Source organism: Embleya sp. L77 (assembly GCF_055557415.1).
The window spans coordinates 3,034,421-3,092,091 of the sequence record NZ_CM145709.1 but is presented as its reverse complement, the minus strand read 5'-3'; the positions used below and the strand labels follow the sequence as shown (position 1 = coordinate 3,092,091).

The 57,671-nt window shown below is 69.6% G+C and carries 44 protein-coding genes and 2 tRNA genes (2 of these 46 running past the window's edge); 20 read left to right on the top strand and 26 right to left on the bottom strand.

The genetic code is table 11. The features are described from left to right. Positions 1 to 501, bottom strand: the 5' portion of a protein-coding gene (locus tag ACZOOI_RS12990; protein ID WP_465280801.1) for a DUF6597 domain-containing transcriptional factor. The gene continues 312 nt to the left of window position 1, outside the view; the window shows 501 of its 813 coding nt (coding positions 1-501); it begins with the start codon at positions 499 to 501; its stop codon lies beyond the left edge, outside the window. Between the two features lie 116 nt (positions 502 to 617). On the opposite strand from ACZOOI_RS12990, the gene ACZOOI_RS12985 reads away from it, so the two are divergent. Further along, positions 618 to 1,196, top strand: a complete 579-nt coding sequence (locus tag ACZOOI_RS12985; protein WP_465280800.1) for a TIGR03086 family metal-binding protein — start codon at positions 618 to 620, stop codon at positions 1,194 to 1,196. A gap of 322 nt (positions 1,197 to 1,518) precedes the next feature. Continuing rightward, positions 1,519 to 2,304 carry a hypothetical protein gene (locus ACZOOI_RS12980; protein WP_465280799.1) on the top strand — a complete coding sequence of 262 codons (786 nt, stop codon included), beginning with the start codon at positions 1,519 to 1,521 and terminating at the stop codon, positions 2,302 to 2,304. A 197-nt stretch (positions 2,305 to 2,501) separates the two neighbouring features. Here ACZOOI_RS12980 and ACZOOI_RS12975 read toward each other — a convergent pair whose 3' ends face one another. Next, complete coding sequence (locus tag ACZOOI_RS12975) at positions 2,502 to 5,309, bottom strand: ATP-binding protein (protein ID WP_465280798.1); 2,808 nt, start codon at positions 5,307 to 5,309, stop codon at positions 2,502 to 2,504. Positions 5,310 to 5,702: 393 nt separating this feature from the next. Here ACZOOI_RS12975 and ACZOOI_RS12970 point away from each other — a divergent pair, with 393 nt between their 5' ends. Then, positions 5,703 to 6,080 (top strand): nuclear transport factor 2 family protein, encoded by a 378-nt coding sequence (locus ACZOOI_RS12970; RefSeq protein ID WP_465280797.1) that lies wholly within the window; start codon positions 5,703 to 5,705, stop codon positions 6,078 to 6,080. A 310-nt stretch (positions 6,081 to 6,390) separates the two neighbouring features. Continuing rightward, positions 6,391 to 7,926: an MFS transporter gene (locus ACZOOI_RS12965; RefSeq protein WP_465280796.1), complete on the top strand. Its 1,536-nt coding sequence runs from the start codon at positions 6,391 to 6,393 to the stop codon at positions 7,924 to 7,926. 156 nt (positions 7,927 to 8,082) lie between these two features. On the opposite strand, the gene ACZOOI_RS12960 is transcribed toward ACZOOI_RS12965, so the two are convergent. Then, positions 8,083 to 9,756: an MFS transporter gene (locus ACZOOI_RS12960; protein WP_465280795.1), complete on the bottom strand. Its 1,674-nt coding sequence runs from the start codon at positions 9,754 to 9,756 to the stop codon at positions 8,083 to 8,085. Between the two features lie 136 nt (positions 9,757 to 9,892). Between ACZOOI_RS12960 and ACZOOI_RS12955 the strand changes: the two genes are divergently transcribed. Both ACZOOI_RS12955 and ACZOOI_RS12950 read left to right on the top strand, forming a co-directional pair. After that, a complete protein-coding gene (locus ACZOOI_RS12955) occupies positions 9,893 to 10,642 on the top strand; it encodes a TetR/AcrR family transcriptional regulator (RefSeq protein ID WP_465280794.1) in 750 nt (249 codons plus the stop codon). Between the two features lie 364 nt (positions 10,643 to 11,006). Next, the gene (locus ACZOOI_RS12950; RefSeq protein ID WP_465280793.1) at positions 11,007 to 12,695 is read left to right on the top strand and encodes a pentapeptide repeat-containing protein; all 1,689 of its coding nucleotides are present in this window, start codon (positions 11,007 to 11,009) and stop codon (positions 12,693 to 12,695) included. Between the two features lie 325 nt (positions 12,696 to 13,020). Here ACZOOI_RS12950 and ACZOOI_RS12945 read toward each other — a convergent pair. Then, a tRNA-Lys gene (locus tag ACZOOI_RS12945) sits at positions 13,021 to 13,093 on the bottom strand. Between the two features lie 681 nt (positions 13,094 to 13,774). On the opposite strand from ACZOOI_RS12945, the gene ACZOOI_RS12940 reads away from it, so the two are divergent. Together ACZOOI_RS12940 and ACZOOI_RS12935 are read left to right on the top strand one after the other, a co-directional pair. Then, positions 13,775 to 14,706 (top strand): IS5 family transposase gene (locus ACZOOI_RS12940; protein WP_465281178.1). Its coding sequence is split into 2 segments (ribosomal slippage): positions 13,775 to 14,110 and positions 14,113 to 14,706, totalling 930 coding nucleotides; the frame shifts between segments, so codons are not numbered across the junction. A gap of 1,030 nt (positions 14,707 to 15,736) precedes the next feature. After that, positions 15,737 to 16,105 (top strand): hypothetical protein, encoded by a 369-nt coding sequence (locus ACZOOI_RS12935; protein WP_465280792.1) that lies wholly within the window; start codon positions 15,737 to 15,739, stop codon positions 16,103 to 16,105. 519 nt (positions 16,106 to 16,624) lie between these two features. Here ACZOOI_RS12935 and ACZOOI_RS12930 read toward each other — a convergent pair. From ACZOOI_RS12930 to ACZOOI_RS12910, 5 genes are all read right to left on the bottom strand, one after another. Continuing rightward, positions 16,625 to 16,873, bottom strand: coding sequence for a hypothetical protein (locus ACZOOI_RS12930; protein ID WP_465280791.1), 249 nt, complete (start codon positions 16,871 to 16,873; stop codon positions 16,625 to 16,627). 208 nt (positions 16,874 to 17,081) lie between these two features. Then, complete coding sequence (locus ACZOOI_RS12925; RefSeq protein WP_465280790.1) at positions 17,082 to 18,161, bottom strand: transglycosylase family protein; 1,080 nt, start codon at positions 18,159 to 18,161, stop codon at positions 17,082 to 17,084. A 55-nt stretch (positions 18,162 to 18,216) separates the two neighbouring features. Then, positions 18,217 to 19,500: a hypothetical protein gene (locus ACZOOI_RS12920; protein WP_465280789.1), complete on the bottom strand. Its 1,284-nt coding sequence runs from the start codon at positions 19,498 to 19,500 to the stop codon at positions 18,217 to 18,219. Positions 19,501 to 19,631: 131 nt separating this feature from the next. Beyond that, positions 19,632 to 20,879: a M23 family metallopeptidase gene (locus ACZOOI_RS12915; RefSeq protein WP_465280788.1), complete on the bottom strand. Its 1,248-nt coding sequence runs from the start codon at positions 20,877 to 20,879 to the stop codon at positions 19,632 to 19,634. Positions 20,880 to 20,958: 79 nt separating this feature from the next. Continuing rightward, positions 20,959 to 23,796, bottom strand: a complete 2,838-nt coding sequence (locus ACZOOI_RS12910) for a DUF1906 domain-containing protein (RefSeq protein WP_465280787.1) — start codon at positions 23,794 to 23,796, stop codon at positions 20,959 to 20,961. Positions 23,797 to 25,116: 1,320 nt separating this feature from the next. On the opposite strand from ACZOOI_RS12910, the gene ACZOOI_RS12905 reads away from it, so the two are divergent. After that, positions 25,117 to 26,157 carry an endonuclease NucS domain-containing protein gene (locus ACZOOI_RS12905; protein WP_465280786.1) on the top strand — a complete coding sequence of 347 codons (1,041 nt, stop codon included), beginning with the start codon at positions 25,117 to 25,119 and terminating at the stop codon, positions 26,155 to 26,157. A gap of 256 nt (positions 26,158 to 26,413) precedes the next feature. Next, positions 26,414 to 26,761, top strand: coding sequence for a hypothetical protein (locus tag ACZOOI_RS12900; RefSeq protein WP_465280785.1), 348 nt, complete (start codon positions 26,414 to 26,416; stop codon positions 26,759 to 26,761). A gap of 291 nt (positions 26,762 to 27,052) precedes the next feature. Here ACZOOI_RS12900 and ACZOOI_RS12895 read toward each other — a convergent pair whose 3' ends face one another. The 5 genes from ACZOOI_RS12895 to ACZOOI_RS12875 form a co-directional block, all read right to left on the bottom strand. Beyond that, positions 27,053 to 27,277 carry a hypothetical protein gene (locus ACZOOI_RS12895; RefSeq protein ID WP_465280784.1) on the bottom strand — a complete coding sequence of 75 codons (225 nt, stop codon included), beginning with the start codon at positions 27,275 to 27,277 and terminating at the stop codon, positions 27,053 to 27,055. Positions 27,278 to 27,566: 289 nt separating this feature from the next. Then, positions 27,567 to 28,010: a hypothetical protein gene (locus tag ACZOOI_RS12890; protein WP_465280783.1), complete on the bottom strand. Its 444-nt coding sequence runs from the start codon at positions 28,008 to 28,010 to the stop codon at positions 27,567 to 27,569. A gap of 100 nt (positions 28,011 to 28,110) precedes the next feature. Continuing rightward, entirely contained in the window at positions 28,111 to 28,431 is a 321-nt protein-coding gene (locus ACZOOI_RS12885) for a hypothetical protein (RefSeq protein ID WP_465280782.1), read from the bottom strand. A gap of 280 nt (positions 28,432 to 28,711) precedes the next feature. Continuing rightward, on the bottom strand, positions 28,712 to 30,802 hold the full coding sequence (locus tag ACZOOI_RS12880) for a DUF8189 domain-containing protein (protein ID WP_465280781.1): 2,091 nt from the start codon (positions 30,800 to 30,802) through the stop codon (positions 28,712 to 28,714). A 560-nt stretch (positions 30,803 to 31,362) separates the two neighbouring features. Beyond that, entirely contained in the window at positions 31,363 to 31,680 is a 318-nt protein-coding gene (locus ACZOOI_RS12875) for a hypothetical protein (protein WP_465280780.1), read from the bottom strand. Positions 31,681 to 32,387: 707 nt separating this feature from the next. Between ACZOOI_RS12875 and ACZOOI_RS12870 the strand changes: the two genes are divergently transcribed. Continuing rightward, positions 32,388 to 32,975, top strand: a complete 588-nt coding sequence (locus ACZOOI_RS12870; protein ID WP_465280779.1) for a hypothetical protein — start codon at positions 32,388 to 32,390, stop codon at positions 32,973 to 32,975. A 260-nt stretch (positions 32,976 to 33,235) separates the two neighbouring features. Here the strand turns inward: ACZOOI_RS12870 and ACZOOI_RS12865 are convergent. Further along, positions 33,236 to 33,308, bottom strand: a tRNA-Lys gene (locus ACZOOI_RS12865). 474 nt (positions 33,309 to 33,782) lie between these two features. On the opposite strand from ACZOOI_RS12865, the gene ACZOOI_RS12860 reads away from it, so the two are divergent. Continuing rightward, positions 33,783 to 33,944 (top strand): hypothetical protein, encoded by a 162-nt coding sequence (locus ACZOOI_RS12860; protein ID WP_465280778.1) that lies wholly within the window; start codon positions 33,783 to 33,785, stop codon positions 33,942 to 33,944. 163 nt (positions 33,945 to 34,107) lie between these two features. On the opposite strand, the gene ACZOOI_RS12855 is transcribed toward ACZOOI_RS12860, so the two are convergent. Both ACZOOI_RS12855 and ACZOOI_RS12850 read right to left on the bottom strand, forming a co-directional pair. Further along, entirely contained in the window at positions 34,108 to 34,350 is a 243-nt protein-coding gene (locus ACZOOI_RS12855) for a hypothetical protein (protein ID WP_465280777.1), read from the bottom strand. Between the two features lie 172 nt (positions 34,351 to 34,522). Next, the gene (locus ACZOOI_RS12850) at positions 34,523 to 35,281 is read right to left on the bottom strand and encodes a hypothetical protein (RefSeq protein WP_465280776.1); all 759 of its coding nucleotides are present in this window, start codon (positions 35,279 to 35,281) and stop codon (positions 34,523 to 34,525) included. A 347-nt stretch (positions 35,282 to 35,628) separates the two neighbouring features. Here ACZOOI_RS12850 and ACZOOI_RS12845 point away from each other — a divergent pair, with 347 nt between their 5' ends. Then, a complete protein-coding gene (locus tag ACZOOI_RS12845) occupies positions 35,629 to 36,528 on the top strand; it encodes a DUF72 domain-containing protein (protein ID WP_465281177.1) in 900 nt (299 codons plus the stop codon). Between the two features lie 696 nt (positions 36,529 to 37,224). Here ACZOOI_RS12845 and ACZOOI_RS12840 read toward each other — a convergent pair. After that, the gene (locus ACZOOI_RS12840) at positions 37,225 to 37,686 is read right to left on the bottom strand and encodes a winged helix-turn-helix transcriptional regulator (RefSeq protein ID WP_465280775.1); all 462 of its coding nucleotides are present in this window, start codon (positions 37,684 to 37,686) and stop codon (positions 37,225 to 37,227) included. A gap of 256 nt (positions 37,687 to 37,942) precedes the next feature. Between ACZOOI_RS12840 and ACZOOI_RS12835 the strand changes: the two genes are divergently transcribed. Further along, a complete protein-coding gene (locus ACZOOI_RS12835) occupies positions 37,943 to 39,310 on the top strand; it encodes an MFS transporter (protein WP_465281176.1) in 1,368 nt (455 codons plus the stop codon). Positions 39,311 to 39,578: 268 nt separating this feature from the next. Here ACZOOI_RS12835 and ACZOOI_RS12830 read toward each other — a convergent pair whose 3' ends face one another. Further along, complete coding sequence (locus ACZOOI_RS12830; RefSeq protein ID WP_465280774.1) at positions 39,579 to 41,222, bottom strand: MFS transporter; 1,644 nt, start codon at positions 41,220 to 41,222, stop codon at positions 39,579 to 39,581. 192 nt (positions 41,223 to 41,414) lie between these two features. Between ACZOOI_RS12830 and ACZOOI_RS12825 the strand changes: the two genes are divergently transcribed. Further along, positions 41,415 to 41,906: a MarR family winged helix-turn-helix transcriptional regulator gene (locus ACZOOI_RS12825; RefSeq protein WP_465280773.1), complete on the top strand. Its 492-nt coding sequence runs from the start codon at positions 41,415 to 41,417 to the stop codon at positions 41,904 to 41,906. A 199-nt stretch (positions 41,907 to 42,105) separates the two neighbouring features. Here the strand turns inward: ACZOOI_RS12825 and ACZOOI_RS12820 are convergent, their stop codons facing one another. Continuing rightward, complete coding sequence (locus ACZOOI_RS12820) at positions 42,106 to 43,488, bottom strand: MFS transporter (protein WP_465280772.1); 1,383 nt, start codon at positions 43,486 to 43,488, stop codon at positions 42,106 to 42,108. A gap of 254 nt (positions 43,489 to 43,742) precedes the next feature. Here ACZOOI_RS12820 and ACZOOI_RS12815 point away from each other — a divergent pair, with 254 nt between their 5' ends. Next, a complete protein-coding gene (locus tag ACZOOI_RS12815) occupies positions 43,743 to 44,321 on the top strand; it encodes a CGNR zinc finger domain-containing protein (protein ID WP_465280771.1) in 579 nt (192 codons plus the stop codon). A gap of 419 nt (positions 44,322 to 44,740) precedes the next feature. On the opposite strand, the gene ACZOOI_RS12810 is transcribed toward ACZOOI_RS12815, so the two are convergent. After that, positions 44,741 to 46,174 carry an ice-binding family protein gene (locus ACZOOI_RS12810; RefSeq protein ID WP_465280770.1) on the bottom strand — a complete coding sequence of 478 codons (1,434 nt, stop codon included), beginning with the start codon at positions 46,172 to 46,174 and terminating at the stop codon, positions 44,741 to 44,743. An 830-nt stretch (positions 46,175 to 47,004) separates the two neighbouring features. Here ACZOOI_RS12810 and ACZOOI_RS12805 point away from each other — a divergent pair. After that, positions 47,005 to 48,183: a macrolide family glycosyltransferase gene (locus ACZOOI_RS12805; protein WP_465280769.1), complete on the top strand. Its 1,179-nt coding sequence runs from the start codon at positions 47,005 to 47,007 to the stop codon at positions 48,181 to 48,183. A 21-nt stretch (positions 48,184 to 48,204) separates the two neighbouring features. Here ACZOOI_RS12805 and ACZOOI_RS12800 read toward each other — a convergent pair whose 3' ends face one another. Both ACZOOI_RS12800 and ACZOOI_RS12795 read right to left on the bottom strand, forming a co-directional pair. Continuing rightward, complete coding sequence (locus ACZOOI_RS12800) at positions 48,205 to 48,588, bottom strand: SRPBCC family protein (RefSeq protein WP_465281175.1); 384 nt, start codon at positions 48,586 to 48,588, stop codon at positions 48,205 to 48,207. Positions 48,589 to 48,686: 98 nt separating this feature from the next. Then, on the bottom strand, positions 48,687 to 49,547 hold the full coding sequence (locus ACZOOI_RS12795) for an NAD(P)H-binding protein (RefSeq protein WP_465280768.1): 861 nt from the start codon (positions 49,545 to 49,547) through the stop codon (positions 48,687 to 48,689). A 175-nt stretch (positions 49,548 to 49,722) separates the two neighbouring features. Between ACZOOI_RS12795 and ACZOOI_RS12790 the strand changes: the two genes are divergently transcribed. Then, a complete protein-coding gene (locus ACZOOI_RS12790; protein WP_465280767.1) occupies positions 49,723 to 50,124 on the top strand; it encodes a winged helix-turn-helix transcriptional regulator in 402 nt (133 codons plus the stop codon). Positions 50,125 to 50,352: 228 nt separating this feature from the next. Here the strand turns inward: ACZOOI_RS12790 and dnaE are convergent, their stop codons facing one another. Both dnaE and ACZOOI_RS12780 read right to left on the bottom strand, forming a co-directional pair. Then, positions 50,353 to 53,901, bottom strand: coding sequence for a DNA polymerase III subunit alpha (gene dnaE / locus ACZOOI_RS12785; protein WP_465280766.1), 3,549 nt, complete (start codon positions 53,899 to 53,901; stop codon positions 50,353 to 50,355). Between the two features lie 290 nt (positions 53,902 to 54,191). Continuing rightward, positions 54,192 to 54,512 carry a DUF2277 domain-containing protein gene (locus tag ACZOOI_RS12780; RefSeq protein ID WP_465280765.1) on the bottom strand — a complete coding sequence of 107 codons (321 nt, stop codon included), beginning with the start codon at positions 54,510 to 54,512 and terminating at the stop codon, positions 54,192 to 54,194. A gap of 440 nt (positions 54,513 to 54,952) precedes the next feature. Here ACZOOI_RS12780 and ACZOOI_RS12775 point away from each other — a divergent pair, with 440 nt between their 5' ends. Together ACZOOI_RS12775 and ACZOOI_RS12770 are read left to right on the top strand one after the other, a co-directional pair. Next, on the top strand, positions 54,953 to 55,945 hold the full coding sequence (locus ACZOOI_RS12775; RefSeq protein WP_465280764.1) for a PP2C family protein-serine/threonine phosphatase: 993 nt from the start codon (positions 54,953 to 54,955) through the stop codon (positions 55,943 to 55,945). A 353-nt stretch (positions 55,946 to 56,298) separates the two neighbouring features. Beyond that, entirely contained in the window at positions 56,299 to 57,525 is a 1,227-nt protein-coding gene (locus tag ACZOOI_RS12770) for an LLM class flavin-dependent oxidoreductase (RefSeq protein ID WP_391588065.1), read from the top strand. A gap of 138 nt (positions 57,526 to 57,663) precedes the next feature. Here ACZOOI_RS12770 and ACZOOI_RS12765 read toward each other — a convergent pair whose 3' ends face one another. Beyond that, a protein-coding gene (locus ACZOOI_RS12765) for a DedA family protein (protein WP_465280763.1) crosses the window boundary here: on the bottom strand, positions 57,664 to 57,671 show its 3' end. 667 nt of this gene lie beyond the right edge of the window; 8 of the gene's 675 nt are visible here — the last part of the coding sequence; its start codon lies off the right edge, out of view; the stop codon is at positions 57,664 to 57,666.

Here is a 57,671-nt window from a genome sequence, read left to right as displayed (position 1 = left end):
CGTCGGGTCGACGCCGGTCGGGGTGTCGGCCGGTGCGGGCAGCGCGCCCCGCAGCCAGGACTCCACGACGGCGACCCGGTCGGACTCGTCGACGGTGCCGAGCACCCGTTCGCCCACGGCCACCACGCCCGGGCCGAACAGGTCGGCCGCGGGCGGCACCCGGTCGGTGAGCGCGGCCACGGGGCCGGTCAGGAACGGCCGGAAGCCGCCGGCGCGGAATCGGATCCCGAACACATGGCCCGCGCCGCTCAGCTCGCGCTCGAACACGTCCCGCACCACGCCGTACACCGCCGGGTGCGGCTGCTCGAAGACCAGGTGCACGTTGGGGTGGGAGAGCACCTTCTGCCGGTAGGGCGATCGCCCGCGCAGGTCCCAGCGCACGATCCAGTGGTAGTCGACGAAGGGCGCCAGATCGGCGGCCGGCTCGTACAGGCTCACGTCCCAGGCGCCGGGCGCGACGGCCGCGCGCAGCACCCCGCGATTGCGGTAGGGAAGCCTCATACAACCACCGTAAACGGTGCCTGTGACATGGCCCGATGCGTCCTGTGGCGTCGCCCGGCCGGCGCTTGTCGCGTTTGTTCAAGACCGGTCTCGGTGGGCCGCATAGCGTCGTGTCCATGAACATTCACCATCTCTTCGTCGAAGCCTCCGCCGAGGCCGATCGGCTCGCCCACGGCGTTGCGCCCGAGCAGATCGCCGGACCGACCCCCTGCCCCGAATACGACACCCGGGCGCTGCTCAACCACTGGATCGTCTACACCTCGCACGGCCTGGAGCACCGGGCGCGGCGCACGGCACTGCCCGAGAAGCTGACCACACGCGACTTCGTGGCCGAGCCGGACTGGGCCGACGCCTACGGCGCGCAGCTGCGGCGCGGGGTGGCGGCATGGGCGGAGCCGGCCGTGTGGGAGGGCGAGATCGACTTCGGCGGCGGCGGGACGATGCCCGCGACGGAGATCGCCGCAATGTTGCTCCTGGAGCTGACCCTGCACGGCTGGGACGTGGCCCGGGCGACCGGGCAGGACTACCGGGCGTCGGTGGAGCTGGGCGAGGCGGTCGAGGGCATCGTGGCGAGGTATGCGGAGATGTACCGCGAGTACGAGGGCTTCGCTGTGCCGGTGGCGGTGCCGGAGGGGGCGTCCGCGTTCGAGCGGGCGCTCGGGGCTTCGGGCCGCGATCTGCTCTGGAAGCCCTGAGGGGGTTGCCGGTCTCGGGGTTGCTTGTCTCGGGGTGGTCGGTCGGCGGGTTCGGTCGGTCGAGGGGTTCGGTTGGTCGGCGGGCCCGGGCCGATGCGTTCGGTCGCCTGACGGGTTCGGTGGGTCGACGGGCTCGGTTGCCTGACGGGTTCGTGCGCGGATCGTGCTGGGTGGCCGGGTGGCCGGGTGGCCGGGTGGCCGGGTGGTTCGGTGGCCGGGGGTTCGGTCAACGGGTTGGCAAGGGCGTTTCGGGGTGTGGAAATCCGGGCGGAGGTGGGATCGCTGTGCCTATGGTGGCGGCCGAACTCACCCGGAGGTATGCGTGACGGCGTTGGCGACACTCGACGGTTTCGGTTGTACGGTCCGATACAGCCAGGGCGCGCGGGAGCGGGCCGCGTTCGTTGCGGAGCGCGTCGACCGTGCCGCCGCGTGGTTGACCGAACGGCTGGGATTCGCGGCGCGCATCCGGTTGTCCGTGGCGGATGCCGCGGACTGGGACGGCGTGGCGACGGTACCGCTCTACGGCACGCCTCAGGGTGCGGAGGACCATCTGCGGGTGGCCGCCGACGACGGGTGGTTCGGCACCGAGCTGTTCGCGGCGATCCGGCCGCACCTGGGTGCGCGCGCCGCTGCCGTGCTGCGCGCCGAGTACGGGGAGCCGCCCGCGTTGCGGCCGTACTTCGACCTGGTGGCCGTGCACGAACTCACCCACCTGTTCCAGGATCAGGCGTGGCCCGCCTACCCGGGCATGTGGATCGCCGAGCTGCACGCGAATCTCGCGATGGTCGGCTACACGCAGGAAGTGGAACCGGAACTGCTGCCCGCCCTAAGGGCCTTTACCGCGACCGTGGACGAGTTGCCGGTCGAGGTCACTCCGATTCGCGAACTCGAGGACATGGAGCGCTCGTTCGAGCGGGGAGCGATCAACTTCGGGTGGTTCCACTTCTCCCTGACGCGCGTCGCCGAACAGTTGTGGGCGGCCGACGGCGCGGATGTGCTGCGCACGCTGTACGAGCACATCCGTGCCGGCGGCGGAGCCGAGCACCCGGTGCTGCGCGGGGTCGCGGCGGAGTGGAATCGGCCCGCGCGGATCGGCGTCGGCGGCTGATCGCCGGCCGCCGGGCGGGGCGGCGATCGGTGGTTCACGGATTGGGGGCGGGGGGTCGGTGGCGGGTTGTGGTCCCGGGGTCGGTGGCGGTTCGGGGCGGTGATCGTTCGTGGTCGGGGGATCGCTGGCGGTCCGGGGATCGGTGGTGGGTCGTGGGCGGCGGCGGTTCGTGGTTCGGGGACAGGGGTGGTTTCGGGTCAACCGGTGAGCGCGGCCAGTTCCGGGATCGCGGTCAGTTCGGTGCGCGAGACGATGCCGAGTTTGGGATAGGCCTTGTAGAGGTGGTGGCCGACCGTGCGCGGGCTGAGGAACAGCTGGGCCGCGATGTCCCGGTTGGACAGCCCTTGCGCCGCGAGCCGGGTGATCTGTAGCTCCTGCGGGGTGAGCAGCGCGAGCACACCGGCGGGCTGCGGGCCCTGGGGCGTCGCGCTGCCGCCGATCGCGCCCAACTCGGTACGGGCACGATCCGCCCAGGACCGGGCGTCGAGGCGGTCGAACTCCTCAAGCGCGGTGCGCAGCCGGTCGCGCGCGTCGGTCTTGCGGCGCAGTCGACGCAGCCACTCCCCGTACAGCAGCCCGGTTCGGGCCCGCTCCAGCGGCCGGCGCTCGCTCTCGTGTCGGGCCAGCGCGGCGAGCCACAACTCCTCGGCCGCGTCGTCGTTCGCCAACAGCGCGTGGCAGCGCAACACCAGCGCGTCGGCCCAGCGTTGCTCGGCCCGCCCGGCCCACTGCTCGAAGCGGGCCAGCGGCTCGCGGGCCCGTTCGGGGGCGCCGAAGCGGACCGCGGCCTCGACCAGGTCGGGGATCGAGCGGGTCGCGCTGATGTGGTGCCGTAGCGGCTCCCGGGCCAGCCGCTCCAGCCGGTTCAGCGCGGACTCGGGGCGGCCTAGGCCCAGATCCAGCAGCCCAAGTGCCCACGCGGACCACGGCGCGCCGGCCGGCATCGCGCTGCCCACGCCGCCGGCCAGTGCCGCGTCGGCGTGCCGATGGGCGGCCTCCTCGTCGCCCGTGATGCCCGCCAGGTAGGCCAGTACGCTCTCGAATTGGCTGATCCACTGCTGCTGCCCACTGTCCTGCGCGATCCGCAGGCCCTCGGACGCGGTGGCCAACGCGTCGGTGTGGCGGCTCTCGAAGATCTCCGCCTCGGCCACGAAGAACAGGATCGTCGGCAACCGGCCGATCCCGCCGTGCATTCGGCTGTCGCGGGCGAACAGCGACGCGATGTGGTGCGCGTCCACGTCCTGGCCCAGGGCCAGTCCGACGCCGCAGGCCAGCAGCAGGTCGCGTTGTTCTTCGTTGCCGGTTCGGGGCGCGACGCGGATCAGGTCGCCCAGGTTCGGGCGCTCGGCGGCCGGGTGTTCGTACGCTGCGTGCTCGGAGGCGGGGTTTTCGGGGCCCGGGTGCTCGGAGTGGGGGTTCTCGGTGTCCGGCTTCGGCGGAAATGCGGCGATCATGAACTCGACGACCGGGGTCACCGATGCCGTCGGCGGCAGATCCAGTGCGGCCAACTCCCGGATGGTGGAATCGAGTTCGGCCTCACCCAGGTACCACGCGGTGTGCATGGACTGGAGCAGCATGCGCGCCGCGCGTTCGGGCCTGCCGGCGGCGGTGAGCGCGGCACCCCGGAGCAACAACTCGTGCGCGTTGACGAACCCGCCCTGCCAGAAGTCGGACAGCGCACGCACGTGCAGCAGCCGGGCCCGGATCGCGTCGTCGGTCGCGGTCGACTGGGCCCGCTCGGCGAAGGTGCGGGCCCGGTCCAGCTCGCCCGCCTCGGAGGCGGCTTCGGCGGCGAGTACGAGGCGGCGGGTGCGCGCCCCGACGTCCTCGCTCAGCCGCGCGGCCTTCTCGTAGGCCAGCGCGGCGGCGAGGTGGCCGCTGCGCTCGCGGGCCCGTTCGCCGGTGCTCTCCAGGGCGGTCGCGGCCGGCTCGTCGACGCCGGTCGCGGCGGCGGCCAGATGCCAGGCGCGCCGATCCGCGTGGTCGGGCCCGTCGAACGCGTCGGCCAGCGCGCGGTGTGCGGCGAGTCGGCGGTCGATCGGCGCGCCCTGCTGGACCGCGGCCCGGATCAGCGGGTGCCGAAAGCGCAGCCGGTCGTCCTCGACCACGATCAGCGACGCCTCCTCCGCGGCGGCCAGATCCGCGGGGCCTGCGCCGAACCCGGCACCGGCCCGGAGCAGGATGCCCAACTCGCCGGAGTCGTCGTTCGCGGCCAGCAGCAACAACATCCCGGTCCGCTCGTCGAGCCGGGTGATCTGGCCGTGAAAGGCGATCTGTAGCCGACTGGTGAGCGGCAGGGCGCCCGGACGCAGGGTGTCGCCGGACCGTTCGCCCGCGAGCGAGACCGGCAGTTCGATCAGCGCGAGCGGGTTGCCTCGGGACTCGACGAGCACGCGGTAGCGGGTGGTCGCGGACATGTCCCGGGCGTGCTCGTCGAGGAGCGCGCTCGCGTGCTCGGGCCGGAGCGCCGCCAACGACAGTTCGGGCAGGCCCTGGACCGGGAAGGCGTGCCGGTCCTCGCGGGCGGCGAAGATCAGCGCGATGCCCTCGGCGTACAACCTGCGGGCGGCGAACACGAGTGCGTCGCGGGAGGCCCGGTCCAACCACTGCGCGTCGTCCACCACGCACAGGAGCGGCCCGTCGCCGGCGTACTCGGACAACAACGACAACACCGCAAGGCCGACGAACATCGGCTCGGAGCGCTCGCCCGCGGCGAGCCCGAAGGCAGCCGCCAGGGCCTGCCGCTGCGGGTCGGGCAGTCGGTCCAGGTGTCCCAGTGCCGGGCGGAGCAGCAGGCTCAGCCCGGCGTAGGGGAGTTCGGCCTCGTACTCGACCCCGGTGCCCCGGATCGTGCGCATGTCCGTGCCGGCGAGCACGTGATCCAGGAGTGCGGTCTTGCCGATGCCGGGTTCGCCGCGCACGACGAGCACGCCGCTGCGGCCGTCCCGGGCGTCGGCGAGCAGGCGCTCGATGGTTCCGAGTTCGGTGTCTCGTCCGTACAACATGCCTTGCCGTCCCCCATGTCCACCGATCTTTCGGTGTCGATCTCTGGTGCTGGTCCTTCGTGCCGGTCCTTCGTGCCGGTCGTTGGTGCTGGTCCGTCGTGCCGGTCCTTGGGGTCGAACCTCCGGGTCGGTCTCTGGGCCGGTCTTTGGGGTCGGTTCTTGGGGTTGATCCCTGGTGCCGATCCCCGGTGCCGATCCTCGGTGCCGATCCCTGGTGTCGATCCTCGGTGCTGACGCCGGTCTCGACCCCGTACTGACCGTCGGTACTGATCTCTCCTGCGCCAAAGTACCTATGCGGGACTGATTCCCGTCGGTACGGGGCTCCGTAGGTTCATGGGCAACGGAGCTCGCCGGAACAGCCGGAAGCCCGGAGGAAACACAAGGACGGTCACCATGACCACGAACATCGACTTCACCGCCTTGGCCGAGCGCTACATCGCCACCTGGAACGAGACCGACCCGGCCGCGCGCCGCAAGCTGGTCGAAGAGGTCTACACCGAGGACGCCCGTTACGTCGACCCGCTGGTGGCGGCCGAGGGCCACGACGCGATCGACGCCACGCTGGGCGCGGTGCAGGGGCAGTTCGCGGGGCTCGTGTTCACGCTCGGCGGCGCGGTCGACGGCCACCACGACACGGCACGTTTCACGTGGAACCTCGGCCCGGCGGGTGAAGAGGCCATCGCGGTCGGCTTCGACGTGATCCAGGTCGCCCAGGACGGCCGGATCGCCCTGGTCTGCGGCTTCCTGGACAAGGTTCCGGCCGGTCTGTGACCCGGTGAGGTAGCGCTCGACGGATTCGGGGCCGGGCCACGGTAGCGCCCGGCCCCCGGTGTCCTCGCGGTGACGCGTTTCGCGCCCTCCTTCTTCCTCCTTTTCTTCTCTCTCCTCCTGCTCCTCCTGCTCCTCCTGGACTTCGCGTCGTGGCGCGCGCCTCTTCCTGTGCCGCTCGACCCCGTCGCGCGACTCGACCGCTCTTGCGCCTCGACTTCTCGCACCTCGACGGCTCTCGCGCCTCGGCTTCTCGTATATCGACCCCCTCGCGCGCCGTTCGGCGCGTTCGCCCGGAACGGAAGGAACACCCATGTCCGCCGCCACGACGGCCACGGCTCCCGCAGCAGAGGCATCGACGCCCCGGCAGTCGTGGGGTGCGCTGCTGGTCCTGCTCGCCGGAATCTTCATCACCACGCTGGACTTCTTCATCGTCAACGTCGCCATCCCGGCCACCCAGGAGGATCTGCACGCGACTCCGGCCGCGATCCAATGGGTGGTCGCGGGCTTCGGGCTCGCGGTCGCCGCCGGACTGATCACGGCCGGTCGGCTCGGGGACATCTACGGCAGGCGGCGGATGTTCGCGATCGGCCTGGGACTGTTCACCCTCGCCTCGGCGGGTTGCGGTCTGGCCGGGAACGCGGAGATGCTGATCACCGCCCGGGTCCTGCAGGGCGCGGCGGCGGCGCTGTTGATGCCGCAGGTGCTCGGGATCATCAACGTGCTGTACGTCGGCGAGCAGCGGGTCAAGGCGTTCACCGCGTACGGACTCGCGATGGGCTTCGCGGGAGTCTTCGGTCAGCTCATCGGCGGCGCGCTGATCCAGGCCGACCTGTTCGGGCTCGACTGGCGCAGCATCTACTGGATCAACGTCCCGGTCGGCCTGGTTGCTCTGGCGCTGACCCCGCGGCTGGTGCCGGAAAGCCGGGGCGAGGGCAGCACCCGGCTCGACCTGGTGGGTACCGCGCTGATCACGCTCGGCCTGGTCGCCGTGGTGTTGCCGCTGGTCCAGGGCCGCGAGCAAGGCTGGCCGCTGTGGACGTGGTTGTCCCTCGGGGTCGCTCCGCTGCTGCTCGGCGCGTTCACGCTGTACCAGCGCCGGCTGGGCCAGGGCGGCGGTGCGCCGCTGGTGGACCCGGTGCTCTTCCGCGAGCGACCGTTCTCGGTCGGCATCACGATGGCGCTGGTGTACGGCCTGGTGAACGCGGCCTTCTTCCTGATCCTGGCGCTCTACCTGCAGATGGGACACGGGATGTCGGCGCTCGACTCGGGGCTGCTGTTCATCGCGCTGGGAGTCGGATACTTCCTGTCCTCGGCGATCTCGGGGCAGATCGCGGCGAAGCTGGGTCGACAGGTGCTGGCGGTGGGCGCGCTGGTGCAGGGCCTGGGGCACGTGGTGCTGGTGGAGACGCTGTCCGCCACCCACGCGACGTTGGCACTGATCCCGGGGCTTGCGCTGACCGGGTTCGGCATGGGCCTGGTGATGGGTCCGATGGCGGCGACGGTACTGGCCGGGATCAAGGCCAGGCACGCCGGCTCGGCCGCGGGCCTGCTCTCCACGGCCCAGCAGGTGGGCGGCGCACTCGGGGTGGCCCTGGTCGGCATCGTCTTCTACGACACGCTGGGCGACGCGCCGACGGCCGACACCTTCGGCGACGCGTTCGTGAACGGCCTGTGGTTGCTCACCGCCTTCTGCGCGGCGGTCGCAGCCCTGGTGCAACTGCTGCCGAGGCGGCAGGCAGAGGGCGCGGCGGGCTCGACGGAGTCGGCGGAGTCGAACGGGTCGGATGCGTTGGGCGGGTCGAACGGGTCGAACGGGTCGGCGGTGAAGGTGGACGCTCTGGTGTGAGCCGAGCATGACGAGGCGTGTGCAGCGATGGGCCCCGACCGGGTGGTCGGGGCCCATCGTTCGTTTGCGTCGGGCGGCGGGCGCGGCGGGTGCATTGAGCACTTTCGGCTCGCCGCCCGGCGTCTGCGGATCAGTCGGGGCGGGTCGTGGTCGCGGTCATCGGGTGTGCTCCGTGCGGTTGGTCGTGGGGTGGGTGGTGGGCGCGGTGATGGTGTCGGCGTTGGAGGCCGTGGTCGTGGGGTGCGCGGGTGCGGCGGCCCGGGGCGGCGTCGGCGTCGGCGTGGTGGTCGGCGGGCGCTTGAGGGCGAAGGCCAGGAACGCGCCGAGTACGGCTGCCGCGCCCGCGACGAGGCCGGCGGTGCGCAGGCCGTCCACGAGGTCGGCGGGGGAGGCCGGCCCGGCGTCCAGGTCCAGGTGGGCATTGGCCACGGCGATCAGCACGGCGAGCCCGGCCGCGCCGCCGAGTTGCTGGGCGGTGGTGGCCAAGGCGGAGGCGATGCCCTGCTCGTGGGCGGCCACCCCGGAGGCGGCCGTGACGAACAGCGCGGTGAAGGTGACACCTCCGCCGATGCCCCAGATCAGGATGCCCGGCAGCAGCGCCGCGAACGGGCTGTCGGCCGACATGCCGAGCGCGAGTGCACCGATGCCCAGTCCGTTGCCGAGCATCCCGGCGAACAGCGTGACCCGCAGGCCCCGGCTGCCGATCAGCGCGGGACCGAGCCGCATGCCGGCGAATACCGACAACACGGTCACCGGCACGAAGGCCAGGCCGGTACGCAGCGCGCTGTAGCCCAGGCCGTTCTGGAGATACGTGGTGAAGACGTAGTAGGCGCCGCCGAGACCGCTCTGGAAGACCAGGATCGCGGCCGTCGCGACGGCCAGGCTGCGGTTGCCGAGCAGGCGAAGCGGTACGAGCGGGTCGCGGGTGCGTCGCTCGACGAGCAGGAAGGCACCGAGCAACACGACACCAAGGCCGATCGCGCCTGCCCCGCGGATCGATGCCCAGCCCACTTCCGGGCCGCTGACCAGGCCGAAGACGAGGAGGGTGGAGCCGGCGGTGGCGAGCAGCACGCCGGGGACATCCAGGCCGGCGCGTTCGTCGGCGTTCGGGGGAGCCGGTTGCCGCGACGCCGTCGGTGGAATCGATGGGGTCGCCGGCTTCGGGAGTCCTGGCAGCCTCGGTCCGAGGGCGCGTGGGGCGGCGCACAGGATCGCCGCTGCGGCGGGGACCATCACGAACATCACCCAGCGCCAGCCGCCGAGTTCGGTCAGGACGCCGCCGAGGAGAGCGCCGGCCGCGAGGCCCGCGCTGCCGGCGGCTGACCAGATGGACAGTGCGCGGGTGCGCTCGGTGCCTTCCGCGAAGCCGGTGTTGATCAGCGACAACGTCGCAGGGGCGAGCATCGCGGCGCCGACGCCTTGCACGGCGCGGGCGGCCAACAGCGACCCTGGGTTGCCGGCGAGGCCGCCTGCGAGGCAGGCCAGGCCGAACAGGGTCAGGCCGAACAGGAACATCCGACGGGCGCCCAGCCGGTCGACGAGCCGACCGCCGAGCAGCAGCAGGCCGCCGAAGGTCACCGCGTACGAGCTGACCACCCACTGCAACGACTGGGCGCCGAAGCCCAGTCCGGCGCCGATCTCGGGGAGGGCGACGTAGACGATGTTGTAGTCGAGGGCGACCACGAACTGCGCACCCGCGAGCACGGCCAGGGTCGCCCGGGCGGGAGCGCCCCGGACCGGGGCATCGCGACCGGACGTCCTCCGCGCGGATGTGGGGCGGGCGGGAGTGTTGCGCCGGGCGGAGTTGTTCCGAGCGGGGGAAACGGGCAAGACGAGAGCCGATCTGTGCGATCCGGACCATGGGCTGTGTATGCGGTGCGCATGCGGCAGGTATGCGGCGTGCATTTACTACACGCCGTATAGTTACAGCACGGCGAGCAGTATCGCAACGCTGTAGAGTTCGGTCATGGCCATGGACGAACGCACGCCGACCCGCCGGGCCCGGCTACGGGTGGAGACCGCCCGCGAGATCAAGACGATCGCGCTCCGGCTGCTGGCCGAGGGCGGCCCGGGCGCGATCACGCTGCGCGCGATCGCCCGAGAGATGGGCATGACCGCGAACGCCATCTATGGCTACTACGCGACCCGGGACGACCTGGTGAGCGTGCTGATCAGTGAGGTCTACCTGTCGCTGGTGCAGGCCGCGGAGGCCGCTCGGGACGAGTTGCCGGTCGAGGACGCGGCGGGCCGACTTCTGGCCTGGGCAAGCGCGTTCCGGCAATGGTCGCTGACCAATCCGGAGGGCTTCCGGCTGATCTACGGCGATCCGGTACCGGGCTATCAGGCGCCGGTCGGCGGGGCTGCGGTCGAGGCTGGGCACCGGGCCTGCGCGGGGCTCACCGGTCTGGTCGCCGCCGCGTGGCCGTCCGCCCAGGCGTTGCAGTCGGCCGATGTGTACGACTGGACCGACTTCGACCCGACCCTGGTCGGCCTGGTCCGCGCGCAGTTCCCCGACCTGCCCCCGACGGCGGTCGCGCTCGCCCTCCGGGTATGGGGCCGCCTGCACGGCCTGGTGTCCCTGGAGATCTACGGCCACCTGCGCGCCCAGACCGCCGACCCGGGCCGGATCTACCGCACCGAAATCCACGACCTGATCCGCTCCCTGGGCCTGACACCCCCGGCCTGGGCACACGGGACAGGCGCCGATGGGGCCTGACGCCACCGGCTCCAGACCCGATCCCGCCCCACCGGCCACCGTCGGATCGAACTCGCATGCCGAGCAGGGAAGTTCGACTGTGCCGCGAACTCGAAAGCCCCCTGCGCAGGGTCGCCCCACTGCCCCGGCGACATGCCGCCACCAGCCGAAACGCCCTTCGGGATCTCAGCGTCGCACAGGTGTTTCCGGCGGCATGTGTTCGTAATGTGTTCGTGGAACGCAGCGTCGGCCGGCGCGAAGCAGGGAGCAGGTTGTCCTCGCCGCCTGCGCAACCACCCGCTCGCCGAGGGTCGTCCCCGATGGCATGACGTTGCCTCCTGCGCCTTTGCCCGCACCCCTGCCGTGGCCGCACTGCGCGGAAGGCGTGAGTACGGCAGACCCCGTCGGATGCCGGGGCATACACGTCACTGGACACACCCGATGCCTGGCCCACCTCTACCCCACCGACCGGGCCGCGTACCTGGCCATCCTGGCCCCCGGCTCCGCCATCGACCACCGCGGCACCACCTTCGACCACCCTCTCCTGACCGAACTCCTCGACGTACTCCGCGACCCCGCCACAACCGATCCTCATCTCGGCAACGCCCGCTTCCAGGATGCGATTTTCACCGCCATCGCCGACTTCCGGGGCGCGACGTTCACCGCAGATGCCGACTTCCGGGGCGCGACGTTCACCGCCATCGCCGACTTCCGGGGCGCGACGTTCACCGCAGACGCCCGCTTTCGGGACGCGACGTTCAACGCCTACGCCAACTTCCAGGACGCGACGTTCACCGCAGACGCCGACTTCCCGAACGCGACGTTCACCGCCAACGCCAACTTCCAGGACACGACGTTCGCCACCAAGGCCGGCTTCCGGAACACGACGTTCACCGCCGACGCCAGCTTTCTGAACGCGACGCTCACCGGCAACGCCTACTTCAACGGTGCCGTGGTCGGCGGCGACGCCAGGTTCGCCGGTGTGAGGTTCGAGTCCATGGCGGTGTTTGGACCGTTGTGGTGCTGGGGGGTGTTGGACCTGTGGGGGGCGGTGTTCGGCGTGCCAGTGGTGATCGAGGCCGCAGCCAGGGAATTGCGGTGCGCACGGACCCGCTGGGAGGCGACCGCGACGCTGCGCTTGTGGCACGCCGATCTCGACATGAGCGGCGCAGTCCTCAACTTCCCCCTGGCCGTGGTCTCGGCCGCTGCGGACACCGACCCGGTACGGGTGCGGAGCGTGAACGGGGTCGACGCCGCGAACCTGGTTCTCACCGACACCGACCTCACCCAGTGCCGGTTCCTCGGCGCCTTCCACCTCGACCAACTGCGCCTGGAAGGCGATACACGCTTCGCCCGGACACCACCAGGCATCGACCCGCTCCGCGGCATCCCCCTGCGCTGGACCGACCGCCTGGCATTGGCCGAGGAACACCATTGGCGTGCCTTGCCCATGCATCGCCCACGGCTGCGCGCCGGCTGGACGCCCGCACCGTCGCCTTCGTTCGGCTCTCCGTCCCCCGTGCCGGGGCCGGCCGCGCTTGCCGCGCTGTACCGCCAACTCCGCAAAGCCTTCGAGGACGGCAAGGACGAACCCGGCGCCGCCGACTTCTACATGGGCGAGATGGAGATGCGCCGCCTCGACCGGCGCCCCGGCCGCAACCGTGCCGAGCGCGGACTCCTCACCGCCTACTGGGCCCTGTCCGGCTACGGCCTGCGCGCCTCTCGCGCCCTGATTTGGCTCGGCCTTGCCATGACCGCCACCGTCCTGGCGATGATGCTCTGGGGCCTCCCCACCAGCGACCCCAACCCACGGACGAACGGCACCCTGATCGGGCGGAACATTGCGCTCACGACCGACAACCCCGACCCCGTCCTGACGGGCTCACCCCAAACGAGGCTGACTGGCAAACGCGCCGAGAAGGCCACCCGGGTCGTCCTGAACTCCGTGGTCTTCCGCTCTTCCGGGCAGAACCTCACCACTGCGGGCACCTACATCGAGATGACGTCCCGCTTCCTCGAACCCGTCCTTTTGGGCTTGGCCGCGCTCGCCATCCGAGGCCGCGTCAAGCGCTGAACTCGCGGCCGAAGGGCAGCGGTCGGTCACCGGTTGCCTCCGCCCGCTGTGCATGTCGCCGCAGCCTGAGCCGCCGCTGGTCAGCTTGAGATCCCCAGCAATACGAGAGCAGGTACATCGGACGCCCGGCCGGCGGTGCACCCACCGTCAACGATGAGGCCGACGACGTCCGTTGGATCCAACCGGCCGTCCTGGTCGACGACGAACCCGGCGGGCACACCCAGGGCACTCCGGCCGTTCAGGACACGTTTACGCCCCGCCGGTCGGGGACTGGGCGGGGCGCAAAGATGCAGGTCAGTAGGCGTATTTCCACTGCCCGCGCAGGTGGGCCGTCAGGGGATCGAACCCTGAACCCGCGGATTAAAAGTCCGCTGCTCTGCCAATTGAGCTAACGGCCCGGTTGGGCGTCGGCGGGTGTTCCGCTTTTTGCCCACCGGCAGAGTACCGGTATCGGATCGAACATGCTGCGAGTATCCCCGGACACGCCGTGACCTGCGGGGATGTGGATGCAGACGCTTGCGGGCGGAGAGGGGTTGCGAGTGTTCCGAAGCGTACAAAATACACATTGCGAGCTGTTCTTCGCTGGGGTGCATCCGATGCCACCAGGTGCAGAAATCCGCGTGGAGGGTCGAAAATCCGCGCGAGTGGAGCTCATCCGTGAGCGTCCGCGCTAACGTGCGCTCTCTCATTTGACCCCTCGGGGGAGCGCGGCGGGCGCAGTTTGGTTACTGTGCGTGGGCCCTCCCGAGGAACGCCCTCCGCTTACCTCGGTCACGGTCGTCTTCCGATGCGGTGCCCTTGAGCGGCCGTAGGGCTTGTGGGTTCGGGGCCGGTCGTGGGCCAGGTGGCCGTGCCGGTGCGTGAGCGTGCGGCGGTCGGGGGCGTGTTCGTGTCGCTCACCGCGGGAGTGGCCACGCCAGCGTTAGGGAGTCCACGGGTTCGCCCCGGCGACCAAGGCGTGCATACAGCGGTAGAGGGTGGCGTGCGTGGCGTCGGCGTAGTCCGCAGGGATCAACCCGCGGCTAGGACTTGTCCGGCCGATCATGTGACTAATTCGTGCCCGGGTCGTTGACATGGGCATGGGGCGGGGTGATCTGACGGATGCGGAGTGGGAGCGGTTGCGGCCGTTCCTGCCGGTGGGCAACGGGCGTTGTGGCAGGTGGCGGGATCACCGGCAGGTGATCGACGGGATCCTGCACCGGGTGCGGACCGGGGTTCAGTGGCGTGATCTGCCGGAGCGGTTCGGGCCCTGGAAGACGGTCTACGAACGCCACCGACTGTGGTCGGCGGACGGCACCTGGGAACGTCTGCTCCGGCAGGTGCAGGCCGAGGCCGACGCCGCGGGTGCGATCGACTGGGACGTCTCGGTCGACTCCACCGTCGTGCGGGCGCACCAGCACGCGGCGGGCGCCCGCACCGACCCGCCACCGATTCCCGCCTCAAAAGGGGATGCGGCGGTGGAACACCAGGGCGAAACGCCGTGGCAGAGCCTCGTCGTCCGCCTGGTGGAGGTGGTGCGGGAGGCGAGGGCCTGGGCCGCTCGCGGGGCGGGTTCACCACCAAGCTCCACCTGAGCGCGGACGGCCGCTGCCGCCCGCTGTCCCTGGTCGTCACACCGGGACAACGGGCCGACTGCACGCAACTCGCGCCCGTGTTGGAGAAGATCCGCGTCCCGCGGATCGGGCCCGGCAGGCCACGCGGGAAACCCGACAGCCTCGCCGCGGACAAGGCGTACAGCAACGGACCCTGCCGCAGGTATCTGCGGCGGCGGGGTATCCGACACACGATTCCGGAGAAGACCGACAGCCGGGCCGCCCGCCTGCGCAAAGGCTCGCGCGGCGGGCGGCCACCCGGCTTCGACGAGGAGCGGTACAAGAAGCGCAACACCATCGAACGGGCGATCAACCGGCTCAAGCAGGCCCGAGCCGTCGCCACCCGCTACGACAAACGCGGCTACGTCTTCCTCGGAACCGCGACCGCAGCAGCCCTCGTCATCTGGCTCCGAACATGATCGGCCGGACAACTCCTAGCCGGCCGCCTTCGGGCCGCGGTCCGCCGCCCTGGGTCTACCTCGGCCGTCCGACCGCCAAGCCCGATTTCCCGGACGGGAGTCACGGGTCGTACACCCGGACCGTCTCCGGTACGGCCGAGTTCGCCGGTGCCGACTGCGTCGGGGGTTTCCCGACTCGGGCGCGACGCGTCCCGGCTCTCTCCGGGACGAAGGGAAACGGAGGATCCACGAGACGATCGACACCCCGAGCCGGTACCCTCTCGGCCGGCTCCCGCCGTCTCGGGGCGGGCCGCGGTTTCCGCCCCTCGTACTTCGTCCCGGCCCCGGGCCGGCGTGGCGGTGACGGCCGGGGTTCCGGAGCGGGAGACGAAGCCGGCGATCCGCGGGGCCGCGGCGGTCGCGAAGTCGGTGCAAGGTCTCCGCGTCGGCTTCGGTAGCTGCTCGGGGTGAACGGTTTCGACGCCATCCCATACGCCAACGAGTCGGCGGCCGACCTTTCGTTGCCTCGTGCCCCGAGGACGAACCCGAGGTCACCAGTCGGATCAACCGGCCCTGGGCGACCGGGCCTTCCGAAACACCGCTCCGGGACAACTACTTGCGAACCCAGCCGGACAAGCAGCAGGACGCGGGGAACGAAGACCGTGACCGCCAGCGGCAGTTGGTCGCGGTGTGACATGCCAGTGGTCGGGGCAACCTCGCTCCCGACCAATGCCGCCCCGCCGCCGGCACCGTGAATCACAGTCGGCGGTGTCGACCACAGGTGCGGGGGCGGATCGTGGCGGGTGAGGGCGGCCTCGGGAACGGTGACCTGCGTCGTGCCGATCGAAGCGTGATCGATGGTGCTGATCACGAGCCTCAACGGGACGACCGTGACTCGCCGGAGCGAGGCGAGGTGCCGAGCACCATCCCATCCAACCCGGCCGATTCCTACTCCATCCCATCTGCGTCGGCGAATTCTCCCTGGCCGTCCCGGTCCGCGCCGAGGCATGCTTCACGCAACCATGTTCGAAAGCAAGGAGCCGACGTCCGGATGGATACTCCCGAGCCTCTCACCGACGAAGACCTCACCGAGATCGAGGAACTCGCCGCGGCCACGACCCCCGGTCCATGGCACGTGCGACAACTCGACGACGACGAAGCCATGAGCTTCGTCGCCGTCAGCACTGTCCCGGACACCGGGCTCGGTGAGCGATGGCCGGACTTCGACCACGAACAAATCGTGGCCGCGACCCTCGTCCAGGACCCCCGCTACGTCGACGTCGCCGACAAACGCTGGGACGAGAACGCCCGGTTCATCGCCAACGCCCGCCACGACATCCCCCGCCTCGTTGCGGAGATCCGGCGCCTCCGCCGGCTGCTCGAAGTCCGAAATCAAGAGAACCGTCCCGGCACGCCGTGATCACAACGAGTCAGAGCCGTCATCGTTGAGACCGCAACCCTCCGGCACGGGTCAGAACAGGGTGAAGAATGCTTGGTCGGATTGCGACGAGATGCAACACGCGAGACTTCCGACGCGACCCGGCACACCCACGAGGCCCGCACCACGCCCAGAGGAACCAGGCCACCGCTTCGATCGACAAAGGCGAAGACCGCTCCACCACCCGGGCGGTCCCGCTGCAGGACACGCGCGCCGGTCCTGCGACCCCACCGCGAACGGGACGGCTCCGCCCCGAAGACAACCAACGGGAGAACGACGCCCGGCCGAAACCCGTGCCCCGCGTCCGAGAGTGCCCCGGCGGCCACGCGGGCCCCACGCCCGAAGTCGGCAGGAATCAGGCCGCGCCGCACCCACGGCGGACCGGTCCTCCCGCTGCTAAGGCCCGTCCAAAACGGGGAACCCCCGGTCGAGAACCCCGGACTCGGGGTTCTCGACCGGGGGTTGCCCGCCCTCGGTCTCGGTGGTGCGCCGGTGCCGGGCCTACTCGGCCGGCGCGGTGGCGGCTTCGGCGAGGGGTTCGCCGCTACCGAGCAAGGCGGTGGCCTCGTCGGCCCGGACGCGGACGCGCATGTTCCTGGGGTTCAGCTCCTCGGCGGCGAGGTCGCCTCCGCAAGTCACGAACACAGCCATCACCTCCGTGACGACGGCGACGCGTGGACGGTCGCGACGAGCCTGCTTCGCGATTTCACCGGACCCGCGCAGGAACTTCCTCGCCACGGCGGAGGCCATGACCTTCTGACCACCGCCCATTGTCGGCTTAACGTGAATCGTGGCCCTGCATCACCGCGTCAGGCGTAGAAGCGCGAAACGCTGTGCAGGAAGCATGCGGACTTTGCGTCGCCTTCGATCTCAGCGGCCTTCGATCTCATCTTTGACACCTTCGTGCCGGAGGGTGAGGGATCAACGCCCCCGCCCTCCAACATTTCACGTCCGTGGCTCAGGTGGCGGTGGTGCCTTGGGTGCTGGTCCCGTTGCCGTCCCAGTCGCCGGTGAGCGGAGTGAAGCCCGTGTCGCCGTAACGGACGTGAGGGATGTTGGTCTCACCGAGGCGGAAGTAGAAATTGGTATCGCCCGGCCGGTAGACGCCGATCTCGTCGGTCCCGTTGCCGTCCCAGTCACCGGCGAGGGGAACGTCTCCCACATCACCCAAAGCCACGGTCGTGTCGGCATCACCCGCAGCATGGCTGTTCAGCAGATAGAAGGTCCGAGTCGAAGGGCTGTACAACCCGACGGTGTCGAATCCCTTACCGGTCCAGTCACCGGCAATGGGCCGCCAGTCCTCCCCCACACCGAATACGAACGACGTCACATTCCCACCGGCCATGCGCAGATAGAACGTCGCCGTCGAAGGGTGATACACACCGACGTCGTCACGGCCGTCCCCGTCCCAGTCACCGACGACCGGACGGTCACCCGTACTCCCGAAGGAAACCGAATCCCCCGCCACACCACCCGCGAAATCATTCGAGAGATGGAAACGACTCGCCGCCGGATCATACGCCGCAGGAGTATCCCCACCCACCCCGTCCCAGTTACCCGACAACGGCACCATCGGAGTATTGCCGTAACTGAAACTCGCGATCGTCGCGACCTCGGACGTCGCAGAATCCGACAGATACCAATTCATGACCTTCTGAGCCGGCGGCGTCTCGGGATAAGGGTCGGCGTGGTCCGCCCCGAGCCCGACGCGAGGACCGCACAGGGGCCATGCACCTTCCTTTTGCTTCGCGAGCACCTTTTCGGCGATGAGTATCTGTTCCTTCTTGGTGGCTTGATGCGCCAGTGGGGCGTACTGGGTTCCCCCGAACTCACGCCACGTGGAGGCCGAGAATTGCACGCCTCCGTAGTAGCCGTTCCCGGTGTTGGCATCCCAGCGACCCGAGCTCTCACACTGGGCCAGTTTGTCCCATGTGGCGACCGAGGCCGCTCCGGCGGAGCCAGGCAGTGTCACGAGGCCGATGCTTCCTACTATCCCGGCCACGACGACCGCCGCCGCGCGGCGAACCTTACTCGACATCTCTTCCTCGTTTCGTGCGAACGCCGTTGCTACACAAGGAAATTCAACCTGCGAATCAGTCCGTGGCGGTGGTGCCTTGGGTGCTGGTCCCGTTGCCGTCCCAGTCGCCGGTGAGCGGAGTGAAGCCCGTGTCGCCGTAACGGACGTGAGGGATGTTGGTCTCACCGAGGCGGAAGTAGAAATTGGTATCGCCCGGCCGGTAGACGCCGATCTCGTCGGTCCCGTTGCCGTCCCAGTCACCGGCGAGGGGAACGTCTCCCACATCACCCAAAGCCACGGTCGTGTCGGCATCACCCGCAGCATGGCTGTTCAGCAGATAGAAGGTCCGAGTCGAAGGGCTGTACAACCCGACGGTGTCGAATCCCTTACCGGTCCAGTCACCGGCAATGGGCCGCCAGTCCTCCCCCACACCGAATACGAACGACGTCACGCTCCCACCGGCCATGCGCAGATAGAACGTCGCCGTCGAAGGGTGATACACACCGACGTCGTCACGGCCGTCCCCGTCCCAGTCACCGACGACCGGACGGTCACCCGTACTCCCGAAGGAAACCGAATCCTCCGCCACACCACCCGCGAAATCATTCGAGAGATGGAAACGACTCGCCGCCGGATCGTACGCCGCAGGAGTATCCCCACCCACCCCGTCCCAGTTACCCGACAACGGCACCATCGGAGTATTGCCGTAACTGAAACTCGCGATCGTCGCGACCTCGGACGTCGCAGAATCCGACAGATACCAATTCATGACCTTCTGAGCCGGCGGCGTGTCATCGATTATCTTGTTGTAGCGAAGCGCGAAGTACTCCCACATGGGATGACCGGCCAACGTCGCGTTGTTGAAGTTGCCGCTGCTTTTCGCCATGTCTGTACGTGAGTTGGACTGGTGAATGAATGTGAAGCTGCCTGCGGCCTTGTCGATCCAACCGGTGAAGATGACGATGTGGCCTTCCGCGCGCGTCACGCCGTCACCGGGGTCGTTGTCCAGGACATCGCCGGGTCGGAGGTCGTTTCGGCTGATGCGGGTGGAAACGGAACGCTGGTCGAGTGAATCCGTATTGAAGTTCGTGCTCGGAAGATGCCAGGCCATGGCCACGAGCCCGGAACAGTCCTGGCGATACGTGTGACCGCTGTTGTCGGGGTCCGACGCGTAAGCCCCCTGGTTGTATTGAATATCCCGGTCGTACCAGTTGTTCGCGCGGTCGAGCACCTCGGAACGAGTGATGGAATCGCCGCGAGAGGAAGCGGCTTCGGCCTGCTGGACACTCAGGCAACCGAAGATCGTCGCGGACAGGAGGGAAAGGGAAACGAAAGAGCGAGTGCTCTTCTTGCTGAGCATCGAGGTCCAATCCTTTTCAAGGATCCGGGCATGCGGTGTCGCCGCCGGAATACCGCGCGGTCGACACCGCACTGCCGGGGAATGTGGTTGCTTGTCCTCTTCGAGCGCGCCCGCTGTCGGCGAGAGCCCTCTCAGGTGGCGGTGGCGCCTTGGGTGCTGGTCCCGTTGCCGTCCCAGTCGCCGGTGAGCGGGGTGAAGCCCGTGTCGCCGTAACGGACGTGAGGGATGTTGGTCTCACCGAGGCGGAAGTAGAAATTGGTATCGCCCGGCCGGTAGACGCCGATCTCGTCGGTCCCGTTGCCGTCCCAGTCACCGGCAAGGGGAACGTCTCCCACATCACCCAAAGCCACGGTCGTGTCGGCATCACCCGCAGCATGGCTGTTCAGCAGATAGAAGGTCCGAGTCGAAGGGCTGTACAACCCGACGGTGTCGAATCCCTTACCGGTCCAGTCACCGGCAATGGGCCGCCAGTCCTCCCCCACACCGAATACGAACGACGTCACATTCCCACCGGCCATGCGCAGATAGAACGTCGCCGTCGAAGGGTGATACACACCGACGTCGTCACGGCCGTCCCCGTCCCAGTCACCGACGACCGGACGGTCACCCGTACTCCCGAAGGAAACCGAATCCCCCGCCACACCACCCGCGAAATCATTCGAGAGATGGAAACGACTCGCCGCCGGATCATACGCCGCAGGAGTATCCCCACCCACCCCGTCCCAGTTACCCGACAACGGCACCATCGGAGTATTGCCGTAACTGAAACTCGCGATCGTCGCGACCTCGGACGTCGCAGAATCCGACAGATACCAATTCAGCACCTTCGACGGTGGCGGACCGTCGTCCGGGCAGTTCTTGCTCACCACCGTGCTGCCTTCGGAGAAGGCGACGCCGTTGAGAACCGCCCGCTGTACGGTGCCGTCGCGCAGCTGCTCGTAATGCAGGTGAGGCCCCGTCGAATTTCCGGTACTGCCGACGATGCCGATCTTGTGGCCACGCTCGACGTGGCTGCCCTGGCTCACGTTGAAGCCGTTCAGGTGTGCGTAGAGCGTCTTCCAGCCGTCACCGTGGTCGATCACCACATACTTGCCGTAACTCGTCGACCCCCTGTCGGCGACGAGGCTGACCGTGCCCTCGGCGCTGGCCAACACCGGCTGGTTGACCGTGCCCGCAGATCGCGTCCAGTCGATCGATTCTCGGGACGGGCTGTGGCCGGCTCGCGAATCACCGGTCCATGCCTGGTTGCACGCGAAGGGCATCTGAAAGCCCGGCGTCGCAGCGTGCGCGGAGGTCGCCCCACCGGCTATGGCCGCTGTCGTGGCGAAGAGGATTCCGACGGTGGCGAGGGCACGCCTACGGAACTTGGTAGCGGACATACGTAACCTCTGATCGGTGAGTGAAGTGGGTACGTCGGGCTATCCGCAGCTGACGCGGAAGAGCCGATTCGACGGTGGCTCAGGTGGCGGTGGCGCCTTGGGTGCTGGTCCCGTTGCCGTCCCAGTCGCCGGTGAGCGGAGTGAAGCCCGCGTCGCCGTAACGGACGTGAGGAATGTTGGTCTCACCGAGGCGGAAGTAGAAATTGGTATCGCCCGGCCGGTAGACGCCGATCTCGTCGGTCCCGTTGCCGTCCCAGTCACCGGCAAGGGGAACGTCTCCCACATCACCCAAAGCCACGGTCGTGTCGGCATCACCCGCAGCATGGCTGTTCAGCAGATAGAAGGTCCGAGTCGAAGGGCTGTACAACCCGACGGTGTCGAATCCCTTACCGGTCCAGTCACCGGCAATGGGCCGCCAGTCCTCCCCCACACCGAATACGAACGACGTCACATTCCCACCGGCCATGCGCAGATAGAACGTCGCCGTCGAAGGGTGATACACACCGACGTCGTCACGGCCGTCCCCGTCCCAGTCACCGACGACCGGACGGTCACCCGTACTCCCGAAGGAAACCGAATCCCCCGCCACACCACCCGCGAAATCATTCGAGAGATGGAAACGACTCGCCGCCGGATCATACGCCGCAGGAGTATCCCCACCCACCCCGTCCCAGTTACCCGACAACGGCACCATCGGAGTATTGCCGTAACTGAAACTCGCGATCGTCGCGACCTCGGACGTCGCCGAATCCGACAGATACCAATTCAGCACCATCGACGGCGGGGAAGTCTGGAGTGCGAGGTCGACGTAGTCGCGGTCGATGTTGATCGACACGCCGCCGTACGTCTCGGTGACGTTGCCGGTGTACTGGTGAACGCGCTGGTGGTCGGCCCACAGGTTCGACGGGACTGCCGGGTCCGCGGTGTTGGCGACGTTGTTCCACAACGCGCTGAAGATCACGTCGGGCATCACATAACCGCTGCCGACGTTGTTGGCGAGGTCCTTGATGCCGCTGTCGGAGCTGCTGTAGACCGCCGACTTGTAGCCCCGGGCGTGGAGTTCGGTGGTCCAGGCGGACAGGAACTGAAGCACCTTGGGGCGCAGGCTCGCACTGTACGCCTCCATGTCGTAATAGAGGAGGCTGCCGGGGCCGAGGCCCAGCGCGGCGGCCTGGTTGATGGCGTCGCCGGCGGCGGCGGTGCCCTGGGATGCCGGCGAGGTGATCCCGGGCGCCTGGACGCCGACGTACAGCGGCATGAAGTGCCAGCCGGCGGCGGCCTGTTGCTGGACCCAGCCGGCGGTCAGGTTGGGCTGGGAGCAACCGCGCTCCGCGCCGCCGATGTAGATGCCCACCGAGCGATACGGCGAGTTGTTGCGCCAGGCGTTCATCGTGTTCGAACTCGGCGCGGCGCAGGCGTCGAAGCCCTTGCCGATGTAGTTGGTGGTGTTCGGGGTGGCAGCGGCTGTGTGCAGGCCCTGATCCGCCGACGGGGCCGATTGTTGCGGCATCGCCGGACGCGGATCGGGCAGCGCGGCACCGGACAGGACCGCCCGAACGGCGGCGCGGTCGGCGTCGTAGGTCGCCGTCACCTTGATCCGCGGCGCGTCGACGGTGAACTCACGGGCGGTGGCGTTCTCGGTGGCCCGCGCGGGGCCCGGCGACGAGGCCGGCTCCACGAGGATCGCCTCCCTTTTGCCGAACACCTTGCCGGGGCAATTTTGGGCGACTCCCGGAGTTCCCAGATAGACGGCATTGCGATCGAATCGAACGCAGGTTGTCGGGTCCTGGGCCAAGTCCACTACCGGCCAATTTGTAGGGACGTCGAATATGTATCCCCGGTAATCGACCCGTTTGGTAGCAGAATTACCTTGATCAGCATGGGCGCTTGCAGCTCCTCCCGCGACGACGGCCACCGCCATGGCGAGCGTCATCAATCCTTGGGAGGCTTTTCGACGGTTCTTTTCGGGCATGGAAGCGCCTTCTCGGAATAGGGGATTTCGGTTGGAACGAGCCGAGTTGCTTTTCTTTTTCCGGCTCGTCCGTGGGCAACCTTGGCCGTCGGATCGGCAGAGATCCAGGAATCGGAGCCGGCCGAAACCGGCCTTGGCCCCGCCGGTGATCACCGTCATGCACCGGCGGTTCGTCGGCGGGGCGAGGTCGCCGCCGCCGGCCTCGACGCTTTTGTGCATGAATCGGCCCTCGAAGTCCACCGACGGCAATTCGATCTTCTTGGCGCCGTCGGCGGCGGTGCGGGTGATCGAGTTCAGCCACAGCGTGGGGGACGAACCGTCCTGCGGGTCCGGGTGGTCCTGGCCCGGGGCGCCGGCTTTAGTTGCCGGGGCCCGGGCGTGGGTGGTGGGGGTGCCCGGGCGCGGTGACTCGGGTGCGTCCGTGTTCGAGGTGGTGCCCCATACCGGGGTTCCGGGGGCGTAGCCCTCGGTGGGGAAGGTCGGCAGCGGGGACGTGCCGCGTACGCCGGTTGCCGGGGCGGTGTTGCCGGCGGTGGTTTCGGCCTCGGTGGGTTTGAGCCACGTGGTTTTGCCGGGTTTCCACAGGCGGTGGTCGACACCGGTCAGGGGCTCGCCGGTGTTCGCCGGTGCCTCCGAGCCGTTGACCGACTTCGTCTTGGGCAGCGGGTCCGGAGGCCAGGTGCCGGCGTCCGGCGTGTTCTCGATCCAGTCGGCGGTATGTGCCGTTCCGGTGCCGGCCGTAAGGGCCAGGGGGGTTGCCTCGATCACGAGTCCGCGGAGCGGACGTAATCGGCTCTTTCGCCGCAACCTCGATCCCCGCGCTCTTCTACGCATGACGACGCAACTCCCCACCCAGACGGACCCCGCCCCCGAGCAGGCGAAAGATCGAACGTGGGGCGCACGGTACGGGCCGGTGGCGACGTCGGCAATGGTGCTTTCCGGCATGAATGTGGGATGCGTCACTACAACGGAACGTGTCGCTCAGGAGTCGATCGCGTCACCAAACGGGCTATTGGACTCGATAGGCCGACAAGACGCGAAGGCTCAAATCAGACATCTCGTCTTGTCGACATGATCACTCTTTGTGTATGAACTGCATCACAGTGATTTTCCTTGTCCACGTCACCAAACGACCCGTAGGTTCCCTGCGCCTACGCGCGTTCGCGCCCCCGGTTTCCCCGGTTCAAGGAACGAGGACGACAACGCCGGCTGCGAACCCCCGGGGCCGGCCGACCCCACGAGACCTCCGGAACCCGCGCTGCCTCTGCCCTGGACCGTCGAAGCCGCGCAATCGCAGATGACCGAACTGCCCGGCGAGAAGCGGGCCGCAATGCTGGTCTGCGTCTAGGCCCATCGAGGAACTTGTCGACCCGAATCTGGCCGGTACGGAGGTGCGAACAGACGGTCAATTGGAATGGTTGTACGCCGGGCGGCGCGTCCCTCACACTCCCACCACCACGCCGCGCGACCGGACCTCGTCCGCGTCCCGGCGAGCCGGGCCCAGTGAAACCGGACCGACTATCAATACTCTGCAGGAGGGCCGTCTGTTCGGGCGAGATAGCCCATCACACTGTTTGAGCCCTAGAATCGCTTGGTCGCGGGCAGCGCAACCTCGGTCAGCTTCCTGTCGAAGATCATCCACAACCCGAAGCAGTCGTCGTCCTGGTCCCGCAAGAGAATCTGCACCGTGTGAGGGGTCGGCCACGGCAGGGTCTCCAAATATTCAAAGAAGCCGGACCAGTTCGCTCGCGTAAATTGAATAATCCTCCTTCGGGTGTGGGGCTACCCGCCCACGAATTCTTGTGCCTGCAACCCCCGTCGCGTTTTATCGCGGGATTCGTCCTGGGATCGGCGCGCCTGAACCCCGCTATCGACGGGCCGCGCGTCGCACTCGCCTCGCATCGGCCGGAACACGCCCTAGTGTCTTGAGGCCGCGGAATACTCCGATACCGCCTGGTGGGCGGATGAGAATCCGCCGTGCCGGAAGTGGCCCATGACCGCCACGCATTGACTGTTATGGGCTTCGGATGAGTGTGCCTTCGCGAGCGCTATCGATTGCGGAGCGCGATGCTGGCCGGGCGAACCTCCCCACATCCGGATTGCGGTGGGTCGTGAGGCAGTGGCGACGCGATGGTCCAGGAATCGGCGGAACAAAACGACGACAGGCGGCAGTTGCTCCTGTGGACGACGTTGCCGATGGACTGGAGGAGCATGCCGACCGAGGTGGCAATCTGGCGGATGGACGACACAGGACGGCCTCGACGCATGCGGTCCGCAACCGTGCCGCTGGAGCGCGATCTTGAGGATGTGATCGTCGCCGATCCGGACATCCTGGGGGAACCACTACTCCTGATCGGGCGTCAGGTGCCCACCGCTCACGGCGGGTTCGTGGACCTGCTGGGTGTGGATGGCGAGGGGTCGCTGCGGGTCCTGGAGCTCAAGCGCGACCGGACTCCGCGCGAGGTGATTGCCCAGGCGCTTGACTATGCCTCCTGGGCAGCCTCTCTCTCCCACGCACAAATCCTGCGGATCTTCGCCGACTTTCGCGCCGCCGACGACACCACGTTCGAGGCCGCGTTCGAGGCCCGGTTCGGTGTTGCGGCGCCGGAGGAGCTGAACGTCGCGCATCGGGTGACGATCGTGGCGGCGCGCCTGGACGAGGCGACCGAGCGGATCGTGGGCTACCTCGCGGATCTCGGGGCGCCGGTCAACGCCGTGTTCTTCCACTACTACGAGGATGAGGGGCACCAATACCTCGCGCGGACCTGGCTGCGTGACGAGGCCAAGGTCGCACCTGCCCCTCGGGCGGGGAAGTCCGCGACCCGCGAGCCATGGAACGGACGCGACTGGTACTCGGCCTTTGGTGAGGACGGCACCCGGTCCTGGGACGACGCCCGCGTGTATGGCTTCGTGTCCGCCGGTGGCGGCAAGTGGTTCAGTCAGGGCCTCCGTCGCCCGCGGCTGGGGGATCGGGTCAACGTGTACATCCCGAAGGTCGGGTATGTCGGTGTCGGTGAGGTCAGCGGCGAGCCGACCCGCTTCGCCGAGGCTATGGTGGGCGACGGTGCGGTGCGGTTGTCCGATCAGGAGCTCGTGGGCACGTATCGGCACGCGGGGGACGAGAGCGATCCCGACCTCGCGGAGTACGTCCTGCCGATTCGGTGGCTCAAGACCGTCGATCGCGCCGACGCCGTGCGCAGGCCGGGGATATTCGCGAGCCAGCACCCGATGTGCAGGCTGAGCAACGCCGCTACTCTCACCGTCCTGGCGACGGCGTTCGCGGCGGATGAGGCAGCCCCGGGGTGATCCCATCCCGTCGACGAAGTCGGCGACGTCTTCGTCGAGTTCTTTCACGGGGGCACCGTGCGGGCGCCGGTTAGGAACGTCGGCCGTATTCGTGGTGCGGACAGCCGGCCGTGTGCGGCGCCCCATCGGTGCCCCGGCCCCGGAGCGGAGGCGGGCTCGACCCGTACGAGGTACCGCCGGCGGATCCTGCTGCGGCTCCGTTCCCTGCGACGGCATCATCGGTGCCGTCCCGTCGTGGCAGTGAGAGGACGCATGCATGCCCGACTTCGGTCCCGATTTCGACGATGACGAGTACGACGACTACGACCCTTACTGGGCCGAGCAGGACACGCCGTTCCGGCGGTGGTTGGTGGAGAAACTCGCCGCAGCCGGCTCCGGCCTCCCTGTTGAAGTGGTGTCCTACTACGCTCCCGCCAACCGATACCGCGGACTGCGCGTTGAGGACGCGGATCTGCTCGCGATCCTCACCGACACCAGCGTCGACGAGGTACGGGCTGCACACAAGGCGGACCTTGCGGACTGGGCGCATGAACAGCAATTGCGGGATCACCCGGACCTCGCCGTTCTGGACGCGGACTTGGACCGCATTCGGGGCCGCTCCTGACCCCGGCGTTCCATCCGGGCGATCGGGACGCTGCCGCTTGTCGCGGAGGCTCCCTCCGAACGGGTCCACCGGCACCGGCGGAACTCGCCGATACCTGCTGTCGGGTCCTGGCAGCGCGCCACACTCGGGGCCGTGTGGCCGTTCTCGTGTTCGACCCCCGGCCCGCGACGCCTCGACCGGATCTCGGGCGGGATCCCGGCGGACCACGAGCCGGAGAAGCGGTTCACCGGTACGACGAAGACGGCGTCGCGGTGTACGCCGAGCACTACCTCGGACCGGACGGCCCCGCCCTCATAGCGCGAGAAAATACACGACATTGCATACGAACACCGCACCGGCGCAACGGGCCGCGAGCACCATCTGGCGATAGAAGCCACGCTGTGCAGCCAGCGATCGGGCCGTCTGCCATTGCACCGCGTCGCGCAGCCTCCGCGCCTGCCACAACATCACGGAAACGCTGAAGGCCAGCGCCCCCGATGTCACCATGAGGCTGAACCAGGCGCCGTTGACAGCCATGTCCGTTCCCTTCTTCGTGGGCCTGACGGGAAGTCTCGTGTCGATGGTCCCAGAGCGACCGCTCCGAGTCCCGGCGCTCTGACCCATCCGCCGCGACATCGAGCGCCCGTCGACACCAGGCACGGCGCCGCCGGATGACATCTGGGCCGGACTACGGCGGATGCGCCTTGGCGGAGCGGGCCCGGACGCACCCGGTGAGCCTGCCGCCGACCGCCGTCCGGCAGGGCGCGGCAACGCTTCGTCGTCAGTCGTTTCGGTGCGCGCACGCCCTCCCGTGGTCGGGCCACGCTCAGCGGGGTTCGACGTCCGGAAAGGGCGTGAACCACTGCTGCGGGGCCGCACCGCGGGTGCCGCGCGTGGTCAGCAGGTGTCGTCGGCAACCCGTCCAGTCGTAGTCCATGGGGTCGGCCGGAAGAGCGGCGACCTCGTCGGCGACCAGGTCGGGGTCCTCGACGAGTGTGACTGCGGCGTCCGTCATGGCCAGGGCAAGACCCTCCTGCTCGGCGCGGCACCGAGGGAACGGGAGGCGACCGTGCTCCAGATCGGCGGCCAACGCGTCGACGGCGCCCGCCATGCCGCGTCGCCAGGCGATCTCGGCATCCCACGTCTCCGTGGGCAGACGGTCGAGTGCGCTCCACAGACCTACGTGTCCCTCCACCGGATCGCGGCCGGTGGAGAAGGTGGTCGGTGATCTGTCCGAGCGAATCCGACAGCCCGCCGGTGTCCTTGGCATCGAACCTTGATCGATTGCCACCGAGGTTTGACCAGTGACCGACTATTCGGCCGCGTCGGGTGGTCATCGGGGAGACCGGGGCGCGCGGGGTGGGTTCGGGTCACTGGAGCATGCGGATCGACCATCCTGCGCGGAGGGTGAGCCTCTGGCCGACGCGGAGGTAGTCGACCTGGTACGCGTTGTCGCATCCGGGCCTGGAGTAGGTCCAGGCCAAGCCGTTCGTCCTGTTGACGAAGGTGACGTCGCCCTTCGCCGGGTCGCTGGAGACGCACAGGCCCTGTTTCGGGTCGGTGTAGGCCGTGGTCTGTCCGGCCTGTGTCATGTACAGGGTGCCGGTGGCCGCCTGCGCGGACGTGGTCAGGGCCAGGGCGAGCACGCCGGCGGCGGCCGGCGCGCCGAGCGACATGAGGATCTTGCGCATGTCTTCTCCGTAGGGTGTCACCGGCGTCCTGTGACGCCTGCCAGGAACGGTAGGGACGCCACCGCTGCCCCGGTAAGGGCGTGTCCCTCGTTTGGCGGGCGGCGCTTCGACGCATCGCGGGGGCGCGGCCCTGTCGTCGACCGCGCCGTCTCGGCACGGCGGAGCAGGGTCCCGGGCAGCGCGGGCGGCCTCGGGTGCTTCCCCGTGCGGTGCGTGGGGTGTCGGGGAAGCACCCGGTGGCCGGGTGGTGGGATGGATGTGCGCCTGTGTGAGGGGTCTGCTAGCAGTTGGGGGGCGGTGCCTTCGAGATGCGGACGATCACCGGCGTGCTGGTCTGTTGGTCGGTGTTGTCGACGGCGTGGACGGTGGACTGTCCGGGCGTGATCCAGGGGTTCGCGCCTTGGAACGACCAGTTGCCGACGACCTTCTTGGCGACCAGGCCCTTCTCCAGCCAGCCGTACTCGCCCGGTTTGAGGGGCATGTAGCTGCTGGCCTGGATGGCCTCGGAGCCGATGAAGCTGTGGTCGTAGTGCGCTTCGACGGCTACTTTGATCTTGGTTGTGATGATGGGGAAGCTGAGGCCGGCTTCGGTTTCCAGGGTGAGGGAGCCTCCGATGGTGTTCTCCCAGCCGACGGTGCCGGTGATGGAGACGTACGCGTCCAGTTTGCGGTCGGTGGCGTTCAGGACGAGGGAGCCCTTGAGGCAGGAGTGCTGGGCGACGTAGGCCAGCGGCTGGTCACCGGCGACGGTGAAGCCGCAAGAGCCCTCGGACTGGGTGCACTTGGCGAGGCCGTAGCGGGCCGCGAGCTGGGTCAGCCCCGGTGCCTCGCCGGAGATGCCCACCGTCCACGACCGCACATCGCGGGGCCAGATCGGCGATCCGTCGGGGGTGCAGTCCGTGGCGACGAGGTCGTTGCTGATGTCCACGATGGGTGACTGGGGTGTTCTGCGGTAGATCTGGTGCATGAGGCATTTGTCGGTGTCGACCTGGCGGATCAGCCATCGTCCCGGGGTGGTGTCGGGTTCGAGGTACCAGCGTTGGGTGCTCTGGCCATCGCATTCCCACTGGTTGACGCGGGAGTTGGCCGTGTCGACGTCCATGCAGCGGCTGCTCGCGCGGTTGACGAGTTGGAGCCGGCCGCTGCTGTCGCGTTGGAGCTTCCATCGCTGGCCGGCGTCGTCGGTGGACTCCGCGCCGGTGAGGTAGGAGTGGGTGTTGGCGCTGTCCGCGGGCGCCAGGGCGAGGCCGGTCTGGACGTTCACGATCTTGACGCAGGCCAGGGTTCCGGTGCCCTGGCACGGTTCGGGGCCGTAGCCGAGGTTCTGCCAGTCGGTCCAGTCGTCGCCGGGTGCTCCGGGAGCGTTTTGCGCGCGGTGCTCCAGCGTGCGGTCGGTGCGGGAGACGTACGCTTCCAGGCGGCCGTCGTGGTTGGCCGTGACGGTGGGGTCCGCGTTCAGGGTGCCGCCCAGGCTTGTGGGTTTGCTCCAGGATCTGACTTTGTCGGGTTGGGTCTGCATCAGGTGCCCGAGCTGGTTGTCGGTGCGGCGCAGGAACACTTCCAGGCGGCCGTCGGCGTTGGACGCCACCTGGGGGTCGCCGACCGTGTCGCCGGTCAGGACGACCCAGGTTCCCCACATCGCCCTGTCCTCCTGTTGCACGGCGTGGGAGACGGTGGTGCCGGCGCGGGCGAAGACCTGGAGCCGTCCGTCCTTGTTGCGCCCGACCGCGGGGTTGCTCTCGATGCCGGTCAGGCCCGCGACGGGTTTCCACGCCTTCCATTGCTTGGCGTCGGCCTTTTGCTGGGCCTGGGTCCAGATCTGTCCGTCGTTGCCGCGGACGAACACCTGGAGCCGTCCGTCGGTGTTCATTCCTACCGCCGGCCTGCCGACGAGCCTGACGCCGGTGGGCGCGGCGGTGGTCGCCCAGGGCTTCCACTTCTCCCCGTAGACGCTGCCCGCGACCCCTTGGACCAGGGTCTGCAGGGTGCCGTTCCTGCCGACGCCGAACACCTGGAGGCGGCCGTCGTGGTGCGCCGCGACGGCGACCGAGCCGGCGACGCTGCCGCCGTGGGAGGTCCAGCCGGACGCACTCCAGGCGTTGCCGCAGGCGCTGTCGGTGGTCGTGGGTGAGAGCGAGGAGATCGTGCCGTCGCCGGCGTGGACGAACACCTCCAGGCGGCCGTCGGTGTTCGTGGCCACCACCGGGTCGTTGGCCGTGGCGCCCCCCAGGCTGTCCCAGTCGCTCCAGTTGCCGCCGGCCTCGTTCTGGCCGGCGCGCCAGATCGTGCCGTCGCTCGCACGGACGAACGCCTCGACGCAGCCGTGCTTGTTCAACGCGACCTGCCGCGTGGCCGGGGGTACCGCTGCCACGTATTCCGCCTTTCCCGGCTCGGGTGCCCCCCTCGCCGGGGCCTGCACACAGGTGACCGCGGCCACAACACCGCCGAGCACGATCGCAAGGACGCGGGGGAATCTTCGTGGCGACGTCATGTCGGCTCCCGTCGGGAACGAGCGGTGCCGGCGGCTGCGGCGCGGCACACCCGGAGGCACGCCGACCGTGCCTGAGGGGTGATGCCGCGACCCCGCCTGCCACCGGACCGCAAGGAACGAAAGATGGAAGAGTGGGTGTACGCCGCCCGCGTCCGTCGATCGGGGCGCGGGGACGGAGCCGGCCTCGACGGCCGGGCAGGATCCGGACGCACCGCCAAGGCGGGCGCAGCGCCGACTTGCGCCAGCGGACGGCGTCCGAGGTGATGGACCGGGTCGCCGGACCGGGCGGCGGCCGGGGGCCCGGCGCCCGGCGGCAGGCAGGACGCCGAGGACCGTGTGACCGCTGCTCGGCGGCCGTCCCGGTTCCCGGACGCACTCCGCCCGGGGGCGGGGCTCGCGGTGCGTGCGCCGCGGGTGTTCGATGTCGCGGTGGCGCCCGGTCAGGGGCAGACCCCGCCGACGGGCTTTTGCCCGACAACCAGCAGGCCGTTGCCATGGACGGTTCGGCCGCAGAAGTTGACCTGCTGCCCCCCGGCCGGCGCGGAGCAGATCATACCCACCTCCGTGCCCGGCGGGATGCGGATGCCGAGCAGGGCCGCGACGAGGTCGACGCCCGGGCCTTCGGCGGTGGTGACCACGTTGCAGTACAAGGGCGTGGTGGTCGCGGCGTGGGCGGGCGCGGCGAACACCGCGGGTGCGGCGAGCGCCACGACCCCGGCACACACCACCCGGGCGAGACGACCGAGAACGATTTGCATGAGGACTCCTGTCCGTGCTTCGTCACCGAAGACGGGGAACACCGCCGCCGCGCACCGCCCGTCACCCGACAGCCGCCACCGACCTCCCGGTTCCCCCGGCCGACACCTCCGGCCTGCACCACGAGCGTCCCAGCACCCCGAACTAGACCAACAGGCTATTCACCCGAAAGCATGAAAAATACATAACCGCCCAACGCCGGTCGTCGTGGCCGAGCATGCCGTAGCGAGGTGTCGCCCTCGTGGGCCCCCGAGACGAAGAGGCGGGCGCACCATCCAGGCCAGGCCGGGGATGGAACACGGGTACTCGACCGATCGGACTTCGGTGGCGGAAACCATCGGCCGTCAAGCTGCTGCTCGGCGCACTCTCGGATCTGGTGCTCATTCCTGCGTTGGCCGTGATTCTGCTGGTTTCCTCGGTCAAGCTTGCCCGTCACGATTTGAGCTGTCAGGCCGCCTCACCCTCGGCTCCAGGGCCTGTGACCTGCGCGCTTAACCTTCGGTGTCACGAACGAGCGTCCGTCAAAGTCCGATGGCACGCACTCAAGGTTCGATGACACCGGACATGTGGGTCCGATGCCACCGAACCTTGAACGCGTGCGGCCGAGTGTCAGCGGGCGTCCATCGCCTCGTTTGTGCGCGTCCGACGAGCGGCCGAACTGCCGCAGGGAGATGGTGGGGGAGAGACGCGTGCTTTGAGAGGCGGAGAGATGACCACCGTGCACAGGCTTGACACAACGCTGATCAAGTACCAGGAGTCCGTCCGCCAGCAGCATGACGCACTGACCCGCTCCATACGGCAATCATCGTCCCCCGCACGGCAGTGGCACCAAGACGTGCAAGCACTGCAAGTCGCAGTGATGCAGGTGGGCAATTCGGCTCCCGCACAGGCGATGCGCGATACCGAAGCGCGCACCGACTCTCTGTGGCGGACGGCAAAGATGATGGAAGATCTGGCGCACCCCCCGTTCAACCTTCGCCCATCGGTCTGGGAGATCGTTGGAAAACTCTGGCGAATCTTGGATCTCGGCTTGCTTCGCCCGTCAACCAGCGGCCGTCTCAACGAGGACCAAAGGCAAGTGGTGCACTCGTTCGTCGAGTTCGTTATGCCCGCGCTGCATGGACTCGCGACGGACGTCGCTCGGGCACAGCTACAGGACATAGTGGCCACTTCGTTCGTTGGCGTCGCAGTGGACGACGGCGACGTCGACATGACCGAAGGGTCGGCCATTCTGGAGGCGGTTGCGACGGCGTTCGACGCCGCCGAACTCGCGGGCGAGATCTGGGACCATGCGTAGGTGCCGACCGCTCGATCCATACGTCAAGCGGCAACCTGGCACCGAGCCCGTCCGAGCGCAGCTGACGGGGCGAACCGTTTACGGAAAGTAACCCGGGCTTTCCGCTCTTCGTATCAGGGCTCCCCGCTCTTTGCGCCACCCGACACCCGTGAAGTACTTGTGCGCTAACTTCGCGCTAACCTTCGGCGCTCGACTGGGGCCGACTAGTTTTCCGCGATCACAAACCTGCTGGTCACCGCCTTGAATGCGGTTACCGACGGTGGGGCGCCAGGGGGTCGGACCCTGCACCGGCGGATTAAAAGTCCGCTGCTCTGCCAATTGAGCTAACGGCCCGGTTGGGTGTCGGCGGGTGTTCCGCTTTTTGCCCACCGGCAGAGTACCGGTATCGGATCGAACATGCTGCGAGTATCCCCGGACACGCCGTGACCTGCGGGGATGTGGATGCGGACGCCTGGAGCGGCGAGGCAGCCACGAGTGCCCGAAGCCTGCAAAACGGACACGCCGGGCAGCCCTTCGCGGGAGCGCGCCCGATGCGACGGGGCGCAGAAGTACGTGAGCAAGGTCGAAAATCCACGTGCGTTGAGTTCGTCCGTGGGCGTCCGCGCTCACCTGCGCGCTCGCCAGGGCCACATCGCAGGCTCGCAGCGGACGCGGTTTTGTCACTCTTCGTGGTGCGCGAAGCCGCTTTCCCGAGGAACGCCCGCCCCCGCTACCGCGCTGCGGCACTACGGAATCCGCCTCCGGTGTCAGGGTGTGCGCCTGCCGGGGTGCGGGGCCGACCCTGGCGAGCGTCGGCGGCGCGGATCGGTGGTTCTCGACCTCAGCCACGCGGGCCGGGCCCGGCTCACCCGTGTCAGCGACCTGACCGTCGTCCCGGGCGCGCGGGCCACCTGCTCGCCGGGCTCTGGGCCTGGAGGCGGTTACGGACTGGCCCGCGACTGGTTCGCCCGGCACGTGACGGCCGGCTGAGGCCCGCTTGGCCTGTCGTCCTCCGGCCGCCGCCCCCGGCGACGAACGGTGCCTGACGGCCTGTCAAGTGTCGGGCAGCGGCACGGTGCCGGGGCCATGCCCCGACTCCCGTGCCGCGTACACCTTCTGGCCGGGCGTCAGCACACCGCCCGCCTCCGGGCGGTTACTCGGTGCGCAGCCCCTCGGGTCGCATCAGTCGCCACAGAGCTGGCAGGCCCAGCACCGTCACCGCCATGACTGCGGCGCCGCCTACGGCGGTTACCGATGCGATGAATCCTGGGTCCAGGTGCGGGTGTTCGTCGAAGACGGCCAGCAGGAGCGACCCGAGGCCGAGGCCCCCGGCGAGCGCGAGGGTCAGTCCCAGCACCATGGGTACCGCGGCCTGGGCCAGCAGGGACAGTGCCATGGTGCGGCGGGGGTGCCGAGTGCGGCCAGTGCGGCGAGGGGGCGTCGTCGTTCGCGCATTTGTTCCAGTGAGGACACGAGCATGCCTGCGGCGACGAGGCCCAGGGTCAGGGTCGCGCCGGCGAGGAGTCCGCGGCGGATGTTCGCGAACATGCGGTCCTCGGTGGTCGCGGTCAGGGTGAGGATCGAGGCCGGGGGTCGATCCGGGTTGCCGCGTTGCGTACCCGGTCGGCGGCGTCGTCGCGGTTCGGGTCCAGGCGCACGAAGGCGGTCAGTCGTCCCTCCACCGACCGGCTGGCAGCCCCCAGCGCCTCCGGCGTCAGGAACAGCCCCCACCGCGACGCGCGCGTCGGATCGGCCGCGGCGGCGACGTCGGTGACCGATCGCGGTACGGTCCACGCCACCGGGCGGTCGCGACCGGTCATGGTCAATTCCACCACGCTGCCCGGCCCGACCTGCGGTTGCCCGTAGGGGGACGCCACGGTGAACACGTCACCCGGCGCGCACGCGCCCACGTCGACGATTTCGCGAAGTGCCGTGCATGTTCCGACGGCCAGGGGTAACTCGCCGCTCCCGGCCACCCCCCGCACGCGCGCGGACGTCGTGGTGAACGTGAACGCGGAGCGTACCCCGGCGGTCGTGGCGAGCGCGGTCGCGCCGGTCGGATCGCTCTTCGTGTTCACGTACATGTCGGCGCGGTCCGGGTCCTGGCCGGTCTGCGTGGTGAAGCCGCCGGCGAGGCCGGCCAGCAGCATCTGCACCGCGATGGCGCCGGCCACCGCGACGGTCACACCGCCGACCAGCCGCGTCGAGCCCGCCGCGTCGGCGGCCCGTCGTCGCCGGGCCAGCAGCCAGGGCAGCGGGCCGCGACCGCCCCAGGCCGCGACCGCGGCCACACCCCCCGGCAGCAGAGCGGTGAGGCCGACGAGCACGAGGACGATCCCGGCGGCGGCGAGCCACGGTGCCCAGCCTCCGCCGCGCGTGCCGCCGCCGTTCGTCAGGATGAGCAGCAGCGCGGCGCCAGATGCTGACCGTGACGACGCTGACGGAGGTCGTCGAGTTCCTCCGTGAGCACCTCGCCGAGTGACGGAGCCCGGCCGCGTGCTGTTCCCCGCCGGCGCGCGGGAGTCTTCGGCTCACAGCGGGCTCACGGCGGTCGGAGTCCGCGCACGCGATCGGCCACCGTGGCTGAGAAACCGGCGAGGCCGGGAGTGGCATGCGCCGGCGGGGGCTCGGGGATGTGGGCTGGATGGCGTTGGTTGTCGCGGCCGTTCGTGGGGTGGGCATCGAGTGGTCGGCGGGGGGCAGGGGTTGGGGCGTGGCGCGGATACGGTTGGGGAGCTGTGGGTGGACGGATCGGGGATTGGTGGATGCCGGGTGGTATCCGGTGGGGTGTACGAGTGCGGAGGCGCGGCTGCGTTATTACGCGTCGCGGTTTTCGCTCGTGGAGGTCGACTCCACCTACTATCACCTTCCTTCGGAGCGCAACGCCCGGTTGTGGAGCGAACGGACGCCCGAGGGCTTTGCGTTCAATGTGAAGGCGTTCTCGTTGTTGACCGGTCATCCGACTCGGGTCGAGGCTCTGCCGCGGGATCTGCGCGGGTCCTTGGTCAGGGGGAGCGTGTACGCGCGCGATCTGCCGACGGGGGTGGTCGAGGAGGTCGCCGGTCGGTTTCGTTCGGCCTTGCGGCCTCTTCACGAGAGCGGCAGGTTGGGCGTGGTTCTGCTTCAGTTTCCGCCCTGGTTTCTTCCGGGCGCGCAGGCCGAGCAGTACATATTGCGGTGCCGGGAACTGTTGTTTCCGTATCGGGTTGCCTTCGAGCCGCGTAATGGCGCCTGGGTGACGCCCGAAACGTTCGCCTTCCTTGGCAAGGAACGCATCCCCTATGTGTGTGTGGACATGCCCCAGGGGCATGTCGAGGCGGTGCCTCCGGTGGTGCGGGTCACCGCCGAACTCGCGATCGTTCGCCTGCACGGGCGCAGCGCCCATTGGCGGGAGGGCGACGCTCGGGAGAAGTACCGCCACGACTACACCGACGGCGAACTTGCCGAGTGGGTACCCAGGATTCGGCGGCTTGCGCGGGACGCCGAGGAGGTGCATGTGCTGTTGAACAACTGCTGTGGCGCCACTGCCGTCACCAATGCTGCGAGCCTCCGCGACATGTTGATGGTTGCCTGAGGCGCGATACCGATCCGGTGCCGGGGCGGGCCGGGCGGGGGCCGATTCCGGCCCGGCCGTGGTCCCGGCCTCGACCCGGCCTGCCCTGACCCCGGCCCCTGCCCCTGCCCGGCGTTGTCGGCTGCCATGTTGCCGATCGGGCTGCCGGGTGACCGGTACGCCGGCGAACGACGCGGGCAGGCCCACCAGTTCGTCGCCGGCCGCGTCGACCGGACGAAGCGGGCCGGCGTCGGTGCGGTGCCGGGTGATCTCGTCCAGGATGCCCATCCTGCGCGGCACCGTCATGTGCACCTCGCTGTGGAAGTCGACCGCCTGACCGCCCGGCCACAGCTCCCGGGCCCGCTCGACCACGGTGACCTGGTACCCGTACCGGTGCAGCCAGTGGGCCGGCGCCGGACCCACGATGCTCGCACCCGAGATCGGCACGTTCTTGCCCATGGTCTTCTCCCCGCGTCCTCGGCCTGGCTCGTCCCTGCCGATGACACCGATGCGGGTCCGCCGCGCTGACCGGGCACGCACGGTGCACTGACCGGCACGGCCGGCGGTCGGAGGCGGGCGGCGGGTGGCGGCGGCCGGCGGCGAGCGGGTGGCAGGGCGGCGGGGCGGCGGGCGGGCGGCCGACAGAGGCGGCGGGCGGGGTAGGCCGGCAGTGGGCGGTGCGCCCCAGCGGCCGCCCACCGGACTCCACGGGCCGGCTCAGCGACCGGCGGAGGCCGGCTCGGCGTGCAGGCCCGCCTCGGCGTCGGCGCGCGCGTCGTACCGGGCCCGGGCCTCCGCGATGCGTTCCTGGTGCTCCTCGGTCCAGGTGACCAGGGAGCGGATCGTGGTGTGCAGCGTGCTGCCCATCGGGGTGAGCGCGTAGTCCACCCGCGGCGGCACCACCAGGTGGACAGTGCGCCGGACCAGGCCGTCGCGTTCGAGTTGGCGCAGCGTCACGGTGAGCATGCGCTGGCTGATCCCGTCGATCTCCCGACGCAGCTCGGTGAAGCGCAACGTGCGGCTCTCCAGGATCGCGATGACCAGGAGCGACCACTTGTCCGCGACCCGGTCGAGGATCTGGCGCACCTCGCACCCTTCGCGAACGTCCCACTGGAGCGCGTCGTAATCGTCCTGGTTACCCACGCAGGGGGTCGGTTCCTTTGAAGTGCCTTCTTCCATGGAAGTCGATGCTGCCGAAGGATGGGGGTGGTTACAAGAGGGAACCGGGTTCGTTCGGATAACCGAGTCCCGGGGCCTCGACGCCGCCATCACACCCGCATCCAGCGTCCCGAGGGGCTGCCGCATGTCCGCATCCACGTCCTCGTCCACCCCCACCCCCACTACCGACACCGCCTCGCCCGTTTCCGGCTCGGGGTCGGGCGGGGTGGAGGCGCCCGGAACGCCGCACCCGCCGCCGGAGAACGACGCGGGTCGGATGGGCGCCCGCGCGTGGGGCATGTTGATCGTGCTGTGCGGCGCGATCTTCCTGGAGGGCATCGACGTCGCGATGCTCAATGTCGCGCTCCCGACGATCCGCGAGGACCTGGGCATGTCCACCGGCGCGGTGAGCTGGGTGATGAGCGCGTACGTGCTCGCCTACGCGGGTTTCATGCTCCTGGGCGGCCGTACGGCCGATCTGCTGGGTCGGCGACGGATGTTCGTGTTCTGGCTGGCCGTCTTCCTGGTGTTCTCCGGCCTGGGCGGGTTCGCCACCGAGGGCTGGATGCTGATCGTCGCGCGCTTCGTGACCGGCGCCTCGGCCGCCTTCATGACGCCCGCCGGCTTGTCCGTCATCACCACGAGCTTCGCCGAGGGGCCCCAGCGCAACCGTGCCCTGCTGTTCTACGCGGGCACCGCCGCGGGCGGCTTCTCGCTGGGCCTGGTGATCGGCGGCCTGCTGACCGCGATCGACTGGCGGCTGGTGTTCTTCGTGCCGGTCGCACTGGCCGCGGTGATCCTGGCCCTGGCCCTGGCGCTGATCCCCGCGGACGGCCGACCCGACCGGGCCGGTCGGGGCTTCGACGTGGCGGGCGCGATCAGCGTGACCGGTTCGATGTTGCTGCTGGTGTACGGCGTGGTCCGGCTGGAGCACCCGGCGCGCGGCTGGTGGTGGACGATCGCGGCCTTCGCGGGCGGGATCGCCCTGCTGCTCGCGTTCGTCGCCGTCGAGCGTCGCGCCGCCGCCCCGCTGGTCCGGCTCGGCATTCTGCGCTCGGGAGCGTTGGTGCGGGCGAATCTGGGCGCGATGTTGTTCGCGGGCTCGTTCTTCGGCTTCCAGTTCGTGGCGGTGTTCTACCTCCAGGAGGTACGCGGCTGGTCGACCCTGGAGACCAGCTTCGCGCTGCTGGCGGTGGGCGTGGACGCGGTGCTCGCGCCGACGGTGACGCCGCGGCTGGTCGACCGGTTCGGCAACCTGCGGGTGATCCTGGGCGGGATGTTGTCGGCCGCGCTCGCCTACGCGCTGTTCCTGTCCATCGACGCGGACACCTCGTACCTGGCGATGTTCCCGACGATGTTGCTGCTCGGATTCGCCTTCGCGATGGCGTACGGGCCGCTCACGATCGCCGCCACGGACGGCATCGACGAGGACGAGCAGGGTCTGGCGGGCGGAGTGTTGTACACCGCCTTCCAGTTCGGCGCGGCGCTGGGCCTGTCCGCGGTGACGGCGGTACTGGCCGGCGCGGGCGGCTCGGAGCTGGGCGGCTTCCGGACGGCGTTGATCGTGCCGCTGGTGGGCGTGCTGTTGGGAGCGGTGGTGACCGTCCCGGGCCTGCGCAGGCGGGATGGCGTCCCGGTCGCCTAGGGGCGTTGCCCGTCCATGGGCCTCGGGCCCGCGCGGGCGGCATCGCGTCCCGGTCGCCTATCAGGGGCTTTGCCCGTCCACGGACCTTGGCGGAGGTTTGGTCTCGCTCGGTGCCCTGCGGGCGATCCGCCGTACGGAGCCGCTCGCCGATCGATGGGATCGGCGAGCGGCTCGGCGCCGGCGCCGGCGCCGGTCCCGGGTCAGGCTCAGGCCCCGGCGCAGGCTCCTTCTCAGGGCCCCGGCGCAGACTCCGGCTCCGGGTCGGGCTTCAGGCTCGGGTGGAGCCGGTCAGCGGGGCGGGGGCCGATGCCTGGGCCGGGATGCGGGTGGTGGTCGTGCCGGCGGGTGTCTTCGGCCGGCGTACGCCGATCGTCAGCACGGTGACCGCGGCGGCGACGAACATCCCCAGCCCGGCGATGGTCATGCACAGGTGCAGCGCGTCCGCGAAGCTGTTGCCGACGGCGGACAGGGCCTTGCCGGTGGCCTCGGGGGGCAGGCCGAGGTGGCCTGCTGCCGAGAGGCCCTCGTCCGAGACGGCCGAGGTGACGTGCTCGCGGTCGGCGGGGGCCAGGCCGGAGGCGGTCAGGTTCTCCGGCAGGGCGGCGGCGATGCGGTTGGTCAGCACCACGCCCAGTACGGCCGGGCCGAGTGCGCCGCCGAGTTGGCGCAGGGTGTTGTTGCCCGCACTCGCCATGCCGGCCAGGTGGTGCGGCACGCTGCCGACCGCGACCGAGGTGATCGGCGTCATCACGAAGGCGAAGCCCACGCCGATCACCACGAGCGGACCGGCCATCGCGGCAAAGCCGGTGTCCGGCTCCAGGGTGTTCAGGGTCAGCATGCCGATCCCGGTGACCACCAGGCCGAAGGTGAGCAGCGCACCCGAGGGGATCCGGCCCATCAGCCGGCCGACGATCGGGCCGATCACCACGGTGAGCCCGTTGATGAGCAGGAAGCGGTAGGCGATGTCGAGCGCGCTCAGGTGCTGGACGTTGCCGAAGAACAGGCTGAGCGAGAAGACGATCCCGACCAGGCCGAACATGGTGATCATGGTGACCACGCCGGCGCCGGTGAACGAGCGCGACGAGAACAATTTGAGCGACAACATCGGTGTCGCCGAGCGGTGTTCGATCACGATGAACGCGGCCAGGCCGAGGATCGCGAGCGCGAACGCGACCAGGACCGGGCCGTCGGTCCAGCCGATGGTGCCGCCCTCGATCACGCCGTAGATCAGGCCGGTGATCGCGATGATCGCGGCGATCTGGCCCGGCACGTCGATGGCCCGGCCGTGTGGCGAACGGGAGTCCTCCAGGAGTATCGCCGCGATCGCGGCACCGACCAGGCAGACCACCACGATCGGGGCGAAGATCCAGCGCCAGGAGGCATGTTCGAGAATCGTCCCGCTCAGCAGCGGGCCCAGCGACATGCCCAGGCCCAGCGACGCGGCCCATGCGGAGATGGCCTTGGCGCGGGCCCGGAAGTCCGGGTAGGCGTGGCTGATCAACGCCAGGCTCGAGGTGAGCAGGGCGGCGCCGCCCGCGCCGGAGAGCGCCTGGCCCACCCAGACCTGGGCGACGCTGTGCGCGGTGAGATTGGTGGCGGAGCCGGCCGCGAGCAGGAGGAGGCCGGCCAGGAATGCCTTCTTGCGCCCGTACAGGTCGCCGATCAGGCCGAAGGTCAGGATCAGCGCCGCCATCGGCAGGATGAAGATGTCGCTGATCCACTGGAGGTCGCTCGTGGACGCGTCCAACCCGCGCTGGATGGTCGGCAGGGACACCGCCACCCCGCCGATCGGCACGTACGAGGCGAATACGCCGAGACATGCGAGCACGACGGTCAGGGCGGGGCGGGCCACGGTGGTGGTCGGCGGCGAGGCGGCGGCCGACGAGGCGACGGATTGGGGGGTCGTGGGCATGGTGCAACAACCTTCCAAGTTCTACGTAGCCTGTTAAGTTATCAGAAGACTTAGAACTTATACGAGGGCTGGCACATTGTTCGGTGTCTGCCAAGGCGTCGGATGCCGAGCCGCCGATCCGCGTGCCCTACGGTGACCAGGTGAGGCGCCCCCGCGGCGCAGGCCCCGCCTTTCGGAGAAGGGAAACGCGCGATGCCCGCCCCCCACGAAGTCGCCGAGCCCGCGTGGAGCGAGCAACTGCCGCATCTGCTCTGGCGTGCACAACAGTCCATGCAGCGGCTGCTCAACGAGGGGCTCGAAGGCATCGGCGTTTCGATCAACCAACTCGGTCTGGCCGGCCGACTGGACGAGAACGGCGCGATGTCCGCCGCCGACCTCGCTCGCGCCCACCACATCACCCCGCAGAGCGTGACCACCGCGGCGGCCGCGCTGGAGCGGGCGGGATGGATCGTTCGCCGGCCGCACCCGGTACACAAGCGGGTGGTCCTGCTGGAACTGACCGCGCTGGGCAGCGCCGGCGTCGCCGAGGGCCGACGGGTGATCAAGGAGGCCGACGGCCTGATCAGCCGGACGATCGGCGCCGAACAGGCCGAGGCGTTCGCGGCCAACCTGCGGATGATCACCGCGGTGGTCGACGGTCCGGACACCCCGGCGGCCCGGATGTGGCCGGAGCCGCCGCGGTAAGTACGGGTGGGTGAGTCGGGCCGCGGTGGCAGGTGGCCGCGAGGCGGTGGGCCGGGATCGCGGATCACGCGGGGCGCGGATGCGGAGGCGTCGCGGCTGCGTCCCTGGCGGACGCATCACGGATGCCTTCTTCGGGAGCGACATCCGCTGACCCCGGAGCTCGTGCTCGCCGAGTTCGTGGCCCGGGGAACGCCACGGATCAGCCGATGTCCGTCGCGCTCGGCACCCGCAGCGCGGGTGCCAGCCGATCCTCGGTGACGACTCGCAGGTACACCGGAATCGTGGCCGCCACGGCGAGCGCGAACACCACGAACGCGGCGCGCACTCCGAACCACTGGGCGAGCCCGCCGATCAGGCCGGCGCCGAGCGGCATCGCACCCCAGCCGAGCAGCCGGGCCGCCCCGCTGTAGCGGCCCATCATCCGTTCGGGCACCAGGTTCTGGCCGATCAGCCGGGAGTCGACCGACCACAGCGTGCCGCCCAGGCCGCCGACGAAGGCGGCCGCGGCGACCGCCCACAGGTTGGTGGTCAGCGCGGGCACCGCCATCATCGCGAAGGTGCCGACCAGGTCGGCGAGCATCACCCGACGGTGGCCGATCAGCCGATTGAGCCGCCCGACGAGCAGCGCGCCGAGCAGGCCGCCGACGCCCAGGGCGCTCAACACCACGCCGTACTCGCGGGCGGACAGATGCATCAGGTCGTGCGCGACCAACGGCATCAGCGCCAGCCATCCGCCCCAACTCGCGCACAGCACGGTGAGGATGAGGGACATCGTGCGGAGCAGGCGATGTCGCCAGAGGAAGCTCAGGCCGACGCCGATTTGACGGGCGACGGACTCGGGGGCGGGTGCGCCGGCGTCGGAAGCGGCCGGGGTGCCCGCGGTACCGGTCGGGGTGCCGGTGGACGGCTCGGCTCCGCTCTCGTCGACGGCCGGGTCGGCCCGATCGGCCCGGTCGGTGGCGGCCCGGAAGCGTCCGGTGAGCAGGAGCAGCAGCAGGCTCGCGGCGAGGTACGCGACCCAGGTCGTCCCGAGCGCCAGGCCGGTGCCGGCGGCCAGCAGCAGGCCGCCCACGAACGGGCCGGCGAACTCGTTCGCGGCCGTCTCGGCGCCGGTGATCAGCGCGTTGGCGCGCTCCCTGTCGGCGCGCGGGACGATCGCCGGGACCAACGCCGCGGTGGCGGTCAGCGCGATCACCTCGGCCACGCCCAGGACCAGCCCGCCGAGCGCGAGCACGACGAGGCCGGCCCGGCCGCCGAGCACGATCGCGATCAGCGCGCCGATGGTGAGCAGCCGCATCCCGTCGGCCAGCCACAACAACCGGCGCCGATCGGCGCGATCCACCAGCACCCCGACGGGCAGCGCGACCAGGAGCCACGGCAGCGTCAGCGCGAGCGAGACCAGCGAGATCAGCGCCGGGGAATCGGTGCTGCGGGTGGCCAGCACCGGCAGCGCGATCTTGGTGATGCCGTCGGCCAGGTTGGTGACGAGGGTGAAGGCCAGGAGTACGGAGGTGTTCCGGGCACCGGCCGGCTTCGCGATCCGCCCGCTCGGTGGGTCGACACCGACGCTCTGCAAGACCATCGCCCGTCCTAACTGTCAAAGCTGTTCACCGGTTAGCACGCCGGCTCGATCGTGGCACCGACGCACGCGCACCGTCAACCGGTAAAATCGTTAGCCGGTTAGTGAAGAGGTAGGCTGGCCCGACCGGCGACCGGACCGAATCACCCGGCCCACGCCGGATCGGGACCCCACCGGTCCGGGACCGCACCGGACCCGATACCGCACCGGCCGAAACGGCCCCGGACCCGAGACCGCATCGAAACGGAGGGCCCGAGATGCTCGAAGCACCCGCTTCCGCGGTGCTGATCGAGGCGTTCGTGAACACGATCGACGTCGAACTCGGTACGGACGAACTGACCACGCCACCCGAACTTCGCACCTGGCTGGCCGCCCGGGACCTGCTCGATCCCGCCGCCCGGGTGACTCCGACGGACCTCGACGCCGCGCTGCGACTACGCGCCGGCCTGCGCGAGAAGCTGGGCGTGCCCGTCGGCACCGCCCCCGACCCACGGCAGCTCCGGCAGGCCGACGAGGTTTTGCGCGCCCTGCCGGTGGTGTTCGTGTTCGGCACCGACGGGCATCCCGGCGGCTTCACGCCGAGCCCCGAACTCCCCCCGGTGGACCGGGCTTTGGCTCGACTCACCATCGCCTGGGCCGAGTTGGTCGCCACCGGCGAATCGACCCGGCTCAAGCGCTGTGCGGAACACGGCTGCGCATGGGTGTTCTGGGACGTCTCGAAGAACCGCAGCCGCCGCTGGTGCTCGATGCGTGTATGCGGAAACCGCACCAAAGCCCGCCGCTACGCGGCCAGACACACCCCCGCCCCCCGTCCCGAAGCGCCGACCACGGATTAGCCGGGGCCGGTAACGAGTTAGCGAATCGGCCGGGAGGGTCGGATCGCCTGTGCCCCTCGCGCAGGGCCTCGATTCGACGACGCACGTGATCGAGGGCGTGGGGGCGCCCCGGCTTCATCTTCCGCAGCCGGGACGTCCCGCTACGCAGCGTACTCGATCGATGACCGGAAAAGTTCCCAATGAGTCGTGAATCGATCAGGGGATCCGGGACATCGTGGTGCTCCGTTTGCGCGGCATCACGAGAGTGCGGCGGGTTGCCGCGCGCTCGGCGAGTTGTCCGTCGCCGGGGCCGCTGCCGGTACGGGCGAGTGTGGCCAGCAGGGTCCGGGGACGCGATCCGCCCCCGTCCGCAGTCCTTTTCGGACGCGGCCGGGGGCGGATGGCTGTGGCGGTGTGGGCCTCACCGCCGGATCGTTACGTTATCCGTCGATGCCTCCCGATTCGGTGCGATCGGTGCGGCGCTTGCGCTGGAGGATCAGGACGAGGGCGCCCAGAGCCAGGATTGCGGCTCCGATGCCGGCCATCGGACCGACGAAGTTGTTCGAACCGGTGGCCGCCAGTTGCGGGTGGGCTCCGGGTGCGGGCGCATTCTGCGGGGCCTTGTCGTTCGCGGCGTCACCGCGGTGGTGGGCGGGGCCGCCGTTACCCGGTGCTTGGGCGTCCGCCGCGTGGGTGGGCCGTTGAGGACCGCCGTTACCCGGTGCTTGGGATTCCGCTGCGTGGGTGGGCCGTTGGGGACCGCCGTTACCCGGTCCGTGGGACCCGGCTCCATGGGTGGGTCGGTGCGAGTCGGTGGGGCGACCCGACGCGGGCGGAGTGGAAGCGCCGGGGCTCGAGGTGGCTCCCGGTCCTCCCGGGCCTGCCGGACCCGAGGGACCTGCCGGGCCTGCCGGACCCGAGGGGCCCGCCGGGCCTGCCGGGCCTGCGGGGCCTGCCGGACCCGCCGGACCCGGGGAGCCGGGTGCACCAGGCGAGCCGGGTGCGCCGGGGGAGCCGGGTGCGCCGGGAGAGCCGGGTGCCCCGGGGGAACCGGGAGCGCCAGGCGAGCCGGGAGCGCCAGGTGAGCCGGGAGCCCCGGGCGACCCGGGCGGCCCGCTGGGTCCCGGAGGTCCGCTGGGTCCGGGAGGCCCGCTCGGTCCCGGAGGCCCGCTCGGTCCGGGCGAGCCGCTCGGGCCGATGATGCAGGTCGGCTTGGTGATGACGTTGGTGTCCAGGGTGGTCGAGCCGTTGCGGGCGAGGGCTCGGCCCTCGATGGTCGCTCCGGTGGTGACCGAGATGGAGGTCAACGCCATGATCGTGCCCTTGAAGCTGGTGCCCGTCCCGAGCGTGGCCGAACTGCCGACCTGCCAGAAGACGTTGCACGCCTGGGCGCCGTTGATGAGTGCGACGGTGCTGGAGGACCCGGTGATCAGAGTCTCCGCGATCTGGAAGATGAAGACCGCGTTCGGGTCGCCCTGTGCGTCGAGGGTGACGGTGCCGGTGAGGCTGAGCGGCCCGGTGGACTTGTAGACGCCGGCGACCAGCGTCTGACCGACGAGGTCTCCCGCAACGCTCGCGGTCGGGGCCCGTCCGGCGGCGTCGTTGTAGGCGATGGTCAGGTCCGCCTGCGGCCCGTCTGCCGCCGGGGCTGTTTGGATGGTGCCGTTGATGACGATTCCCGGGGGAAAGCCGACGACCGAGGAGCCGGGGCTGACGCCCACGTTCCCGCTGATGACGCTGGGGCCGGTGTTGGTGACGGTCTGCCCGCCCAGCACCGCGTAGCTGTCCGCCGTCCCCAGGAGGACCGTGGCGGGTCCCGCCGCACGTGCGCCGGGCGCTATCGACACGAGGGCGGCCGAGGCCAGTAGCACCATCCCGAGAATGATCGCCGCCAACGCGGCGGATCGGGAATGCCTCGGTTCTCGGAAGCCCGTGGAACGAGCACCATCGATTGCCATGAACTGGGCCTTTCGCATACTCGGTGTCGCCGTCGAACGACCGGCGGGCAGACGCGTTCCGGGACGGGGTTGCCACAGGCGTCGGGGCGACGAGGGGTGGGCGAGCGCGTTGTTCGGAGGTGCGTGGACGTGCTCGCCCGTGGGACAAAGGGCGCGAATCAGTGCAATTCATCGCCCAATGTCCGCAATGAGATCATCCGCTGATCACAATTACCGGGAGTCAAACGGGTGGTTTTGTGCGACTCCCCGAACGCCCCGTCCCGTTGGCGACGGATGGCCCCGGGCGCACGCCGATTCGGGATTCCCCGGCGTGTCGGCGCGGCGATCGACACGCGAACGCGTGATCGTCCGCGGCGTGGCCGCCTCGGCCGGATTCCGCTGCCGCGCTGCGCAGCGCACAGCCGTGCATGGCCGCTCCCGAACCGCCCGCCGTCGAGTGCGGGCGTCAACCTCGGCTCGAGTGCCTCGTCACGAGGGGACTCCGCGCGCGCCGTCGTGAATCCTGGGCCGGCTCACGGTGATTACGCCGTCCCGGTCACCGATGCGGCGGTTCCGGAAAGTCGGTTGGTTCGGGACGAACACCCGGGATACCGTCGTGCGCATGTGCTTCCAACAGATCTACGGCTGACTCCGGCGAGGGCTGTGCCCTCGATCCGCCCGCACCGGGTCGCGCGTGACGTACGCGTCGACGCCCGGGTCGTCGGGCTGTGTGTCCACCCCGCCGTAGATTCGAAACGAGAGCTCGCATGTCCCAGCGTCGCCGTGCCCACATCGCGATGATCGGCGTCCCCGCCGTCAGCCATGTACTGCCCAGCCTCGAAGTCATCCGCGAACTGGCCGATCGTGGCCATCGCGTCAGCTATGCCAACGACCCCGTCGTCGCCGACCTGATCGCGCCGACCGGGGCCGAGTTGGTGCCGTACCGCTCCACGTTGCCGGTCGGCGACAACGACTGGCCGGCCGATCCGATCGCCGCGATGGGCACCTTCCTGGACGACGCGATCCAGGCGCTGCCGCAGTTGCGCGCGGCGTACGACCACGATCCGGCGGATCTGTACCTCTACGACATCGGCGCCTACGCCGCCCGGGCCCTGGCCGAGCGCCAGGATCGGCCGATCGTGCAGATCTCGCCGACGTACGTGGCCTGGCGGGGCTACGAGGACGAGGTGCTGCCCGGGATGAAGCAACTGCCGGGCGCGGACGCGTACTGGGCGCGATTCGCGGCCTGGCTCGAGGACTCCGGCGCGACCACCACCGACGTGGACCTGTTCGGCGGCCGGCCCCGCCGGGTCGTGGCCACGGTCTCGCGCGCGATGCAGCCGAACGCGGCGCTCGTGGACCCGGCCGTGGTCGACTTCGTCGGACCGTGTCTCGGGCATCGCGCGGACCAGGGGGAGTGGACCCGCCCGGTCGGAGTGGAGCGGGTGCTGTTGATCTCGCTGGGTTCGGCGTTCACCCGGCAGCCGGAGTTCTACCGGCGGTGCCTCGCGGCCTTCGGCGACCTGCCGGGGTGGCATGTGGTGCTCCAGATCGGCCGGCACACCGACCCGGAGGACCTCGGCACGATTCCGGGCAACGTGGAACTGCATTCCTGGGTACCGCAGTTGGCCATTCTGCGGCAGGCCGACGCGTTCGTCACGCACGCCGGCATGGGCGGCTGCGGCGAGGGGCTGACGACCGGCGTGCCGATGATCGCCGTACCGCAGGGCGCCGAGCAGTTCGCCAACGCGGATCGCCTGGTCGAACTGGGCGTGGCCCGCCGCCTGGACACCGCGGATGCCACCCCGGAGGCGCTGCGCGGCGCCCTCCTCGACCTGACCTCGAACCCGGAGGTGGCCGCCCGCTCGGCCCGACTGCGGGAAGACGCGATCGCGGAGGGCGGCACGGCCCGGGCAGCCGACCTGATCGAGGCCGAACTGGGTTGATCCCGAGGCGGCCGGCCGGGCTCAACCTGCCCGCCCGGCCGCCCGGGACCTGTCCTCCATCGTGCTCTTGACCAGGTCGGCGCCGTACGCCATCGCCTGCCGCATCGGCTCGGCGAGACCGTCGGGGAGCACCTCACGGGTCCAGCCGAACGTGCAGCGGCCGGCGGCCGTCGGCCGCACCCGCATGGTCGCCCGGTCGTGGGTGGGCGTGGCGCTGCCGCCGATCACCGCGTAGGTGACGCTGCGCCCTTCGGGATCGACCTCGATTAGCCGCTCATTCGGTGATGCCGGTGCGCCGGTGCGCGGCGTCGGTGCGACGCGGGACGGGAACGCATCTCGCGATACGCGCGGCGCCTGCGACCCGCGCAACCTGCACCGACGGCAGCGCCCACGAGCCCACGGCACACCCCGAAAGCGCCCCCGAGGCGGCTCGATGCCGTGCTCGGGGGCGCTTCCTTGCACCCGCGTCTTTACCCGCGTCCGTAACCGCGTCGAGGGTGCGGTCAGCCCTTCAGCGCCACCGAGACCGTGTCCGCGAGCGGCGTGGTCGGGCGGCCGAGCAGGCCGGACAGATCGCCGGTGATGCCTTCGAGCGCGCCGCCGGCGATCTGCACGTCGGAGTCCACGAGCAGCTCGACGAGGAACGGCGGGAGGCCGGCGCCGTTGAGGATCTCGGTGTACTGCTCGGCCGGCAGGTTCGCGTACACGACGTCCTTGCCGCTCTGCTTAGCCGCCTCGGCGGCCAACTCGGCCAGGCTCCAGTTGGTGTCGCCGGTGAACTCGTACACCTTCCCGGCCTGGTCCTCGCTCAGCAGCACGACGGCCGCGGCCTCGGCGTAGTCGGCGCGGGCGGCGGAGGCGACCCGGCCCTCGCCGGCGGAGCCCGCGATCGCACCGCGCTCGACGGCGTCGGCCAGCGAGCCGGTGTAGTTCTCCGTGTACCAGCTGTTGCGCAGCAGCACGCTGGGCAGGCCGGTGGCGGCGATGCGGACTTCGGTGTCGCGGTGCACCCGGGCCAGGCCGAGCGGGCTCTTGTCCGCGGCGTAGAGCGAGGTGTAGAGCAGCAGGCCGACCCGGGCCTCGGCGGCGGCGGCGACCACGGCGGTGTGCTGTGCGATCCGGTCCGCCTCGGGACCGTTGGAGGACACGAACAGCAGCTTGTCCGCACCGGTGAAGGCCGGCACCAGCGTCTCGGGCCGCGTGTAGTCCGCCTCGCGCACCTCGACTCCGCGGGCCGCGAGGTCGGCGGCCCGGGCCGGCGTGCGTACCGCGGCGACGATCTCCGAGGCCGGGGTGCCGCGCTCCAGGAGGGCGTCGATGACGAGGCGGCCGAACTGCCCGGTGGCTCCGGTGACGACGATCATGGCGAGTTCCTCTCTTCCGCGCCGAACCCGTCGTCCGGCCGCTGCCCAAACGATGGCACTAACTTTTTGAAAGCGCAAGCTCTGAGAGAGTGCAGTGCTTTCGGAAGCGCTGACGCGGAGGTAGCCTCGGTACGTGCCGACGCAGCCGCAGGTGCAGACGACGAAGGGGGCAGCGATGGAAACCGTGACCGAGACCGGGCCGGACCCGACCCCGGAGTTCGAGTTCGACGTGTTCGCCAGGGCATGCGTCTCGCGGGGGGCGATGGAGCACATCACCGGCCGCTGGGGCGTGCTGGTCCTGGGCGGGCTGTTCGACGGGCCGCTGCGTTTCAACGCGCTGCGCCGTCGGGTCGACGGGGTCAGCGAGAAGATGCTGGCGCAGACCCTTCAGGCGCTGGAGCGAGACGGCTTCGTGCTTCGCGAGGTGCACAGCGCGATCCCGCCCCGGGTCGAGTACACGCTCACCGAACTGGGCGCCGCGACGGCGGCCAAGCTGCTCGATCTGATCCGGCACCTGGAGGGGCACATGGCACAGGTGCTGGCCGCACGCGAGGAGTACGACCGGGCGCACGCCTGAGCGCCGAGGGCCCGGGCGCCTGAGGGCTGCGTGCCCGAGTGTCGAACGCCGGAAGAAGGCGTGTCCCAGCGTCGCGTGCCGAGTGTCGCGTGCCCGAGCGTTGCTCACCCGGCCGACGGCCGGGAGACGACCGAGGGGTCGGGATCACGAGACGCGCTCTCGTGATCCCGACCCCTCGGTCGCTCCCGCGGGTTCCGGGTCGTCCGACTTCCGTCGGTCCGGGCCGGCTCAGATGCTCCAGACTCCCGCGCCCAGCATCGACTTGATCTCGCCCGCGAGGCCGCCCTCCGGGTTGACCCGGAAGTCGAGGTTGTAGCGGGTGCGCATGCGTGCGCTCTCCAGGATCAGGTGCACCGGGTTGTCCCCGGGGTGCGAGGAGAGCACCCGCTTGATGTCCTTCACCAGCTTCTCGTTGACCTTGGTGGTGGGCAGCCGCAGGCACACCGGAGCCTTGCCGCCGTGTTCGGCCGAGCCGATGTCCAGCGGGACCAGTTCGGAGCCGAACACGCTCAGCGCGCCGTCGCGCTCGTTGAGCCGGCCCTTGATGCTGACCGCGACGTCCTCCTCCAGCGCGTGTGCGACGAGCGTGTAGGACTGCGGGAAGAACAGCACCTCGATCTCGCCGTCGTGGTCGGCGAGGTTGATCATCGCCCACGGCGAACCGCTCTTGTTGACCTTGCGCTGGATGCCGGTGATCAGGCCGGCGAGCTGTACCTGACCCTCGGTGCGGCCGGAGTTCTTCAGCTCGGTGATCGAGGTGTCGCGGTGGCGGGACAGGATGTGCTCGGCGCCGTCGAGCGGGTGCGCGGAGACGTACAGGCCGAGCATCTCGCGCTCGGTGGCCAGCTTGAGCTTGCGCGGCCATTCCTGGTCGGTGAGCGTGAAGTCGAGTCCGACGGCCGGTTGTTCGGCGGCCTCGTCGCCGCCGCCGAACAGGTCGTACTGGCCCGCGGCCTCCTGCTTCTTCAGGCCCACCACCGCGTCCAGGGCCTGCTCGTGTACGTCGACCAGGGCCCGACGGGTGTGCCCGAGCGCATCGAACGAACCGGCCTTGACCAGCGATTCGATCGCGCGCTTGTTGCACGCGGGCAGGCCGATCTTGGTCAGGAAGTCGGCGAAGGAGTTGAACTTCCCCTTGCTGGTGCGCGCTTCGACGATGTCGTTGATGACGTTGTCGCCCACGTTGCGGATCGCCCGCAGGCCGAACCGTACGTCCGAGCCGACGGCGGTGAAGTCGGCCACCGACTCGTTGACGTCGGGCGAGAGCACCCGGATGCCCGCCGACCTGGCGTCGGCCAGGTACATGCCCATCTTGTCCTTTTCGTCGCCCACCGAGGTGAGCAGCGCGGCCATGTACTCGGCGGGGAAGTTCGCCTTGAGATAGGCCGTCTGGTAGGACACCAGGCCATAGGCGGCGGAGTGCGACTTGTTGAACGCGTAGCCGGCGAACGGGACCAGCACGTCCCACACCGCCTGGATCGCCTCGTCGCCGTAACCGCGTTCGCGGCAACCCGCCTGGAACGGGATGAACTCCTTCTCCAGGACTTCCTTCTTCTTCTTGCCCATCGCCCGGCGGAGCAGGTCGGCCTGACCCAGGCTGTAGCCGGCCAACACCTGTGCGGCACGCTGCACCTGCTCCTGATACACGATCAGGCCGTAGGTGGGGCCCAGGACTTCGTTGAGCGGCTTCTCCAACTCCGGGTGGATCGGCGTGATTTCCTGCTGCCCGTTCTTGCGCAGCGCGTAGTTGATGTGCGAGTTCATGCCCATCGGGCCGGGTCGGTACAGCGCGGAGACCGCGGAGATGTCCTCGAACTCGGTCGGCTTCATCAGCTTGAGCAGCGCGCGCATGGGGCCGCCATCGAGCTGGAACACGCCCAACGTGTCGCCGCGGGAGAGCAGTTCGAAGGTGGTCGGGTCGTCGAGCGGGATCTTCTCGATGTCCACGTCTACGCCGCGGTTGGCCTTGATGATTTTGATCGCGTGGTCGATGATGCCCAGGTTCCGCAGACCCAGGAAGTCCATCTTGACCAGACCCATCGATTCACACGACGGGTAGTCGAAGCCGGTGATGATCACGCCGTCCTTGTCCCGCCGGTGCAGCGGGATCAGGTCGATCAGCGGGGTCGAGGACAGGATCACCGCGGCGGCGTGCACGCCGGTGCCGCGGGTCAGGCCCTCGATGCCGCGCGCGGTGTCGATCACCATCTTCACTTCGGGGTCCGACTCGTACAGCGCGCGGATCTCGCCGGCCTCGGTGTAGCGCGGGTGGTCCTTGTCGAACATGCCCGCCAGCGGCATCGACTTGCCCATGATGTCCGGCGGGTACGCCTTGGTGATTCGGTCGCCGGTGGCGAACGGGAAGCCCAGGATCCGGCTGGAGTCCTTGATCGCGGCCTTGGCCTTGATCGTGCCGAAGGTGTTGACCTGTGCGGTGTAGGCGGAGCCGTACTTCTCGGTGACGTAGCGCACCATCTGGTCGCGTTGGCGGTCGTCGAAGTCGATGTCGACGTCCGGCGGGTTGATCCGCTCGGGGTTGAGGAAGCGCTCGAACAGCAGGTCGTAGTCGAGCGGATTCAGGCCGGTGATCCCGGTGAGGTAGGCCACCATCGAACCGGCCGCCGAGCCTCGGCCGGGGCCGACGGGGATGCCGTTGTCCCGGGCGTACTGGCAGATGTCGGCGACCACGAGGAAGTAGGAGTCGAAGCCCATGGGCGTGATCACGCCCATCTCCAACTCGATCCGGTCCAGCACCTCCTGGCTCGGGTTGTCGCCGAACCGCCGCTGCAGACCCTCGGCGATCTTCTTGCGCAGGTACGTCGCCTGCGTCTCGCCCTCCGGGACGTCGAACTGCGGCATCCGGTTGACCTCGGCGAACACCTCGTCGTAGGGCTGGATGCGCTCGGCGATGGCCAGGGTGTTGTCGCACGATTCGGGCAGTTCGCCGAACAGCGCGCGCATTTCCTCCGAGGTCTTGATGTAGTAGCCGGTGCCCGCGAACTTGAACCGGTTCGGGTCGGCCTTGTTCTTGCCCACGCCCACGCACAGCAGCGAGTCGTGCGCGTCGGCCTGGTCCTCGGTGACGTAGTGCGAGTCGTTGGTGGCCAGGAGCGGGATGTTCAACTCCTTGGCGATCCGCAGCAGGTCCTGACGCACCGTGCGCTCGATGTCGAGGCCGTGGTCCATCAGTTCGAGGAAGTAGTTCTCCTTGCCGAAGATGTCCTGGTACGCGGAGGCCGCCTTGATCGCCTCGTCGTACTGACCCAGGCGCAACCGGGTCTGCACCTCGCCGGACGGGCAGCCGGTGGTGGCGATGATGCCCTCGTGGTGCTGTGCGATCAGCTCGCGGTCCATCCGGGGCTTCATGTAGTAGCCCTCGATGGATGCCAGGCTGGAGAGCCGGAACAGGTTGCGCAGGCCCTGCGCGTTCTCCGCCCACATCGTCATGTGGGTGTACCGGCCACCACCGGAGACGTCCTTGCCGCCCTCGCCGTCCTCGCTCGGCGCGCGTTTGCCGCCGGGCGCCCAGAACTCGGGGCGGCGGGCGAAGCGAGTGCTGGGGGCGACGTACGCCTCGATGCCGATGATCGGCTTGACGCCGTGCTTCTTGGACGTGCCCTGGAACTCGTAGGCCCCGAACATGTTGCCGTGGTCGCTCATGGCCACCGCGGGCATGCCCTGACGGGCCACCTCGGCGAACAGCTTGTCGTTCTTCGCCGCTCCGTCCAGCATCGAGTATTCGGTGTGGACATGCAGGTGAACGAACGAGTCAGACACGGTGTGTGAGGCTCCTCGGAGGGGGCGGCGGGGACCATCCACCATAACGCGGTGGAGGGCGGCAACCGGGTGTCCGAGGCAGGTGTCCACCACCCGCCGGCGAAGGCTTTTCCGAGTCGTTTCCGACCCGTATCCGAGTGGCCCCACAGTGGCCTGCGAAGCGGTTTATGCGGTGCTTCGTCAGGGTTTGGTGGGGGTGTCGCGGGGCTTTTGCGGAGCGCCGAGCGGGTTGTCGCGTCGGCTGCCGGTCGGCTGTCGCGGCGGGCTCTCGCGTCGGGTCGTCGTGGGTCTCAGCGGGCGCCGGCGGGGGCTTCGGCGGGGGCATCGGTGGCGGTCTCGGCGGGGGTCTGCGCGGCGGCTCGGGCGGCGGCCTCGCGACGGCGCAGCGGGGGGAGGGTGGGGGGTGGTTGGCGGCGCTCGGGGAGCTCGGCGAGCAGCACCTTCGTCGCCTCGGCGATCGCGGCCACGGCGCGCTCGACGGCCTCCTCGGTGCGGGGCGACGTGGTCTGCACGCCACCCACCTTGCGGACGTATTGACGGGCGGCGGCTTCGATCTCCACGTCGGTGGCGGCGGGGTCGAGTCCGCGGAGCGTCGTGATGTTTCGGCACATACCTTTCAGGCTAGGCGGGGCGGCCGACATCCGCGGCGCGCACGCGGCGCTGCCGTGGCCAGGGGGCCTGGGTCGACAAGGGCCGGCCTGCGGCCTGCTTGTCCTCAAGCGCCGGACGGGCTGGGTTTGGTCGGGTTGCTCGGTTGGGCTGTGGTTGGGAATGGTGGGGCCGCCGGTGTGGGTTGGCCGGCCTGCGGCCTGCTTGTCCTCAAGCGCCGGACGGGCTGAATTTGGTTCGGTTGCTCGGTTGGGCTGCGGTGGGGTTTGGGTGGGTTGCTCGGTTGGGCTGCGGTTGGGTTTTGGGTGGGTTGCTCGGGTGGGGTGTGGTTGGTACGGCGGGGTGGGTGTGGGGGTTCGGGTGCGTGTTCGGCGCAGTGGCCGTTGCCTTGGGGGGGTTTGGGCGTTGGGCCTGGTGTGGGTTTGAGTGTGAGGAGTGGCGGATGGGCACGGTCGGTGCGGGGCCCGGGCGGCTGCTGGTTTCTTCGGGGACGCGCGACCACCGCTACGACCCGGCGACCGCCTGGCGGGTGTACCAGGGCGAGGACGGCAGCCTCACGGTCAGCACGGACGCGTGGCAGGAGGAGTCGCACACGCTGATGGCGATCCGCACCGACTGGTACGCCGACGCCGCGGCGGCCTCCGCGGCGGGCGGGATGCCGCCGGACGTGGCCGGTCGGGTCACCCGCGCGTTGGGCGCGGAGCCGGTTCCGCCGCCGCCGTACCGCGACTTCGCCGAGGCGTTTCGCGCGGGTGTCACGCCGGCCCATCCGGAGCCGGTCGCGGGCCTGGAGCTGGCCGTGCGGCATCGGCCCGCGCAGGACGAGTTCGGCGTGGGCGGCGACTGGTACGAAGTGTTCACGCTGGACGACGGCCAGGTCGCGCTGGTGGTCGGCGACGTCCAGGGCCACGGCGCGAGCACCGCGCCGATCATGGCCAGGATCCGCACCCTGCTGCACGCGTACGCGGTGGTCACTCCCGATCCCGGCCGGGCGCTCGGGTTGGTGAACGACTTCCTGGACCGCTTTCCCGGTCCCGCGTACGCCACCTGCACGCTGGCTTACCTGGACCCGGCGACCGGCAGTCTACGGGTCGCGCGGGCCGCGCATCCGCCGCTGCTGCTCGCCGATCCGGCCGGGACGCCGCGGATCGAGGACGTCGACGGCGGGCTGCCGCTGGGCATGCTGGCCGATCAGGGCTATCCGTGCACGACGCTGACGGTGGCTCCCGGGGAGACCCTGGTCCTGGTCACCGACGGGCTGGTCGAGGGCCCGCAGTTGGCGCTGGACCGGGGCATGGAACGGCTCGCGCACCGCTTCGAGCGCAGCCGGGGCCTGGACCTGGAGGCGACCGCGGAGCGCTTGTTCGGACTCGCCGACCTGACCGGTCACCGGGACGACGTGACGTTGCTGCTGGCGCGGACGAAGGCGGGTTGACGCGTCGCATTTCGCCGCGTCACAACGATGTCGAATAAAGGGCGGCGGCGATTGTCGACCGCCCTTCGATTTCGGGCCGAGCGGTGTTTTCCTCCACGTTTCCGAGCCGGTTGCGCCGGGGCGGAGCAGAGGTGTCGCGGGCCACAAAGGGCGGTTCCCCTGGAACTTCCGCCTTTGGCGCGAGAGGATCTGACTATGCGTCAGCTCGATGTCCCGGGCGGCGCCTGGCATCTGACGTGACGTTAGCCACGTGTAAACAAAGTTCCGGCCGACGCTCGCATACTGTCCCGTACGCAGACCTCATACAGGCGTATGCAGCGCTGGTTGAACCAGGCGATTTTGGGAGGCTCCACGTGGAGTTCGGCATCTTCCTGAACGGGTACACCCCCGGTCCGGCCGCTCACGATCGCGCGAGCGAGCACCTCGTGCTCATGCGCGAGATGGAATTGGCCATCAAGGCCGACAAGCACAACTGGAAGTACGCCTGGTTCGGCGAGCACCACGGTCTGGTCGAGTACAGCCACATGTCGGCTCCCGAGGTCGTCATCGGCTACGTCGCGGCGAAGACCGAGCGCATCCACCTGGCGACCGGCATCAACAGCCTGTCGCCGCGCAAGGAGCACCCGGTCCGCTACGCCGAGCGCGCCGCGATGATGGACCACATCACCGAGGGCCGCTTCGAGTGGGGCACCGGCCGTGGCGCGGGCAGCCACGAGATGGCCTCGTTCAACATCATGGACAAGAACTCGACGAAGACCGAGTGGGACGAGGTCGTTCGCGAGATCCCCCGGATGTGGGCGCAGACGGACTACACGTTCGAGGGCGACCACTTCACGGTGCCGACCCCGCACGACATCCACCCGAAGCCGTACGGCGAGTCGCACCCGCCGATCTGGGTCGCCTGCGGCAACCCGGCCACCTTCGGCAAGGCCGGCTCGATGGGCATCGGCGCGATCGCGTTCAACTTCGAACCGGTCTACAACCTGAAGGGCCGCATCGAGGCCTACAAGGAAGCCGCCGAGAACCCGGTCGAGATCGTCGGCGACTACCAGAACAACAACGTGATGATGACGAACGCCGTCATCTGTCTGTCCGACCGCAAGCGCGCTCGCGAGATCGCGCTCAGCAAGGGCCGCGGCTACCTGGTCACCCTGGTGAACCTGTACCACGACACCATGCCGAAGTCGGCGGACGCGATCACCTGGCCGTCGCCCACGTTCGACCTCTCGATGGGCGGCGACGAGCTGCTCGACCAGCTGATCGAGGGCGGCTACATGCTCGTCGGCACCCCGGACGAGGTGTGCGAGCAGGTCAAGGCGTACCAGGAGGTGGGCTGTGACCAGCTCGTCTTCGGCATCAACGACGGCATGACGCACGAGGAGAACCTCGAGATGATCGAGCTCTTCGGCAACCAGGTCATCCCCGAGTTCGACAAGGACCCGGAGCACTCGACCACCAAGTACCGGCGCAACGCGGTGCCGAAGTTCGGTCGTTTCCAGGGCGCGGGCCCGGACCCCGACCTCAAGGTCGAGGTGCTCCCGACGAGCGCGGTGCTGCCGCTCCCGTACCCCTCGGCGTAATCCGGGCGGGCATTCGAACAGGTCCGAGGCCATCGGGGACATCCCGGTGGCCTCGTGCATTTCGGCGAGGGGGACGGGCTCGGCAGCGGGCGGGTCGATCCGGCCGCCGCGAAGCGATGGTGGAACCGCCGTGCGCCCTCACGTGG

Coding starts and splice junctions, on each gene's coding strand:
- ACZOOI_RS12985 (WP_465280800.1), top strand. CDS start 618: ATGAACATTCACCATCTCTTCGTCGAAGCCTCCGCCGAGGCCGATCGG.
- ACZOOI_RS12975 (WP_465280798.1), bottom strand. CDS start 5,309: ATGTTGTACGGACGAGACACCGAACTCGGAACCATCGAGCGCCTGCTC.
- ACZOOI_RS12970 (WP_465280797.1), top strand. CDS start 5,703: ATGACCACGAACATCGACTTCACCGCCTTGGCCGAGCGCTACATCGCC.
- ACZOOI_RS12965 (WP_465280796.1), top strand. CDS start 6,391: ATGTCCGCCGCCACGACGGCCACGGCTCCCGCAGCAGAGGCATCGACG.
- ACZOOI_RS12955 (WP_465280794.1), top strand. CDS start 9,893: ATGGCCATGGACGAACGCACGCCGACCCGCCGGGCCCGGCTACGGGTG.
- ACZOOI_RS12935 (WP_465280792.1), top strand. CDS start 15,737: ATGGATACTCCCGAGCCTCTCACCGACGAAGACCTCACCGAGATCGAG.
- ACZOOI_RS12930 (WP_465280791.1), bottom strand. CDS start 16,873: ATGGCCTCCGCCGTGGCGAGGAAGTTCCTGCGCGGGTCCGGTGAAATC.
- ACZOOI_RS12925 (WP_465280790.1), bottom strand. CDS start 18,161: ATGTCGAGTAAGGTTCGCCGCGCGGCGGCGGTCGTCGTGGCCGGGATA.
- ACZOOI_RS12920 (WP_465280789.1), bottom strand. CDS start 19,500: ATGCTCAGCAAGAAGAGCACTCGCTCTTTCGTTTCCCTTTCCCTCCTG.
- ACZOOI_RS12915 (WP_465280788.1), bottom strand. CDS start 20,879: ATGTCCGCTACCAAGTTCCGTAGGCGTGCCCTCGCCACCGTCGGAATC.
- ACZOOI_RS12910 (WP_465280787.1), bottom strand. CDS start 23,796: ATGCCGGAAAGCACCATTGCCGACGTCGCCACCGGCCCGTACCGTGCG.
- ACZOOI_RS12905 (WP_465280786.1), top strand. CDS start 25,117: ATGCGGTCCGCAACCGTGCCGCTGGAGCGCGATCTTGAGGATGTGATC.
- ACZOOI_RS12900 (WP_465280785.1), top strand. CDS start 26,414: ATGCCCGACTTCGGTCCCGATTTCGACGATGACGAGTACGACGACTAC.
- ACZOOI_RS12895 (WP_465280784.1), bottom strand. CDS start 27,277: ATGGCTGTCAACGGCGCCTGGTTCAGCCTCATGGTGACATCGGGGGCG.
- ACZOOI_RS12890 (WP_465280783.1), bottom strand. CDS start 28,010: ATGCCAAGGACACCGGCGGGCTGTCGGATTCGCTCGGACAGATCACCG.
- ACZOOI_RS12885 (WP_465280782.1), bottom strand. CDS start 28,431: ATGCGCAAGATCCTCATGTCGCTCGGCGCGCCGGCCGCCGCCGGCGTG.
- ACZOOI_RS12875 (WP_465280780.1), bottom strand. CDS start 31,680: ATGCAAATCGTTCTCGGTCGTCTCGCCCGGGTGGTGTGTGCCGGGGTC.
- ACZOOI_RS12870 (WP_465280779.1), top strand. CDS start 32,388: ATGACCACCGTGCACAGGCTTGACACAACGCTGATCAAGTACCAGGAG.
- ACZOOI_RS12855 (WP_465280777.1), bottom strand. CDS start 34,350: ATGGCACTGTCCCTGCTGGCCCAGGCCGCGGTACCCATGGTGCTGGGA.
- ACZOOI_RS12840 (WP_465280775.1), bottom strand. CDS start 37,686: ATGGAAGAAGGCACTTCAAAGGAACCGACCCCCTGCGTGGGTAACCAG.
- ACZOOI_RS12835 (WP_465281176.1), top strand. CDS start 37,943: ATGGGCGCCCGCGCGTGGGGCATGTTGATCGTGCTGTGCGGCGCGATC.
- ACZOOI_RS12830 (WP_465280774.1), bottom strand. CDS start 41,222: ATGCCCACGACCCCCCAATCCGTCGCCTCGTCGGCCGCCGCCTCGCCG.
- ACZOOI_RS12825 (WP_465280773.1), top strand. CDS start 41,415: ATGCCCGCCCCCCACGAAGTCGCCGAGCCCGCGTGGAGCGAGCAACTG.
- ACZOOI_RS12820 (WP_465280772.1), bottom strand. CDS start 43,488: ATGGTCTTGCAGAGCGTCGGTGTCGACCCACCGAGCGGGCGGATCGCG.
- ACZOOI_RS12815 (WP_465280771.1), top strand. CDS start 43,743: ATGCTCGAAGCACCCGCTTCCGCGGTGCTGATCGAGGCGTTCGTGAAC.
- ACZOOI_RS12810 (WP_465280770.1), bottom strand. CDS start 46,174: ATGGTGCTACTGGCCTCGGCCGCCCTCGTGTCGATAGCGCCCGGCGCA.
- ACZOOI_RS12805 (WP_465280769.1), top strand. CDS start 47,005: ATGTCCCAGCGTCGCCGTGCCCACATCGCGATGATCGGCGTCCCCGCC.
- ACZOOI_RS12795 (WP_465280768.1), bottom strand. CDS start 49,547: ATGATCGTCGTCACCGGAGCCACCGGGCAGTTCGGCCGCCTCGTCATC.
- ACZOOI_RS12790 (WP_465280767.1), top strand. CDS start 49,723: ATGGAAACCGTGACCGAGACCGGGCCGGACCCGACCCCGGAGTTCGAG.
- ACZOOI_RS12780 (WP_465280765.1), bottom strand. CDS start 54,512: ATGTGCCGAAACATCACGACGCTCCGCGGACTCGACCCCGCCGCCACC.
- ACZOOI_RS12775 (WP_465280764.1), top strand. CDS start 54,953: ATGGGCACGGTCGGTGCGGGGCCCGGGCGGCTGCTGGTTTCTTCGGGG.